The 44,992-nt window shown below is 51.8% G+C and carries 41 protein-coding genes and 1 pseudogene (1 of these 42 cut by a window edge); 34 read left to right on the top strand and 8 right to left on the bottom strand.

Features of this window, described 5'->3' with window-relative positions; translation table 11 throughout:
• The 4 genes and pseudogenes from MUB23_RS17780 to MUB23_RS17765 all read left to right on the top strand — a co-directional run.
• A partial coding sequence (locus MUB23_RS17780) for a peptidoglycan-binding protein (protein ID WP_244802091.1) occupies window positions 1-870 on the top strand: 870 nt, incomplete at its 5' end.
• A 167-nt stretch (window positions 871-1,037) separates the two neighbouring features.
• Complete coding sequence (locus tag MUB23_RS17775) at window positions 1,038-1,226, top strand: hypothetical protein (protein ID WP_244802090.1); 189 nt, start codon at window positions 1,038-1,040, stop codon at window positions 1,224-1,226.
• Between the two features lie 159 nt (window positions 1,227-1,385).
• Window positions 1,386-1,574: pseudogene (locus MUB23_RS17770) on the top strand (hypothetical protein); the annotation flags it as partial.
• A gap of 1,398 nt (window positions 1,575-2,972) precedes the next feature.
• Entirely contained in the window at window positions 2,973-3,896 is a 924-nt protein-coding gene (locus MUB23_RS17765) for a DMT family transporter (protein WP_244802088.1), read from the top strand.
• Between the two features lie 249 nt (window positions 3,897-4,145).
• Here the strand turns inward: MUB23_RS17765 and MUB23_RS17760 are convergent, their stop codons facing one another.
• The 4 genes from MUB23_RS17760 to MUB23_RS17745 are packed head-to-tail and all read right to left on the bottom strand — an operon-like array spanning window position 4,146 to window position 7,230.
• Window positions 4,146-5,363: an ABC transporter permease gene (locus tag MUB23_RS17760; protein ID WP_244802087.1), complete on the bottom strand. Its 1,218-nt coding sequence runs from the start codon at window positions 5,361-5,363 to the stop codon at window positions 4,146-4,148.
• On the bottom strand, window positions 5,360-6,295 hold the full coding sequence (locus tag MUB23_RS17755) for an ABC transporter ATP-binding protein (RefSeq protein WP_244802086.1): 936 nt from the start codon (window positions 6,293-6,295) through the stop codon (window positions 5,360-5,362). Before MUB23_RS17755 ends, MUB23_RS17760 begins: the two co-directional genes overlap by 4 nt.
• 36 nt (window positions 6,296-6,331) lie before the next feature.
• Window positions 6,332-6,892, bottom strand: coding sequence for a DUF2812 domain-containing protein (locus MUB23_RS17750; protein ID WP_244802085.1), 561 nt, complete (start codon window positions 6,890-6,892; stop codon window positions 6,332-6,334).
• Window positions 6,889-7,230: a PadR family transcriptional regulator gene (locus MUB23_RS17745; RefSeq protein ID WP_244802084.1), complete on the bottom strand. Its 342-nt coding sequence runs from the start codon at window positions 7,228-7,230 to the stop codon at window positions 6,889-6,891. Before MUB23_RS17745 ends, MUB23_RS17750 begins: the two co-directional genes overlap by 4 nt.
• 287 nt (window positions 7,231-7,517) lie before the next feature.
• On the opposite strand from MUB23_RS17745, the gene MUB23_RS17740 reads away from it, so the two are divergent.
• From MUB23_RS17740 to MUB23_RS17690, 11 genes are all read left to right on the top strand, one after another.
• Window positions 7,518-7,658 carry a hypothetical protein gene (locus MUB23_RS17740; RefSeq protein ID WP_244802083.1) on the top strand — a complete coding sequence of 47 codons (141 nt, stop codon included), beginning with the start codon at window positions 7,518-7,520 and terminating at the stop codon, window positions 7,656-7,658.
• Window positions 7,659-9,020 carry a tetratricopeptide repeat protein gene (locus MUB23_RS17735; RefSeq protein ID WP_244802082.1) on the top strand — a complete coding sequence of 454 codons (1,362 nt, stop codon included), beginning with the start codon at window positions 7,659-7,661 and terminating at the stop codon, window positions 9,018-9,020.
• Window positions 9,021-9,203: 183 nt separating this feature from the next.
• Complete coding sequence (locus MUB23_RS17730) at window positions 9,204-9,530, top strand: STAS domain-containing protein (RefSeq protein ID WP_244802081.1); 327 nt, start codon at window positions 9,204-9,206, stop codon at window positions 9,528-9,530.
• 17 nt (window positions 9,531-9,547) lie between these two features.
• A complete protein-coding gene (gene spoIIAB / locus MUB23_RS17725) occupies window positions 9,548-10,000 on the top strand; it encodes an anti-sigma F factor (protein ID WP_244802080.1) in 453 nt (150 codons plus the stop codon).
• Complete coding sequence (gene sigF, locus MUB23_RS17720; RefSeq protein WP_244802100.1) at window positions 9,993-10,706, top strand: RNA polymerase sporulation sigma factor SigF; 714 nt, start codon at window positions 9,993-9,995, stop codon at window positions 10,704-10,706. The genes spoIIAB and sigF overlap by 8 nt, the downstream gene beginning before the upstream one ends.
• Before the next feature lie 90 nt (window positions 10,707-10,796).
• Window positions 10,797-10,958: a hypothetical protein gene (locus MUB23_RS17715; protein ID WP_244802079.1), complete on the top strand. Its 162-nt coding sequence runs from the start codon at window positions 10,797-10,799 to the stop codon at window positions 10,956-10,958.
• Window positions 10,931-11,563, top strand: coding sequence for a stage V sporulation protein AA (locus MUB23_RS17710; RefSeq protein WP_244802078.1), 633 nt, complete (start codon window positions 10,931-10,933; stop codon window positions 11,561-11,563). Before MUB23_RS17715 ends, MUB23_RS17710 begins: the two co-directional genes overlap by 28 nt.
• Window positions 11,553-11,978 (top strand): stage V sporulation protein AB, encoded by a 426-nt coding sequence (locus MUB23_RS17705; RefSeq protein WP_244802077.1) that lies wholly within the window; start codon window positions 11,553-11,555, stop codon window positions 11,976-11,978. Before MUB23_RS17710 ends, MUB23_RS17705 begins: the two co-directional genes overlap by 11 nt.
• 203 nt (window positions 11,979-12,181) lie before the next feature.
• A complete protein-coding gene (locus tag MUB23_RS17700) occupies window positions 12,182-12,631 on the top strand; it encodes a SpoVA/SpoVAEb family sporulation membrane protein (protein ID WP_244802076.1) in 450 nt (149 codons plus the stop codon).
• Entirely contained in the window at window positions 12,628-12,816 is a 189-nt protein-coding gene (locus MUB23_RS17695) for a hypothetical protein (protein WP_244802075.1), read from the top strand. Before MUB23_RS17700 ends, MUB23_RS17695 begins: the two co-directional genes overlap by 4 nt.
• A 385-nt stretch (window positions 12,817-13,201) precedes the next feature.
• Window positions 13,202-15,127, top strand: a complete 1,926-nt coding sequence (locus tag MUB23_RS17690) for a PAS domain-containing hybrid sensor histidine kinase/response regulator (RefSeq protein ID WP_244802074.1) — start codon at window positions 13,202-13,204, stop codon at window positions 15,125-15,127.
• Window positions 15,128-15,302: 175 nt separating this feature from the next.
• On the opposite strand, the gene MUB23_RS17685 is transcribed toward MUB23_RS17690, so the two are convergent.
• Together MUB23_RS17685 and MUB23_RS17680 are read right to left on the bottom strand one after the other, a co-directional pair.
• Window positions 15,303-17,969: a hypothetical protein gene (locus tag MUB23_RS17685; RefSeq protein ID WP_244802073.1), complete on the bottom strand. Its 2,667-nt coding sequence runs from the start codon at window positions 17,967-17,969 to the stop codon at window positions 15,303-15,305.
• A gap of 17 nt (window positions 17,970-17,986) precedes the next feature.
• A complete protein-coding gene (locus MUB23_RS17680; RefSeq protein WP_244802072.1) occupies window positions 17,987-22,678 on the bottom strand; it encodes an RICIN domain-containing protein in 4,692 nt (1,563 codons plus the stop codon).
• Window positions 22,679-23,659: 981 nt separating this feature from the next.
• Between MUB23_RS17680 and MUB23_RS17675 the strand changes: the two genes are divergently transcribed.
• The 7 genes from MUB23_RS17675 to MUB23_RS17645 all read left to right on the top strand — a co-directional run bounded on the left by MUB23_RS17675 (window position 23,660) and on the right by MUB23_RS17645 (window position 31,794).
• On the top strand, window positions 23,660-24,907 hold the full coding sequence (locus tag MUB23_RS17675; RefSeq protein WP_244802071.1) for a M24 family metallopeptidase: 1,248 nt from the start codon (window positions 23,660-23,662) through the stop codon (window positions 24,905-24,907).
• A complete protein-coding gene (locus MUB23_RS17670) occupies window positions 24,904-25,962 on the top strand; it encodes a M24 family metallopeptidase (RefSeq protein WP_244802070.1) in 1,059 nt (352 codons plus the stop codon). Before MUB23_RS17675 ends, MUB23_RS17670 begins: the two co-directional genes overlap by 4 nt.
• Window positions 25,963-26,083: 121 nt before the next feature.
• Complete coding sequence (locus MUB23_RS17665; protein WP_244802099.1) at window positions 26,084-27,808, top strand: peptide ABC transporter substrate-binding protein; 1,725 nt, start codon at window positions 26,084-26,086, stop codon at window positions 27,806-27,808.
• 117 nt (window positions 27,809-27,925) lie between these two features.
• Complete coding sequence (locus MUB23_RS17660; protein ID WP_244802069.1) at window positions 27,926-28,846, top strand: ABC transporter permease; 921 nt, start codon at window positions 27,926-27,928, stop codon at window positions 28,844-28,846.
• 11 nt (window positions 28,847-28,857) lie between these two features.
• On the top strand, window positions 28,858-29,781 hold the full coding sequence (locus MUB23_RS17655) for an ABC transporter permease (RefSeq protein WP_244802068.1): 924 nt from the start codon (window positions 28,858-28,860) through the stop codon (window positions 29,779-29,781).
• Window positions 29,782-29,791: 10 nt separating this feature from the next.
• Window positions 29,792-30,817: an ABC transporter ATP-binding protein gene (locus MUB23_RS17650; protein ID WP_244802067.1), complete on the top strand. Its 1,026-nt coding sequence runs from the start codon at window positions 29,792-29,794 to the stop codon at window positions 30,815-30,817.
• Window positions 30,814-31,794: an ABC transporter ATP-binding protein gene (locus tag MUB23_RS17645; RefSeq protein WP_244802066.1), complete on the top strand. Its 981-nt coding sequence runs from the start codon at window positions 30,814-30,816 to the stop codon at window positions 31,792-31,794. Before MUB23_RS17650 ends, MUB23_RS17645 begins: the two co-directional genes overlap by 4 nt.
• Before the next feature lie 52 nt (window positions 31,795-31,846).
• On the opposite strand, the gene MUB23_RS17640 is transcribed toward MUB23_RS17645, so the two are convergent.
• Window positions 31,847-32,290, bottom strand: a complete 444-nt coding sequence (locus MUB23_RS17640) for a MarR family winged helix-turn-helix transcriptional regulator (protein WP_244802065.1) — start codon at window positions 32,288-32,290, stop codon at window positions 31,847-31,849.
• A gap of 156 nt (window positions 32,291-32,446) precedes the next feature.
• Entirely contained in the window at window positions 32,447-33,571 is a 1,125-nt protein-coding gene (locus MUB23_RS17635) for a KamA family radical SAM protein (RefSeq protein ID WP_244802064.1), read from the bottom strand.
• Between the two features lie 669 nt (window positions 33,572-34,240).
• On the opposite strand from MUB23_RS17635, the gene MUB23_RS17630 reads away from it, so the two are divergent.
• The 12 genes from MUB23_RS17630 to MUB23_RS17575 all read left to right on the top strand — a co-directional run.
• Window positions 34,241-34,609 (top strand): hypothetical protein, encoded by a 369-nt coding sequence (locus MUB23_RS17630; protein ID WP_244802063.1) that lies wholly within the window; start codon window positions 34,241-34,243, stop codon window positions 34,607-34,609.
• A 4-nt stretch (window positions 34,610-34,613) separates the two neighbouring features.
• A complete protein-coding gene (locus MUB23_RS17625) occupies window positions 34,614-35,657 on the top strand; it encodes a V0D/AC39 family V-type ATPase subunit (protein WP_244802062.1) in 1,044 nt (347 codons plus the stop codon).
• A 12-nt stretch (window positions 35,658-35,669) separates the two neighbouring features.
• Window positions 35,670-37,676: a V-type ATP synthase subunit I gene (locus MUB23_RS17620; protein ID WP_244802061.1), complete on the top strand. Its 2,007-nt coding sequence runs from the start codon at window positions 35,670-35,672 to the stop codon at window positions 37,674-37,676.
• 11 nt (window positions 37,677-37,687) lie between these two features.
• Window positions 37,688-38,128, top strand: a complete 441-nt coding sequence (locus MUB23_RS17615) for an ATP synthase subunit C (RefSeq protein WP_244802060.1) — start codon at window positions 37,688-37,690, stop codon at window positions 38,126-38,128.
• 16 nt (window positions 38,129-38,144) lie between these two features.
• Window positions 38,145-38,453 carry a V-type ATP synthase subunit F gene (locus tag MUB23_RS17610; protein ID WP_244802059.1) on the top strand — a complete coding sequence of 103 codons (309 nt, stop codon included), beginning with the start codon at window positions 38,145-38,147 and terminating at the stop codon, window positions 38,451-38,453.
• A 32-nt stretch (window positions 38,454-38,485) separates the two neighbouring features.
• Window positions 38,486-39,082, top strand: a complete 597-nt coding sequence (locus MUB23_RS17605; RefSeq protein WP_244802058.1) for a V-type ATP synthase subunit E — start codon at window positions 38,486-38,488, stop codon at window positions 39,080-39,082.
• On the top strand, window positions 39,075-40,841 hold the full coding sequence (locus tag MUB23_RS17600) for a V-type ATP synthase subunit A (RefSeq protein WP_244802057.1): 1,767 nt from the start codon (window positions 39,075-39,077) through the stop codon (window positions 40,839-40,841). Before MUB23_RS17605 ends, MUB23_RS17600 begins: the two co-directional genes overlap by 8 nt.
• Window positions 40,842-40,852: 11 nt before the next feature.
• Complete coding sequence (locus tag MUB23_RS17595; RefSeq protein WP_244802056.1) at window positions 40,853-42,238, top strand: V-type ATP synthase subunit B; 1,386 nt, start codon at window positions 40,853-40,855, stop codon at window positions 42,236-42,238.
• Between the two features lie 12 nt (window positions 42,239-42,250).
• Window positions 42,251-42,868, top strand: a complete 618-nt coding sequence (locus tag MUB23_RS17590; protein ID WP_244802055.1) for a V-type ATP synthase subunit D — start codon at window positions 42,251-42,253, stop codon at window positions 42,866-42,868.
• A gap of 161 nt (window positions 42,869-43,029) precedes the next feature.
• Window positions 43,030-43,923 (top strand): glutamate formimidoyltransferase, encoded by an 894-nt coding sequence (ftcD, locus tag MUB23_RS17585; protein ID WP_244802054.1) that lies wholly within the window; start codon window positions 43,030-43,032, stop codon window positions 43,921-43,923.
• Between the two features lie 131 nt (window positions 43,924-44,054).
• A complete protein-coding gene (locus tag MUB23_RS17580; protein ID WP_244802053.1) occupies window positions 44,055-44,705 on the top strand; it encodes a cyclodeaminase/cyclohydrolase family protein in 651 nt (216 codons plus the stop codon).
• Between the two features lie 38 nt (window positions 44,706-44,743).
• A protein-coding gene (locus tag MUB23_RS17575) for a HutD/Ves family protein (RefSeq protein ID WP_244802052.1) crosses the window boundary here: on the top strand, window positions 44,744-44,992 show its start. The gene runs 366 nt beyond the window's last position; 249 of the gene's 615 nt are visible here — the first part of the coding sequence; it begins with the start codon at window positions 44,744-44,746; its stop codon lies off the right edge, out of view.

Here is a 44,992-nt window from a genome sequence, read left to right as displayed (position 1 = left end):
GCTGCTTACACGCCAACATCCGCGCAGTATTTTAAGGATCGGGGGCAGTGGCACACCAGCGATCCGTTGCCGGGGGATGTGGTGTTTTTCAAAAACTCCAGCCGAATCAACCATACCGGCATTGTGGTAGAAGTGACAAAAGATCGGGTACATACAGTAGAAGGCAATACCTCCGGCGGTGCCGGCGTGGTAGCCAATGGAGGAGGCGTATGGCTTAAGAGTTACGCCCTATATCATAGTAAGATCGCTGGATATGGGCGTCCCGCGTACGTTACACAATCTAATCAGGAATATGTAACTGGGCTGTATCGGGAGATCCTGAGCCGGGAGCCGGATGCCGCCGGCGCCGCGGGATGGGTGACTGCTCTGCGGGATGGGATGAGCCGCAAGGAGGTCCGCCAGGGCTTTTTAAGATCCGAAGAATACCAGCGCAAGCACTCGGTGCCAGATACCCCGGTGATGGCCTATCAACGCTGGCTCAATAGCTACCTGGAGGGCTGCCTCGGTGAGCCATTGGTGATTGACGGAACCTGCGGGCCAGCAACCCGGCGGGCAGCAATCATGGCTATGCAGGTATATCTTAATTATGCTTGCGGCGCCGGTCTGGCTGTGGATGGCAGTTTCGGGACCAAGACTAAGGCGGCCTATGCGACCGTTAGGCGCGGAGTCAAGGGCGATAACGTTCGGATCGTGCAGGGCCTGCTGTACGGCCGGGGATATGATCCGGATGGCTTTGACGGCAGCTGTGGCTCCGGGTGCGAAGCTGCGATCAGGCAGTTCCAGTCCGACACCGATGACCTGGAAGTGGACGGTCACTGCGGGAAGCAGACATTCGCGGCATTGGCGGGAAATTATGACAAGACATTTTAAACGTATGCAATTCCATACGCTTAGGGGAAGCCCTTGGGAATGATCCCAGGGGCTTATTTTGCTTCTGTCTTCGTACCTTTGGAGCAGGCATATTTATAAATAAGCTTAAAAATACGTATTTACAAGAATGCTTTTACGTAGTAAGGTATAAATGAGGTGGAGAAGGAATGGCGTTTGCAGATAAAAAAGAAGCATTTAAGTATGTAAATGAATACCAAAAGGAAAAATATGACCGAATTACGGTCATGGCGGATAAAGGGAAAAAAGCGAAATATCAGAACGCAGCAAAGAATGCTGGGATGTCACTGTCAGCCTTTATCATGTACTGCGTAGATGAAAAAATCCAAACAGAATAGGTTAAAAATGCTCAATGGAATGGTTTTAATATGCTGCAATGAAAATGCTGAAGTGAGGCAAGGTCTTATCTAAAATTGGTTGGAGGGATAGGGATGACAGATAGCGAAAAGCTCGATATGATTTTGGAGAAAGTAATAGAGATTGATAAGCGTTTAAAAAAGGTTGAAATCACGTTGGAAAATGAAACAAATAAAAATATCCAACTAATAGCCGAAGGTCATTTAAGTCTGGACCGAAAACTGGATGAGGCATTGAAGACACTGCAGCCAAATACAATGTATCATTTGAAGGTTAACCACCTGGACGGGGAAGTTAAGAAATTAAAAGAAGCCATCGGAATGGCTTAGGAATCGACAGAGGAGGGCGGGCTTGCCACCGCTCCTCCATCTGGTATCAGGATAGTATAGAATAAGTGAATTTAAAGGTAGCCTTGGAGTTTGCCGAGGCTATAGTTTCTTGGAAGGTTTCGTGTCATATTTCGTGTCATACTTTGCTACAAAATACCATATTTTTATGGCTTTTTAATAGTGGTTTTCAATAATAAAAATCAAAGAATCACGCTTTTAAGCCAAATGTCGGAAATGCGTTGTTTCCTATTAATATGAATGTTGGGTTCGAATCCCCCATCGCTCATCATTTTGGGACAACCGTGGAAACGTCGTGTTTCCGCGGTTATTTTATTTTTCAGGGGAAAGCTTGGAGCCGAAAACCAAGTCGAGATGAGAAATGGGTGGAAACTCACTCTTTTCTCTAAAATTCCTCCTTAATCCAAATCATTCATAAAAAGCTAATTCTGATAAGCTAATTCTAATAAGTTAATTCTGATAAGCTAATTCCTGCAAAATCTGATCGAAACCCTGCACATTATATTTCTAAGGGAACTCCAGCTTATGGGAGGCATATTTTACGCTATGGGCTTTTAGATATGGCGTTTTGATTAGATTATCTTTGTAGAAACAATCATTTAACATAGTTGAACGGAAAAGCAATGTGATATGATACACGGCATCATAAAAATAGCTTTTTCATGATACTCCTAATGAGCTTTTGCTTATTCTAGAATGAAAAGTCAGACATGGAATCCGCACTTCAACTTTATTCTCTCTATCATACTATTTGTTAAAAGGCCTCTTCTTAGCCTCCTCTGATCATACGATCTCCTTTTACGACGGATTAAGAAGCATTTCTTTAAAAACAAAAGATATTTGCAGTACCAGGGCTCTCCGTACGGTCAGTTCCATGGCTCCCATTGCCACCCACAGAAAAAATCACAATAAGATTTTGGGATCAAACAATCAAACACCCTGAGTTTTTGAGAAGCAGTTCCAGGAACCAGAGTTTGTCAATACGCATCGCAACAAAATACTATTTTTCCTATTTATTTTATGTTATAATCCAGCATGTAAGAGTGACCTTGGGTAAAAGTGCTGATATTTTACAAGACCCGTATTTGTGCATCTGATAAAATAAAATGCAGGCCAAGCCTTGCACGGAAAATGACTCTGATAGTGCAAAAAGGGTTCAAGAAACAGAGCAAGACTCAAGAAACAGAGCAAGACTCAAGGAGCAGAGCAAGGAGCAAGAATTGAACAAGCTCTATTTTTAAGGCCTGCCCCGCGGATCCGCCAGAAATGCCAAAACTCTCTTTTTTTATCCTTAAAATTTCCGAACCCAAAGCGTTCCAGCATAAAATCTAAAACACGCGTATATCCAACCCTATACCGTTAGGAAAGGAAAGAAAAACCATGAATCGCACCAAAGAATCCACAGGCCACCTTGCCGCTGGCCTGACCATATTAATCTGGGGAACTACTTTTATTGCCACCAAGCTGCTGCTGGTGGATTTTCAGCCGGTTGAGATCCTGTTTTTTCGCTTCCTAATCGGGATCGTGGCCCTGTTTTTGGTCTGTCCGCGCAGGTTTCGCCCCACGGACCGCAGACAGGAATGGCTGTTCGCCGGGGCCGGAATTTGCGGCGTGACATTATACTACCTCCTGGAAAATATCGCGCTGACCTATACCATGGCGTCCAACGTCGGCGTGGTGCTCTCGGTCTCGCCTTTTTTTGCCACTCTGCTGACACATCTGATCCTGAAGGAGGAAAAGCTGCGGTGGAACTTCTTTCTCGGTTTTCTGGCTGCCATCGGCGGGATTGTGCTGATCAGCTGGAATGGCAGCACGAAGTTTTCCCTGAATCCCTTCGGCGACTTTTTAGCGTTTGCCGCCGCTTTTGTCTGGGGCGTTTATTCTCTCCTTACAAGGAAGATCAGTAACCTGGGCTATTCTACGGTTTTGACCACCAGGCGGACGTTTTTTTACGGCCTGATCTTTATGATACCGGCGTTGGTCCTGATGGATTTCCGGCTGGAATTGGCCCGATTCGCAGCGCCGGGAAATTTGTTCAACATCCTTTTCCTGGGCTTCGGCGCATCCGCCCTTTGTTTTGTCACCTGGAACTTTGCGGTCCGCCGTTTGGGTGTCATGAAGACGAGCGTCTACATCTATGCTGTCCCGGTCATCACCGTTATTACCTCGGCATTGATCCTCCATGAGACCATTACGCCAATGGCAGTTCTGGGTACGGTACTGACCTTGGCCGGCCTGCTGATTTCAGAGGGACGGTGGGGGAAAAAGAAGCCTCAGCAGGCAGAGAAGGCATCCGGGCAATAAAGCCCCTTGTCCAAGACCGGAGAAATTGGGAGATCCCTATCGCCGTCTGGACTATAAAAACGCATTCAACCTTCAAGATCAAGCTTAAATACCTCTGTTTTATTCCAACAAAAAATGCCCAGCGTTTCAAATCTAATCTGGAACGCTGGGCATTTTCCTATTCAAATCTTATACTAGAACAAAGTGATGCTTGGTTCTCCTTTTTGCTGGCAGACATTTCCCCAGGGATATGCGGGACTGCCTCAAAGGTTACCCCTTCCGGAATACCCCTTTCACCGCATGGCGCAGCTTCAGCGGATTTCCGTACCGCAGAGTGCTGTTTCGGTAAACCTTGGCGCCGATATATCCCACGCCTAAAATGGAGAGAACCAGGATTCCAAAGGCGATTACCACCTCCACCATCGTCACGCTCCCCATGGCGATCCGCACGAACATGGCGCTGTAGGAAGAGAACGGAAGGAACGAAGCCACCTTCATGATGATGCCATCCGGATTCTGGATCTGGAACAGCACCAGGAAGTAGACGACCATGATCAGCATCTGGACATTTCCTGCCGTCTTGTTGATGTCCTCGGTCTTGGAGACCAGAGCGCCCATCATACCGTACAGGAAGGCGTAGAAGAGAAAGCCGCCCAGGCCGAACAAAGCGAAGGTGATCAGGACTTCACCGGGAATGTGCAGGATAAAATCCAGCCGTCCGCCCCAGAAACTGCGGTTGATCTCATAGGAGAGAAGCACGCCGCCCAGCACAAAACCGACCTGGAACAAGCTGGCCAGAGCGCCGGCGATCACTTTTCCGAAGAGCAGGCTCGTCGTATTGGTGCTGGTCACCAGAACCTCAATGGAGCGGTTGCTCTTTTCCTGTGTGATGGACGTAGCGATCATCACACCGTAGAGAATGATCAGCATAAAGACCAGGATTACCAGCCCGTAGCAGTACCAGAAATTTTCGCCGGAATCTTTTCCAAGGATATTCTCGGTGTAAGTGATGGCGGGAGTCATTTGCTGCTGAACCTCGGTAAAGTTCAAACCATTGTCGGAGCAGTACTTCATAAAGGAAGCGGTCTGCATCAGAGAGGTAAACGCCATTCCGGCGGAGTCGCCCATGGTTTTGTTGAACACATAGTATTGGTACTCGGTCGGAGAGGTTACGACAAAGCCGGCTGCCGCCTCGGAAGTCTCCACAAGACTTCGAACCTCATCGGCGCTGGCGGCGGTCCGAATTTCTGTATCCGGGAAAAAGGAAGCGATCAGATCCTGTGGAATCACGCCGGACTCATCGTAAACTGCATAGGTATCCTGGCTTTCCGAATCCTCGCCGCTGTCGTCTCCGAACAGGTTGAAAAATCTTGGAAGGAACATGGCGGCAATGGCTAAAACGCCGATCAAGATCGTTAAAATCATGTAGGATTTGTTCTTAAAATAGTTCCGGAGCTCAAAGCCCAGAATCGTAGGAAAGTTTTTCATGCGGCACCTCCGTTCTCCTGCTCCTCGCCAACGCAGGATACAAAAATATCATTCAGGGAAGGCTCATAAGTCCCAAAGTGCTCGATGGGCAGGCCGTCGGCCAAAAGCTGCTCCAAAAGTCCGCGGCGGGAGGCGCCTTCCTTCAGGCCAAGAATCAGGTAGTCGCGGGTCTGGCCATCGACCGTGACCAGTTCCGAAAGATGATCCTTGCAGAATCCAGTCAATTGGTCCAGGGAGTAACCGTCGGCCGACAAAATAAGGCGGTTCTGGCCGTAGCGCTTTTTGATGTCGCGCAGATCGCCTTTCAGGACGATTTCTCCGAAATTTACGATGGCAATATCTTCACAGAATTCTTCCACGTAACTCATCTGGTGGCTGGAGAAGATGACCAGCTTATTTTCCGCGATCAGTTCCCGGATCACATCTTTTAAAATCTGGGAGTTCACCGGATCCAAACCGCTGAACGGTTCATCCAATACCACAATTTCCGGATCGCTGACCAGCGTGGAGGCAAGCTGCACTTTTTGCTGATTTCCTTTAGAAAGCGTTTCCAGCTTCCGCTTGGCGTACTCTTCCACACCGAGGCGTGCCAGCCAGCGGGCGCTGTTTTCCTCCGCCTGCTTTTTGGAAAGCCCGCGGAGACGGCCCAGATAAATCATCTGCTCCAGTACTGTTTTTTTGGGGTACAGCCCCCGCTCCTCCGGAAGGTATCCAATGGCCTGGGCAGCTGGTGCAAACGGTTTGCCGTCCAGCAGGACTTCCCCGGAGTTGGGACGAAAAATATCCATCAGAATCCGGATTGTCGTGGTTTTTCCGGCGCCGTTTCGTCCGAGAAGGCCGAGGGCGCGGCCGCTTTCTACAGAAAAGGAAATTCCGTGGAGAACTTCTTTTTCCTCAAAGCTCTTGGTTATGTCTTTTACTTCTAATCTCATTGAGTGCTCCTTTCTGCATGTATGAGAATCGGGATATCAGGTTTCATGAATCTGCTGCTCTTTTCGGTATCGCAGCTCCCGCTTGCGCACCTTTTGGCGGAGACGAAACAGGAGGAATAAAAATAGGAAAACCAAGATCAGGAAGAAGCTGTGGTAGTCAAAGAACGGATGATGCTCCATCAGGTGCAGAAAAATAAATTCCGGCAGCATCATCAATACGGCGATCATTTCAATTACGGCAATGACGGTAAACCAACGCACGACCCGCTGGCAATGCCGGATCTGAGATTCCAAGTCGCTGTAGAGATCCAAGGGACCGTCGGCTGTCCGCTTCTTCAAGGCGATCCAGAAAAGCCATTTCCCCACTACCTGAATTCCCATTTCTTCCAAGAAACTAAAATATTCCCGGCTGGCCGGGTGCCAGGTGGGATGATTCAAAAAGTCAATCCGAAAGGCATATTCTCCCGGCTCACAGGGCTCGAACCGATAGATCATCCAGCAGTACCAGGTCAGAGCCCAGCCTTCCTTTGCTTTTTGGTTCAGCCATTTCTCCTCTTTCTCATAGTCATAAAACGGTCGTAACAGGACTTTTTTCATCGTGTGTCCTCCGTTCTTTCGGAGGGATCAGAGACCCGGCGTCCATTTTCCAACAGCTCTTCCAGGCGCTCCAGCTCCCGTTTTACGGCAGCCTTCCCCTCTTCTGTGATGCAGTACATTTTTTTTCGGGGGCTATAGCCCCCGAAGGGATGGATCCATCCCTTCTCCATCAACGTGTTGATCGCACCGTAGAGAGTTCCGGGCCCGAGGCTGACGCGGCCATTGCTCATCTCCTCCGTCTTCTGCATGATGCCATACCCGTGGCAGGGTTCGTACAAGGAGAGCAGAATGTAGAATACGGCTTCGGTTAAGGCGCCTGAATCATGGTTATCTGCCATCCTTGCCTCCTTTCCGAAAGAACAATTCCTAAAATTTCCATTTATATCGTCTCCCGATATATCGGAAGACGATATAAATATACCAGGCCCCCCGGAATCTGTCAAGAAAAATATTGGTCGATTCCTGCGAAAGAAACCGCTTGCATAATTTACTCCTTCCCGTATAATAGATTTATGCAAACTTTGCCGCACAAAGCGCCTGCCCAAAAGGCATGGACAGCAGGGCCTGAGAGGGACAAGCCTGCGCCGCTTAAGAGCGGGAAGGATGGTTTTACCGGAGGAAATACATGATCAACTTTGAAGAGGAACTGAGCAAATTTAAGCCTAGCAAGGAGATTGAACAGGCCGAAGATGTGATTGTCAATATGAATCTGCGGGACATGACCGACATCATGCTGGAGATTCTGAAGGAAAAGGAGCAGCAGTAAATGAATTGTTACAAATGCGGAAGCGTGCTGGGCTCCGGAAGGCTCTGCCTGCGCTGCGGCGCGGATGTGACGATTTACAAGAAAATCGTGCGGATTTCCAACAGCTGCTATAATGCCGGTTTGGAGAAGGCCAAGGTGCGGGATCTGACCGGCGCGGCGGAAATGCTGAGCAAGAGCTTGCAGTTCGATAAGAAAAATATACCGGCCAGGAATCTGCTGGGGCTGGTCTATTATGAAATGGGGGAAATTGTCGAAGCGCTGAGCCAATGGGTGATCAGCAAGAATTTCCAGCCGGATCATAATCCCGCCGACGGCTATCTGAACCGGGTCCAAGGGGAAAAAGCCGACTTGGAGCGAATGAATCAGGCGATCAAGAAGTTTAACCAGGCCCTGGACTATGCCAAGCACGACAGTGAGGACCTTGCCGTGATTCAGCTGAAAGGTGTGATCGGCCAGCATCCCCGTTTCCTGAAAGCATACCAGCTCCTGGCTCTTCTTTACATCAACGAGGGCGAATATTCCAAAGCCAGCAAGCTGCTGAAACGGGCTCTCCAGTTGGATAAAGGGAATACCTACTGCCAGAAATACCTGCGGGAAATCCGGGGGAAAATCAGCAAGCCTAAAAAGCAGGTTTCCTACCTGGAACAGCAGATGTCCCAGCAGGCGGCCGAGGAAGTGATTGTCCCAACTTATCGGGAAAAACCGCGGGTCCTGCAGCTTTTGCTGGGGCTGGTTACCGGAGTCGCCGTCTGCGCCTGTACGTATTTTTTCCTGATTGCACCGGCCAGGGAGCGGGAGGCCAGCAACCGCTGGAACCAGACCGCGATTTCCTATAATGAAAAAATCGAGCAGAAAGATTCCGAGATCAATACCCTGAATAATAGTGTCACCGACTTGCAGGATCAGGTCGACACCATGAAAAAGCAGATGGAGCAGTATACCGGCGAGAACGGTACGATCACCAACTATGACCGGCTGCTGACCGCGGCCAACTGCTACCTGAACCAGGATTGGGGAAATCTGGCCACGGCCTTCACCGCCATCGAGCGGGATCAGGTGGATTCTGCGGCGTTCGGAACGGTTTACGATTTCCTGAAAGATTTTATGGACAGCGGCGGTGTTGTGCAGAAGATCTACGACAGCGGCATGGAGCTCTACAATAATTATAAATACAACGATGCCATGCAGATTTTCGAGACTTGCCTGGAGCTGGATCCTCAGTTTGACGCTGCGATTTTCTATATCGGCATGTGCTATGAGAACACGAAACGGGATACCGAGGCGGCTCCGTATTTTAAGCGGATCGTCGATGAATTCCCGCAGAGCCAGTTTTACCAACAAGCCAGCAGCCGCGTGCGCTGATTGGCTTTAAGCAGAAATATACAAAAGACATACACCAGAGAGAAGACGTCTGGTGTATGTCTTTTTGTTTCATTGGGACCTGCACGTAAGGAATCCGCTGCACTTTGCCCCGGCCCGGATCAAGCTGAGGCGGAGCGGCCGGTTCTTTGGCAGGAGGAGAAAGCGATCAAAGGAGGAGGACTTATGGAATATGAATTGATCGGGAAAAATCTAGTGATCCATTTGCCGGAAGAGCTGGATCACCATAGCTGCGGGACATTAAAGCAGGATACGGAGGAGTGTCTGCGCTCCTATGATATCCGGCGGATCGTACTGGATTTTTCAGCGGTAAACTTTATGGACAGTACCGGCATCGGAGTGATCTTGGGGCGGTATAAGCGGATGCAGGAGACAGGAGGAGACGTGGCGCTCTATGGGGCGGGCCGCCGGATCCGGCGGCTGCTTCGGATGTCCGGCATTGAAAAACTGGCGGCGGTCTGCGAAGAAGAAGCGGACGCTCTGAAACGATAGAAGGGAGAGGAAAGATCATGAGAGAAGAACAAAGAGAGAAAATGACGCTGACGATGGAGAGTCGTTCCCGAAACGAGGCATTCGCCAGGGCTGTGGTGGCGGCGTTTGTGGCCCGCCTGGACCCGACGCTGGAAGAGTTAGAGGATATCCGCACCGCCGTGTCCGAGGCAGTGACCAACGCGGTGGTACATGGATACCGGGACCGGGAAGGTGAGATCCGTCTTTTGGCAGAGATCGAGGGCGATCTGTTGACGCTGGAAATCCAGGACTGGGGCGTCGGGATTCCCGATATTGAAAAGGCGATGGAACCGCTATTTACGACATGCCCCGAAGGGGAGCGTTCCGGCATGGGTTTTTCGTTTATGGAAGCATTTATGGACAGCCTTCAAGTGATTTCGGCGCCGGATCAAGGAACGACAATCCGGATGGAAAAGAAAATCGGTGCGGGGGAAGACAATGGTAATGGATGAAAACCTGCGCCTGCTCCAAAAAGCAGCGGAGGGTGACCGGGCGGCGCGGGATCAGTTGGTGACAGACAACCTGGGACTCGTCTGGAGCATTGTCCGGCGTTTTGAACGGCGCGGCTATGAGCTGGAGGATCTGGCTCAGATCGGCTGTATCGGTCTGATGAAGGCTATCGATAAATTTGACCTTAGCTATGAGGTCAAGTTTTCGACCTATGCGGTCCCGATCATTACCGGGGAGATTAAGCGGTTCCTCCGGGATGATGGGATGATTAAAGTCAGCCGGTCCCTGAAAGAGATGGCGATGAAGGCGCGCCTAGCCACCGAACAGCTGGGAAATCAGCTGGGACGGGAACCGACTTTGGGGGAACTCTCGGACAAGCTGGGAGTCGGCGCGGAAGAATTGGCGGCTGCCTTGGAATCCGGAGCCGAGGTGGAATCACTGTATCAGACCATTTACCAGAGTGAGGGCAATGACATTCAACTGGTGGACCGTTTGGCGGAAAAGACGGATTTTCAGGAAAAGGTGCTGAATGAAATGGTTTTGGAGGAACTCCTGGAGGACTTGACGGAAAAGGAGAAAACTTTGATTTCCATGCGTTATTTCCAGGAAAAGACGCAGAGCCAGGTGGCCGCTGTGTTGGGAATCTCGCAGGTCCAGGTTTCCCGCCTGGAAAAGAAAATCCTGCAAAGGCTTCGATTAAAACTATGAAAAACTGTCCATACTATCCATGAAATGCCGCGGGGATATCCCGAACTGTCCGGAAAAGACGGACAAGATTAAGGAAAGGAGGCAGAGCCGATGAAAGAGACTTTTCTCTGGAAGGGACTGGTGCTTTTGCTCATCCTGTGCCTGCTGGCGGCGGGGCTTTGGTTTTTCGGACGGAAAGATCAAGGAATATCTGCCGATGCGACGATGATACGGAGGTGTGGACAGTGTCTGGAAAAAGAGAGCTTTATGTAAAGCTGAAAGATAAGGCCTCGGTGCGCGAACGCCAGATCCGTCTGGGACAGATTGCGGAAATCTGGTGTGATCAGCCGGCTGAGAAACAAAAATGGGAGCGGCTCTTGATTGCCCAGGTGCCGCCGAAAGGAAAACACCGTTACGTTTTTTCTGCCCTGGAAGTGCTGGGTAAAATTCAAAGTGAGGATTCTCAGATCCAGGTGACTTTCGTGGGAGCCAGCGACACCGTGGTGGACTGCCGCAAGAAACCGAATAAGCATGCCTGGCTGGAGCATGTGAAGACGGCGGTTGTCTGTGTAATCACATTTGTGGGCGCGGCCTTTGCCATCATGACATTTAACAATGATGTGGATGTGGGCTCTATTTTTAAAACCCTGTATGAGTTGGTGATCGGGCAGCCGTCGGACGGCAGAACCGTGCTGGAGTGGACCTATTCCCTGGGACTTTTTCTGGGCATCGTTGTTTTCTTTAATCATTTTTCCAAACTGAAGGTTTCCGACGATCCGACGCCGCTTGAGGTTCAGATGAGAGTGTATGAGCAGGATGTAAATACGGCGATCATTCAGGATGCGGACAGAAAAGAGGACGGCGTCGATGTCAGTTGAAAAAATATTGCTGGGAATTGCCGGCTTCGCGGCCGGAGGGATCACTTCCGCCGGTATTTTTGCTTTTATCAGCGCAATCGGGCTGGTGCAGCGGCTGGCGGCTAAGACGGGAACGGCTCATCGGATCCATTGGTATGAAGACTGCTTTGTTCTGGGGGGAACCCTGGGAAATCTGGCATTCCTCTACGAGTTTGCCATCCCCGGCGGGCAGATCTTATTGGGGATCGTTGGGGTTGCTTACGGTGTTTTTGTCGGCTGCCTGATCATGTCGCTGGCGGAAACCCTGAATGCGTTTCCCGTGCTCTGCCGCAGGTTGAAACTGTCGGAGGGAATGCAGTTTTTGGTTTTGAGTCTGGCACTTGGGAAATGCCTGGGATCCTTTTTCTACTTTATTCAAGGATTCTCAGCATCGTGACGGACCAGGAAAATATTCGGACCTGTCGGATGGCGATAGCGGTTCCGGCAAGGGAACTAGGGAATTTTACAGAATTAGATAGAAGACATGGCGGCATTGGAACTGGTATCCGGTGCCGCCTTTTTTGATCCCCCGAATTTGATGCAAAAAATCCGGTTAATTTGGAAAAAGCCAGGGGATACTATGGAAAAGGAGGAAATCGTATGAACGAACAGGAGTACAGCGAGTATATCAAGCAGGTTACGCCGACCCATAACACACCGATGAATGTCATGAAAGCTTTCTTGGTGGGCGGAGTGATCTGCACGATCGGGCAGGCTCTCACCAACTGGTTTGTCTCCATGGGAACGGCCAAGGAAGACGCCAGTGTCTGGACCTTGATCTGCCTGATCCTGGGCAGCATCATACTGACCGGATTCAACATTTTTCCTTCCATCGTAAAATTCGGCGGCGCTGGAGCGTTGGTGCCGATCACCGGCTTTGCAAATTCCGTGGTGGCGCCTGCGATCGAGTACAAAAAGGAAGGAATGGTCTTCGGAATCGGCTGTAAAATTTTTACGATTGCCGGTCCGGTTATTCTTTACGGAACCCTGGCAAGCTGGGCATGCGGGGTAATCTACTGGATTTTAAAAGCATGGGGGGTGTTGGGTTGAACGAGCAGGACATGCCAATCGGATTTGGCTTTAGTTTGGCGATGAACGAAGAGGCGATGAATCATTTTGCCGGCATGAACGACCAGGAAAAAAGACAGGTCGTGGAAGCGGCCAGACAGGCTCAGACGAAAGAGCAAATGGATCAAATTATCAAGGATATCGCACATCTAGACCCTTTGAACTGACAAAAAGGCGGCCATCTGGCTGCCCTTTTGTCTTTTTTGTCGAAAGTGTTTACAACTCCGATCACTTTATGGTAACCTATATTTATAGATGAAAAAAGGAAGCTGATAAAAAATGGAATTCGGAACGGATTGATCTTGAAGCGGAGTCCGATGGATTCGCTCCGGGCGCTCGGCGAGAGGTATCTGCGGACTCGATTCACTTATAGTTATAATTTGATCTTGTCGATTCTCTGAAAGGTGTGGAAGGCACATCTGTTAATGCGGTTTTATTGCCTTTAAGGTGCAGTTTACCGAAGGGGCGTTGGCTACGATACGGAAACAAAGGTAGCGGTTAGTTGAAAGCCGGCAGCAGGCTTTCTTACAGAAGAGAAACGGAGCAAATCGTATGGATTCCATGGAAAAGGTACTAAATCATTTGGGAAATACCGCTGTGTATATTATTCGTGCAGACAATCATCAGATCTTGTACTGCAATGATCGGGTGAAGGCGGTAACGCCTTCGGCACGGACCGGCATGGTCTGCCATGAAGTGTGGAAAGGAGAGTGCCGGAACTGTCCGCTTTTATCCATTGGAGAGAAAGAAACGAACACTACGGTCAATTATGGAGATTCCTTTGGCGAGATTGTGGATATTTCCGCCACCAGAATGTTCTGGGGAGAGGGACAATTGCCGGCATTCTTGATTTCGGTCACGCCTCATACGCGGACAGAGGAAGAGGCGCAGATGGCGAAAGTCCTGGTTTCTTTGGAGCGGGAGCGACGAATTTTGTCCGCAGGATTGTCCGTAATGTTTGGTGAATTCTTGGTGGTTGATCTGGATACTGACTCTTTTATTACTTATAAAGCTGACGCGGCGGCATCTGGCATTCAGGAAAATGAAGATTTTGCAAAATTTAACCGTGAATACGGGGAACGGTTGATCCACCCGGAAGATCAGGAGCGCTTTTTTGAAATGTTTCGCGTGGATTGTATGCGACGCCATGTGGAGGAAGGCCAAAATGAATTCAGCGTGGAAATGCGGCGCCGGAATTCAGAGGGGAATTACCGCTGGTGCGAGTTGATCGGCACAGTGATGGAGAAAGAGGAAAGCGACGGAAAACAGGTACTTTTAACTTTTCGGGATATCCACACGCTGCGGGAGGCGCTGAATCAGGCTCTGGAAATGGCCAACCAGGCCAGCACGGCCAAAACGGATTTCCTCTCCCGGATGTCCCATGACATCCGCACGCCGCTCAATGTGATCCTGGGCATGACGGCCATCGCGGAGCATGAGCTGGGCCACCCGGATAAGGTGGGAAATTGTCTGGGAAAAATCGAGGTTTCTGCTAAGTTTTTGCTCTCCCTGGTCAATGACGTATTGGATATGTCGAAAATCGAAAGCGGAAAAATGGTGCCGGTGGAGGAACCGGTTCAACTGCGGGAGCTGTTGGGCGAGGTTGCAATCATCTGCCGGAGCCAGGCAAGGCAGAGACGCCAGGAGTTTGTCTTTGAGATAAACGATTCAGTGGCGGACTATTATCTGGGGGATGCACTGCACTTAAAGCGAGTGCTGATGAATCTGCTGGGAAATGCGATGAAATACACGCAGGAAAGCGGGCGGGTTTCCCTGGAAGTCCGGAAGGTGGGATGGAAAAAGGGAAAGGATATTCTCCGGATTACCATTTCGGACAACGGGATTGGGATGTCGGAAGAGTTTCAGAAAAAGCTGTTTCAACCTTTTGAGCAGGAACAAAAGGGCGGAGGGCGAGTCTTTGAGGGAAGCGGCCTTGGCCTTGCCATCTCCCAGAATCTGGTCCGCCTGATGGGAGGGACGATCGAGGTGGAGAGCCGGGTCGGGGAGGGAACCACCTTCCGGTTGGACATTCCGTTTGCCAAGGCGCGGAAATGGGACCTCCCGCCTAAGGAAGAGAAAGAGGAAGATTGGCAGTTTTCCGATCAGCCGATTCTATTGGTGGAAGACAATCTGCTGAATCTGGAGATTGCGAAGGCAATGCTGGAAATGCAGGGCCTGACAGTAGAAATTGCGGAAAATGGAAAGGAAGCTGTGGAGAAATTTGCACAGTCCAAGCAGGGGTATTACCAGGCCATCCTGATGGATCTCCGCATGCCTGTGATGAACGGCTATGAGGCCGCGGCCGCGATTCGAAAGCTAGATCACCCGGACGCCGCTTCGGTGCCGATCATTGCCGTGACGGCGGATGCGTTTAAGGAAGATATTGAAAAGGTGAAAAGAGCTGGCATGAATGCCCATGTCTCAAAGCCGATTGAAAAAGAACAGCTCTACCGGGTGCTGAGCAAAGTAAGGCGTTGAGGGACTGCAAAGGATGGCTGCATAGGGATACAGAGTTCGAACTTCCCGCTGTTTTTTATGGGGCGGAGGAGAGCGGCAAACAATATCCGGCGTAATTTTGTTGCGGGACAGGATAAAGGGCCGAGGCCCTTGCGCATAGGAGTGCGCAGGGGCCTCGGTTTTTTGCTTATGCTTCTTATGCTTCCGGCTCGCCGTAATAAGGGTTATAATTGATCTTTTCCTCAGACAGCGGGATGCCGGGACCTTCCGGGTCTGCCGGGTTAAAATCATACCGGTTGGCTGCGGCCCAGTGAATCCATTTGGCTTCCGGGTAATCCTCCGTCAGGGAGGCAGGGAAGGTGGAACCCCACTTCAAAATTTCGTCGTCTGTGGAGGCTGCCTCCACCACATTGCCGTCGGCATCGGTCAAGTTGGTATCTCCGTTGAAATAGAATTTTTTCATCAGTTCATAGCCCTTGGGGTCATAGCGGTAGAGCTCTTCGCGGGTGTTGATGGGAGAGAGGGTGCCGTCCCAGGCTCCGCTGGCGGATTCCCGCATGGTGCCGTGCCAGATGTTGCTGAGGGTGGCAAAATACTCTTGGCTGTTGCTGCCGGCGTAGGAATCTTCCGGCCAGCGGGTCGAGCCGTCCGTGCGGTCGTAGCCGCGGCCTTCGTAAACCGCTGCGATTTCGTCGTAGATTTCAGGCGCATACGTCTTGGAAGCGCTGTGGATGGTGTGGGCAAACTCGTGGCCCAGGATGAATTCTCCTTTATAGCGGGTGAACGCGTAATCCCGCCGCAGGTTGGCTTCCGTGGTCTGGCAGATACCGCCGCCGAATCCTTCTACGTACAGATACCGCATGTAAAGGTCGTTGCCGTAGGCGTCCCGCATATCCGGCTGCTGGTAGGCGTGGTGCCCGTAGGCAATGATCTGGGCGCCCTGGTTGTTTTTCACCATGCCGTCGGCAATTCTCTGGCCGAGATCATCGGTCTGATTGGAGAGGATGATGTCGATATAAGCGCCTGCCAGCTCCAGAGAGGATTTCTGCACATCGTTGTCGCCGTACACGTATACACCGGCTATCTTGCTGCGGTAGGCCTGACCAAGATAAGGTTTAAAGGCCACTTCCCAACGATCGCCGGAGAGGGCGTTTCCGGCCCAGTCGCACATCTGACCGCCGCCTGCCACCACTTTCACGGTGAGCTTGCCGTCGATCCCGGCGCCCCGTTCCTTCATCTGCATCTCCACATTGATATAGCCGCCCTTCTCCAATGCGGTCTCGCTGACCGCAACCTCCGGATCAGAGGCAAGCCATTCCGGCGCATTCTTCAGGTCCTTTTTGGTAAAGCCCATGATGCTGGAACCGATGGAACCAGTGCTTACGTTCACGGTGTTTTCCCTGGAATCCGGGTTGCCCAGAAGGAACGTGAGAGTCTTCCATTGGTATCGCTGACAGGTCAGGGCAGTGTCCCCCGTATCCCCCTTGAATACAATGGTTTCTCCGTCCTTCTCCCAGACAATCTCCCAGTTGGAGGCGGTGCGAAGTTCATCCAGATCCCGCACTTCCCGGTTGAAAATTACTTCCACTTGGTTGGCGGAGATCAAATTTGCCTCCACGATTTCCAGCGGCGCATAGGCTTTTCCGTCAATGCCGTAATTGTCCGCCTGGTTGTGTTTATACCAGGGCTGGTTCTGGCGGATTTCCGAGTCCACGGCAGTGTTGCACTGATCGGCGATGCCGCAGAAATACTTAAATTCGGTGTAGACTTCCACCAGCACGCCATACAGCTGGTTGTCGTACTCGCGCAGTTCCGACCGGGTGTTGACGGGGAACGCTTCCGGCTGCCAGCTTCCGTCTTCCGACTCCGGCAGGGTTTCAAACCATACCATGGTGCCATAGGTAAAGTAGCTTTCCGGGCTCTCCATCATCTTGGTGCCCGGCCACAGGTTGTTGGCCTTGGCATTGTCGTAGGCGTTTTGGAGATGCTGTACATAGTTGTAGGCGTCCGGGTCATCCTCAATGCTCAGAGGGAAGTTTTTCCATCCCGGCGTGACGCCCAACTGCCAGAACAAATGCGCAAAGTCGTGCATCAGCTCAAAACGGCCGCTCTTTTTTCTCTCCATGGCGCCGGTGCTATCAAGGCGCATCACGTCGTCGGCCGTTGTGACGATGATCGGTTTTTCTGCGGTGCCGGGGATGGTCCGCCGGGTTTTGGCGTCGCCCTCATTGTAAAGCTCGCGGTATTCCGGCGCCATGTACACGCTTTGGTCCGAGCCGACCACCACGATGGTCACCCCGTTTTGGGCTGCGGCCAGACCGGTATAATCCGACTGGCCCAGGAGCTGGCCCATGCCGCCGTTGCAGTAATCCAGAACGTAGTTGTAGTCATAAGTTTCATTCATTCCGGAGTTTTCGTTTCCCAACACCGGCAAGGCCACGTTTTCCGCATACCTGCTTTGGGTGTAAAATGGGACGTATTTCGCAGTCTCTTCGGTCTTGCTGTTGACGGTGACGGAAACCTTTGCCGTCTCCGGGTTTGAAACCGGATCCGCCAGCCGCAGATTGACCATGCCGTCAAAGTAGGACAGGTACTCGAAATCTGCTGCTTTTCCGTCTACCTGGACGGTAAACATCTGACCGGCCATCTCTTTTGTGACTTCCTGGGAACTTCCAATTTCAATTTCCCTATTTGTGATTAAGTGAACATAGTCCACCGGTGAGGAGGCAGTACTTTCCACGCTGGGAGGCTCTGTGGGGGCTGCAGTCGTACTCTCTGCCGGTTCGTCGCCGGAGCATCCGATCAGGAGCAAGCCGGAAGCAAAGAGTGCCAGGCAGGCTGTTGTGAAACGATTCGTTTTCATATAACCCCTCCTTTTGTTTACTCTTCCCGTCCATATTTTGCCTTTTTGAAAGCCAGCCATACGGCTGCGGACGTGGCGGCCGCCATGGTAAAGATTACTAGAGTAAGAGTGGATTCATCGCCGGTCTTGACCGTATTGTTGGCATTTTTATCTTTGCCGGGATCTTCGGTGGTCGGAGGAATCACGGTGCTTTTGAATTGATTCGTGAATTCCGCCGCCGATTCCTTGGTCGCGCCGCTGTTCGACTCATAGAGCACCTTGGCCAGGCTGAGAGCCAGATCATTCTCGGCAACTGTCACCTTCAAGGTCCAAACGCTCGTATCATAGGTGTATCCGCCGGCTTTTCCTGCTTCCTGGCGGATAATAAAGCGGTATTCGCCTGCTTTGCGGAACGAGATTCCTCCAAATTCCGCACTTCCGGCTCCGGTGATACTTGCGGTTGCTTTTCCAAGCACTGCGCCGCCCTCTGGATTCTTCGCATCTGCTTCCAGCGTAAAGCGGAAGGTCTCCGATTTCGATGCCTTGCCGCCGGTCAGGCGGACCGTCACCTTCGGCGTATAGGTCACCGGCTTCCCACCAGGATCATCCGGTACTTCCACGAGTTTCAGCGCATCCAGCGCATTCTCGATGCCGGCCGCCATCGCGTCGATCCGTTCCTGAGGGGCAAGCCCGTTTTCCAAAGCGGAATCATACTGCGCCATCGCCTCATCTAGGGTGCGCAGGCTGTCTTTGGTGTAAAGGCTGCGGTCGATGCCGAGAGCGGTCTTTCCGGCTTCCTCCAGCTTGCTGTAGTCCATGCGCAGCGGGCGGACCGCATAGAGATTGTCATGGAGATTGGCGTCGCCCGGCTGATCTTTCAGACGAAGGACGCGCCACTGCTGGCTGTAGGAGGGAGACTTTGCGTATTTCACCAGTTCCAGGATTGTTCCGTCTGCGGGCAGCGCGTTATACTGAGTGCCCAGGGCTAAGCCAGACGCCTTATTGACCAGCTGGCAGAAATAACCTTCCACGCGGACCAGCTGCCAAAGCTGGCTGTCATCCGTCTGATCCACCGGCCCTGCGGTAATCCTTGTGCCAAGTGCGGTTCCGCTTCCTTCCGGCATCAAAGCCATATTTCCCAGCTTGCTGGTGAAACGGTAGTAGTCGCCCACCTGCTCCAACTTCCAGCTAAGGGTATCGAAGTTATAGTTATAGCCGGAATTGGAGAAGTCCCACCAGGTATTGACCTGGCCGTCTTCGTAGTTGACGACATTGGTGCCGAGGTAGCTGTAAATCTTAAAATAATGCTGATCCAGATCATAATCTTCCGTCGGGAGATTGGCGTCGTCCGGATCCACCGGCGGTTCCGGTTCCGTGATATCCGGGGCTTCCGTCACCGGGTAATCGTTCCGGCCGGTATAATTCCAGCAGCCTTCCGGGAGCCGCTCATCCGGGTAAATCTTGGAGAAGAACTCGTAGGACAGTGGATCATAGATCAAAAGTTCGGATTTCAGGTTCACCGGGCCGGCTGTACCGCCGGATTCCGATTCTCTTCCGCACTCAAACCAGACGGTGGACACGCAGGCAAAAAATTCCTCCGCATTGGAGATGGCGTAGGTATCGGGCCAGAGTCCCGCCAGTTTGGCATGGATGAAGGCTTCCTCGTATTCGCGGATCAGGGACTGGTCTTCCAGCTGGGAGATGCCGAGAGCCTTGATCGCGTGGCCGAATTCGTGGACCAGAACATTTTCCCCATGGCTGATCACGGCGGATTCTGCGAACGTGGAGGTGGGCAGCGACATATTTCCGCCGAGCCCGGCCGCCGGATTCACGTTCGGATCCGTCTGAACACGGTACTCCGGAATGTAGTAAGCGTTTTCCCCGGTTCCGTGGATCGCGATATCCGCGTGGTTTTCCAGCATCTTTTTGGCGATGTCCGGCCGCTTTGACAGCATGAAGTCAATGGTCTTTGCCGTCAGTTCCAGGGTGCTCATCTGCACATTGCTGCTGGACCTTATGACGATGCCGGTCTGAGATGTCACGGACTGGGTGTAGAACGGATCAAAGGCAAAGTCATATGCTTTCTTCTCCGCCTTGCCGCCGCCTGCGGTAATGTCGCCGGTGATTTCCAGACGGCCGGTGGCTGTCTTCGGGTCGGCCAAACGCTCTTTCAGGCCCAGGCTGGTCATCTTGCGGTAATAGAAGCAGCGGTCCGGATCGATATCCACTTCTTTCCCGTTGATGGTAATCTTATAGTTCTCCGGGAGCGTGGAATTGGAGACATCCTCGCTCCAAACGATCTCCACATAGTCCTCCTCGATCATGCGGATGGAGTCGATCCCGATGTTCTTTGGTGCGGCATAGTTTGGAATGTCGGGCTGCGCCAATTTAGCGGAAGTTGTTTTATTTACAACATCCCACAGCTGGTAAACGCTGTCGGAGACTTCCGTCAGAACCAGAACGTTTCCGCTGGTCATATCATTGTCTTTGACGCCGATGGCGAGGCCAGAGGCTTTGTTCACAAAGCGCAGCGAGCCGTCCTTTGCGGCGACCGACCAGAGCTGAGTCTCATCGGACTCCTCCCCGGCAACCGTCAGAACTCTGGTTCCGATTGCAGTGCCGCTGTTTTCCGGTGCAAGCGCCATATCCGGGCTCTCCTTGGGGGAGATCCGCACGTAACCGCCGCCGGCCGGGACGATCTTCCAACTGTTGCGGTCGCTGTCGCCGGTGATCCAGATTTTGCCGTTTTCCCAGTTTTCCCAGATGCTGGAGCCGTCTGCCGCGCTGGTCACGCGGAAGTAGGTTCCGTCAAAGTCATGGCTTGCCTTGGGGATCAGGGCGGCGCCTTTGGTCAGGTTTTTGATCCGCCATCTGGGGGCGTCCGCTTCATCGGCCAGTTTCAGGGCCGTTTCATTTGCCGTTGTGCCGGCGAGGCCAAGAGCTTTTCCGGTTCCCAGATGGATCAGTTTTCCTTCCTCTCCCTCGACGGGGACAAAGTTCCAGAGCTGGTTTTGATCGGTGATATCCGCATCCGTTAGGGCGACGGTGGAATCATCCGTGGGGGCCAGGGCTTTGTCGCCCGAAAGCGTTGTGATGCGGAAGCCGTCCGCGGTCCGAGTCAGCGTCCAGCTGTTGATATCCTCATCCCCGTAGTTCCACCAAAGTACGACGCCCTGATACTGCTCCAGATGGTATTCCTTGCCGTCTGCGCCGTCGATCAGGATCTTAAAGGCGTCCCCGCCATAGTCGTGGGTTCCTTCCTCGATGGCGGACGGCACGAACACGTCGTCGTAGTCATTGGGGATTGTGGAGGGATCCCAGGGAGACTCCAGGAAAGTATCCGGGAAGATCTTGGCAAAAAAGGCATAGGTCTCCGGATCGTATTTTAGCAGGTCCTCTCTGGTGTTAATCGGGCTGCGGACTCCGTCGGTCCAGTCCGGTTTTTCTGCCATCACACTGAACCAGATGGTGCACATGGTGGCAAAAAATTCATCGGAGTTGGAGATGGCGTAGGTGTTCGGCCACATACCGGCGCGCTTTCTGCTCCGGTACAGATCCTGAAATTCTTGCGACAGCGATTTATCGGCCAGGAGATCCATCCCTAGGGATTTGACAGAATGGCCGAATTCGTGGACCAGGATATTTTCATTCCGGTATTTCGTCTGGCTGGCTTTTTCCCCGTCCAGCACGCGGATCACATTTTTCTCCGCGATGGAAGAGACTCCGTCGTTCCACTGGTTGCCGCCGTAGCCTTCCACCTCGTACATATCCGGGTCCCAGGCGTACCGGTGCTCCGGCACAAAGTAAGCGTTTTCATGAGGGCCGTAGAGGGCCATGGAGGCGCCGTACTCAGCCAAACGGGCCGCGATGCCGGTCTCCGTCTTTCCCAGCATAGTGTCGATCTGCTTTTTCGCTTCCAAAAGGCTGGAGTATTGGACATCGGCGCTGGCTTTCACCACGATTCCAGTGTCTGTGGTCAGGCTTTGTTTATAGTAATTTTCATAAACTGCTTCATAAGTTTTTTTCTCCGCCAGATTGCCGCCGGCATCCTTGATCTCGCCGGTGATCTCCAGGGTGATGGGCTGGCTTTCGTCGATGCTTCCCCGGAAGCCGATGCTGCTCATGGCATATCCGTTGAAATACATCGTGTTGGAATTCCCGGTCAGAAGAGTCAGTTCCGTTTCTCCGTTTTTCAGTTTGTAGCTGGCGATCGAGGTGGAATCTTCCACTTCCCGGTCCCAATAGATTTCCAGGTAGTTGCGCTCTTTCAGCACCCGCACCTTGGTGACCTGGGGGCCGCTGCCATCGGAGTTGTAGAGGGCCGCCTCCAGAGACTGGGGGCTGTCCGGCACGGATTCTCCGGAGAGAATCGTTTCATCCGAGACTGAACTGGATTCCGTGGATCCGGTGTTTTCCGGTCCGGCCGTGCCCAAGGAGCTTTCCGGGGCCGTCGTCTCCGCGGCAGTATTTTCCGCTTCGGAGCTCTCTGCCTGCGCAGTGGCTCCGGGCTCGGACGAGGGCATGGTCTGACTGCTGCCTAAGGTCCCTGCCGTTTCGGAACCGGTGGTTGGATCCGTTTCGGGCGGCATACTTTCTCCCGGCGCGGCACTCTCAACCGGAAGAGTAAGTTCCGGCTGATTTTGGATGGAGTAGGAAAAGCCTGGCAGGATTGTGGTGATGATCAGACAGACCGACACAATCAATGCGACGCGTTTTCGTTTTCCCCTCATACACTTGTACCTCCTCACTTTTTCGTTCTCTGAATCGCGGAAGCCCCCTTCCGAAATCGGCCTGGCAGCGGAGGCAGGCAATGCAGAATGGTCCTGATTGTTGTGTATAAGAAACAAGTACAAGTGTGAATTTTGTCTAATACAAACAATCGGGACCATATTATATACCGTATTCTATTTTTCTTGGCTTGTCAATGGAAAACTGTGATTTAATCTTGCAAAAGTTAAAATTAATTCTTCGGAAAGTATATTTTGAAATTATCTGTTATATTATGTCGAACGGATTATAATAAATATGTGTATTTACAATGGGCGGAAATTTATCTGTAATAGACGGACATTTAAAGAAAAAAAGAGATCAGATTTTTGTTTCCTGAAAAAAGATGAGATAAGGCATGGACAGGAACAGAAAATTGGAATCAATCCCACTGTGAATGGAAGGGGTGCACGTACGGCTGCCAGCGGTTTCGAAGGCTGGACCCTGGCCTTATCCTCCATAAGCAGCGGGTATGATCCGCGGGATTGGATTCCGAGGATTTTTTGTCGCGAGTGCCCGGAAGCAGAGACCCATCTCACATAAAACTAGATAAATCTGGCCCGCTTTCTATTTATAATTAAAATGTTTTTTGGATTAAACAAATAAGATATTCGAATAGAAAAGTTGCTTTTATTATGTAAAAGCGTGGTTTCTGCAAAATAATAGAGAATAATTCTCTTTATTATATTGTGATTCTATATATAAAACAAGGAGAAGTAATCTGGCAATACAGCAGGAACAATAACAAATTCGATTTTGGCTATAAAGTACAAAAAATATTTAGTAAATTGTTGACAACAGACAAGAAATGAACTATAGTCTATACTATAGGTTTCCAATGAGATTTGTAGCTTGCTATATTCCAATATTCAGAATACCGTGGGAAGCAGAAGATCTGAATTCAGGTTTCGGCGCCCGCCGTTTTCACCAGGGGAGGAGATACGATGAACCGCGATTTTCACCAGAGTAACAGAGAACAACTCTATCAGGCACTGGAAGACGGAACGATTCTTTTACTGTTTTCCGGACATGCGCCGAGGAAAACCCAGGATGAAAATTACCCCTTTTACGGAGATCGGAATTTTCTGTACCTGACCGGGATCGACCGGGAAGGCTTTCTGTTCCTGGCGGAAAAGGAAGGCGGTTCGGTGAAGGAACAGATCTTCCTGCCGCCGCCGGACCCTATGGAGGAGCGCTGGACGGGTGTCCGGATGAAGCCGGAGGAAGCGTCGGCGTGTTCCGGAGTGGAAGAGATCCGGTATCTGAAGGAATTTTCTTCCTACTTTCATCAAAAGATCCGAAGCGGCCATTTTCACACACTGGCCATGGATTTCTATAAATTTGATGCCGCCGACCGGGATACCGAGGCGTTTTTGATGGCAAAGACCGTCCGAAAGAACTACCCTCATCTGAGGCTCTTCGATCTCTCCCGCCGGATCCGGCAGCTCCGGGCCATCAAAGCGCCCTGCGAGATTGCGGCGATCCGGGAAGCGGCGAAGATCACAAGGGCGGGAATCACGGCGATGATGCGGGCCTCAAGGCCAGGGCTTTATGAGTATCAGCTGAAGGCCGAGTTCGATTATGCGTTGGCCCAGCACGGCGTGTTGACCCCAGCATTCCCCAGCATCGTTTCTACCGGTAAGAATAATTTTTGTATCCATTACTACGAATATATGGGACAGGTACAAGACGGCGATATGATTTTAGCCGATGTGGGAGCCAAATACGACAACCTGTTCAACGATGTGTCCCGCGGTTGGCCGGCAAACGGCCGGTTCAGTGAAAAGCAGCGCCAGCTGTACACTTGCGCGTACCGCACTTCCCAGCATATGTTTTCGATCATCCGGCCCGGCATGCCGATGGCGAATGTGGACCGCCTGGCGCGGGAATATAATTTCGGCCAGTTGAAGGAGTTGGGACTCTGCCGCTCCTACGATGAGGCGGGCCGCTATATCTGGCACGGCGGGGCTCATCATGTGGGGTACGACGTCCACGACCTGGTGGAGGCCGAGACTGTTCTTCCTGGAATGGTGTTCTGCGTGGATATCGGGATTTACTGCGAAGAGTGGGGAATCGGATTCCGCCTGGAAGACAATTGCCTGGTGACGGAGGACGGCTGTGAGAATTTGACGGTGAAGATTCCCCGGACCATCGAGGAGATTGAAGCCGCGGTGAGAGGAGAAATCGAATGAAACGCTTACGGGAAGTGATGGAGAAAAACGGGTGGGAAGGATTTTTAGTAACCCAGCCCATCAATGTCAACTATGTCAGCCACTATACCGGGGCGGACTCTTATCTGCTGTTCACGCGGTCAAAGAAGTATTTTCTGACGGATCCGCGGTACACCGAGCAGGCATCTAAGGAATGCCCGGACTATGAAATTTTCGAGTGGCGTCCCTTTGGTTCTTTGGGGAAGGCGGTGGCGCACCTTACGGATCAGGAAGGTCTTTCTAACCTGGCTTATGAGGCGTCCCATCTGACGGTGAGCCAATACCGGGTGATGGAGGCGGACATCCGCGCGGAGCTGGTTCCCACAGAGGGCGTGATCGAAGAGTTTCGTTCGGTCAAATCTCCGGAGGAAATCCACTGCCTGAAAGCGGCCTGCGAAATTGCCTCCAGGGCTTTTGAACAAATTCTCAAGGAGATCCGGGTAGGAGTGACGGAAAAGGAGCTGGCGGCGAAGCTCTCCCTGTTTATGGTGATGGAGGGCGCGGACACGCAGCCCTACGGCAATATTTTGATCTCCGGGGCGAGAACTTCGCTGCTCCATGGGATTCCTTCTGAAAAAGCGGTGGAGTACGGAGATTTGGTGCTGATGGATTATGGCTGTCAGTATCACGGTTATCTGTCAGATATGACCCGGACCGTGGTGGTAGGCAGGGCGACAAGCCGTCAGAGAGAGGTCTACGCTCTGGAGCAGAAGATGGTGCAATCCGTGGAGGATTTCCTGAAAGACGGGGTATCGGCCGCCGATGCTTATTCTGAATCCACGAAGGTCATTGAGGGGACGGAATATTTCCCTTATCATTATACGGGAATTGGCCATGGGGTGGGCATGTTTGTCCATGAAGTGCCCTTTATGGGGCCGAAGTCGGGGGACATGGTCCGCGAGAACAATGTGATGACCGTAGAGCCCGGCATCTATATTCCAGGCTGGGGCGGAATTCGTATTGAGGATCAGGGCCTGATCAGAAAAGATGGATTTGAAAACTTGATTTCAGCTCCCAAGGAGCTGATCGAGCTTTAATCAACTGGCGATGGTTCAGAAAAGGGGGTAAGAACGCCACCTGGCAGGCGTTTCTTATAGTAACCAGAGGTAGAATGAAAATTCATTCACAAGTTAAAAAAGGGAGGACACAAGTGTGAAAATGAGAAAAGTATTAGCCCTTGGCTTGGCTGCCGCCATGGCATTTAGTATGGCTGGCTGCTCCACTCCGGGTCAAGAGACCACTGCGGCCGCAACTTCTGCAGCAGGCGGAGAGACCACTGCAGCAAGCGGAGAGACTACTGCGTCAGGCGGAGAGACCACTGCGGCGGGGGGAGAAACCACAGGTAAGAAAGTATTCCGTTATTCTACCATGACGGACCCCACCACGCTGGATTCCTGCAAGGCGAACTCCATCGGCGACAATGAGCTTCAGCAGCTGATCGGAGAAGGCCTGATCCGCAACAACGCCGGCACCTTACAGCCCGGACTGGCGGAGACATGGGAAGTTTCTGATGATGGGCTTACCTACACCTTCCATCTGCGTGATGCCGTATGGCCGGATGGAGTAGCTGTCAGCGCCAACGATTTTGTTTTTGCCTTCCATAGATTGGCAGATCCCGCCACAGCTTCTCCGTATGCCTGGATTTTGTCGGGCCTGATCAAAAATGGCACCGAAGTTACCGGCGGAGAGATGGCACTGACTGAACTGGGGATTAGCGCTCCCGACGAGAAGACGGTTGTGATTGAACTGGACCATCCGCAGAGCTATTTTCTGAGCCTGATTGGATCCTGCTGTCAGTTTTTCCCGCAGCGCCAGGATGTTGTAGAGAAATATGGACAGGAGTACGCTGGATCGGCAGAGAAGATGATCAACTATGGTCCTTTTATCATGACTTCCAGTGCTGACCGTGCATTCGTAGTTGAAAAGAATGAGAACTACTGGGATGCGGACAACATTAAACTGGATCGGGTAGAGCTGTCTGTGATCGAAAACGGCGACACCGCGCTTTCCATGTATGAGACCGGTGAGCTGGACTATGTGCTAATTCCCAGCGCTTCTGTTCCGAATTACGAGGGCGCTCCCAATCACAGTTCGTTTGTAAACGGTAACTTGGATTGGATCTACATTAACAACGAGGCAGAATATGTCAGCAACAAAAACTTCCGTCTTGCGCTGTCTTATGCCATTGACCGTGAGGATTACAATATTCTCGTAAACAACGGTGTGTATAGTGCTTGGGGAAATATTGTACTGCCGATGTGCGACGGCGCTGAGGCCGGCACCACCTATGGCGACACCGTACAGCCTGAGGGTTACCCGCTGAAGGCCGATGAGACCAAGGCGAAGGAGTATCTACAGGCCGCTATGAGCGAGCTTGGTATTTCCGATGCCGGCGAGATCACCATCCGTTTCAACTCTTGGGATAATGAGACTGTAAAGCGGGTCGCTGAAGTTTGCAAGGAAATGTGGGAAACTCGCCTGGGCATCCATGTGGAAATCGATATGGTGACCTATGGTGAAGTTTATACCCAGATCTATCCGAATCATGACTTCCAGGTTGGCTACGGCGGATGGGGTCCGGATTATGCAGATCCCTATACCTACCTGTACCTGTTTGATTCCCGCAATACCGGAAACTATTCCAATTATAAGAGCAAGGAATTCGATGCTCTGATCGATCAGTCCATTGCTGAGACGGATCCGGCTGCCAGACTGGAAATTCTGGCCAAGGCTGAAGCCTTGCTAATTGAAGACGGAGCAAATATTCCGCTGCAGATGAGAACGGCTCATTATCTGTTGGATGAGGATGTGACCGGTGTCAACTTCTACTTTGTCGGCTACAACATTTGCCCGATTTATGCAGACTGCGCTCCTACCGAATAATTTCAGGTTTTTAGGAGGGAGAGCGATCTCCCTCCCCTCATGGGAGAGGCCAAACGATTTTATTTCTTTGGCCTCTTTTCCGTTTTACCTGTTTGCACAGTGAAAAGGGGGACTTATATGGCAAAATATATACTCAAGCGTGTGCTTGCCGCCATAGTGACGTTGTTTGTGTTGGTTACGGTTGTTTTCTTCCTGGTACGTCTGATCCCTGGCGATCCTTTCAATGATCCGAAGATGACGCCTACCGTTAAGGAAAATCTGAATGCCTATTATGGCTTTGATAAACCCCTAGTGGCGCAGTACGGCACTTATATGAAAAATTTACTTCAAGGCGACTTTGGCCGTTCTATGAAGTATACCAACAAAACGGTGAATGATATTATTTTTGACTCTTTTCCGTTTTCGGCGGACCTGGGAATCCGTGCCTTGGTGATGGCATTATCCTTTGGAATTGTCCTTGGGATATTGGCGGCGCTAAATCGAGGGAAAAAACTGGATTTTGTCTGTGTCATAATAGCCATAATCGGCACCAGCATACCAGATTTTATTATGGGTGCCGCCCTGCAATATTTCTTTGGAATAAAATGGGGGCTTTTACCTGTTGCACAATATAAGGGGTTGGAGTACACGATACTGCCGGCTACGGCACTGGCTTTTTATACGTTGGCTTCTGTCTCCAAACTTATGCGCTCCAGCATGTTGGAAATCGTATCTCAAGATTACATAAAAACGGCCAAGGCAAAGGGGCTTTCCGGCGTAAGGATTACTGTTCGTCACCAAATCCGCAATGCCATTATGCCGGTGCTTACCATACTGGGGCCGACTGTCGCATCGGTGTTGACCGGTACCTTCGTAGTTGAATCCATTTTTGCGATTCCCGGTATGGGGAAATATTACGTGGAGTCTGTCAGCAACAGCGATTATTCGGTCATTCTGGGCATGACAGTATTCTATGGTATGTTTCTGATTTTGTGTAACCTGATTGTCGATGTTGCCTACGGCTTGGTGGACCCCAGAGTCCGTATCGGTAAAAAATAGGAGAAGCCTGCATGGAAAATTTAACAAAAGACCTCTTTACCGTTGTTGGTAAAAATGTCGATAAAATGGATAGTATCTCCCGGCCGAACCTGTCTTTCTGGAAGGATGCCTGGCGGCGGCTGAAAAAGAATCGTGCGGCCTTTTGCGGTCTCTGCATTTTGATTCTATTTGGCCTTTTGGCAATATTTGCACCGATGTTCAGCAGGTACACTTACACGGCCATGGATACCGCTGCTGTTCACGCGGTGCCCTCCGCCGAACATTGGCTGGGTGCAGACTCGGCAGGCCGGGATTTGTGGGTGCGCATCTGGATGGGCGCCCGAGTCTCGCTTTCCATCGGCCTGATCGCCGCTGTGGTTAATGCCCTTGTGGGCGCGTTGATCGGTGGATTCTGCGGCTACTATGGCGGTAAGATAGACATGATTATGATGCGGGTGGTAGAGATCCTTTACGGAATCCCTCATCTAATTATTGTGATTCTGGTTATGCTGGTATTGGGACGCGGCATGCCTACCATGATCGTGGCGCTCTGTATCACCGGATGGATCGGAAGCTGCCGATTTGTACGCGGAGAAGTGTACCGTCTAAAGGAACAAGATTACGTTCTGGCGGCCAAGGTGTTGGGAGTCAGCGATTTTACTATCATTGTCCGCCATATCATTCCAAACATTCTGGGTATGATTATCACCAACCTCTGTATGGCGATTCCGGGCGCGATTTTTAATGAGGCATTCTTAAGCTATATCGGCCTGGGGATTCGTCCGCCGCAGTGCTCCTGGGGAGTACTGGCCAAAGAAGGGGTTGCCAATCTGCGCGCGGCGCCTCACGAGGTCATGATTCCGGCGTTCTTTATCTGTGTCACCATGCTGGCTTTGAATCTGTTGGGCGACGGCCTGCGCGATGCGGTAGATCCGAAACTGCGCGGTACTGAGTAAGGAGGGTTTTATGGCAGAATACGAAAATTTATTGGAAATTAAAAATTTATCCTTCTCCTTTAAAACCTACGGAGGCACCGTGAAGGCGGTTCGCAATGTGAGCTTAACCCTGCGAAAAGGGGAAATTTTAGGCATTGTGGGGGAGTCCGGCTGCGGTAAAAGTGTGACGGCCCAATGTATTATGCGTTTAAACCCGGAACCTCCCGGCTTTTTCGAAGGGGGAGAGATCCTTTATAAGGGCAAGGACGTATTGAAGATGAGTAAGGCAGAGCTCAAGGCGCTGCGTAGCAGGGAAATTGGTTTTATTTTCCAGGATCCCATGACATCGCTGAATCCTACCATGCGTGTGGGAAAACAGATTGAAGAAGTATTCCATGGTCATAAAGATATTTCGAAAGCCGAAATTCATAAAAAGGTGTTAAACATTATGAGACTGGTGGGGATTTCCGACGCGGAAAAACGTTATCGCCAGTATCCCCATGAACTATCCGGTGGAATGAAGCAGAGGATCATGATTGCCATCGCTTTGGTCAGCGATCCCACCATGATCATTTGTGACGAGCCGACCACCTCCCTGGACGTTACCATCGAGGCGCAGATTCTGGATCTGCTTTTGGAACTAAGGGAAAAGTTTGGAACCTCTATTATTATGATTACACACGACCTTGGAGTCATTGCCAAGCTCTGTGACCGCGTGGTAGTCATGTACGGCGGCAAGGTTTTAGAAAACGGAACGGTAGATGAAATTTTCTATGAAACCGCCCATCCTTATACCTATGGCCTGATGAATTCCATCGCCAGTTTGGATACCGATAAGAATAGCGTTTTAACGCCGATTCCCGGCACTCCCCCCGATTTGTTTGCACCACCGAAGGGTTGCCCCTTTGCGGCGCGCTGTGATTATGCGATGAAAGTATGCTTGGAGCATCCGCCGGAATATACGAATCTTACCGAGGAGCACCGATCCGCCTGCTGGCTGCAGCATGAGATGGCTCCCAAGGTAGATCTGCGAGGGAAGAGAAAGGAGACCGTATGAGCGAAGAAAAGAAAGTGGTAACGCCCGAACCGCTGATACAGGCGGACGATCTGTGTAAATTCTTTCAGCTCTCCCGGAAGGCAACTCTGAAAGCTGTGAACCATGTGACCTTTAACGTAAATAAAGGGGAGACGGTTGGTTTGGTAGGCGAATCCGGCTGCGGGAAATCGACCACCGGACGTTGCCTGGTCAATCTCTACACACCTACCTCTGGCCACGTCTACTATAAGGGGCGGGACATTCAGACCTTCTCAAAAGAGGAACGGATGAAGTTTCACTCGGATGTACAGATGATTTTTCAGAATCCTTACGCCTCGCTGAATCCCCGTATGACAGTGGGAGAGATTGTGACCGAGGGGATGAAGCTGCATCACAGTAAATTGTCCAGTGCAGAATGCCAGCAGAAGGCGGAAGCATTGTTGGCCCGCGTAGGTCTGAATAAAGAGCATATGAACCGTTTCAGCCATGAGTTTTCCGGCGGTCAGAGACAGCGGATCGGTATTGCCCGCGCATTATCGGTGGATCCGGAGTTCATTGTCTGCGATGAACCGATCTCGGCCCTGGACGTGTCGATTCAGGCGCAGGTAATTAACATGCTGAAGAAATTGCAGCAAGAGCTGGGGCTGACTTATCTCTTTATCGCCCATGATTTAAGCGTTGTCAAATATATTTCCGACCGCGTAATTGTCATGTATCTGGGGACCATTGTAGAGGAAGCACCGGCGGATGAGCTTTATGCCCATCCGGTACATCCTTACACCCAGGCGTTGCTTTCCGCCATCCCGGTGGCCGATCCTCGGGTGACCAAGGCTAAAAAACGGATCGTCATTAAAGGGGAAATTCCCAGTCCTATCAATCCCAAGGAATGCTGTCAGTTTACCGACCGGTGCCCTTACGCAACCGATCGTTGCCGTGAAGAAGTTCCGGTACGCAAAGAAATCGAGGCGGGACATTTTGTATCTTGCCATTTGCATTAAAGACTTAAAAATAAAAGAATACCGTCCGGAAATTTTTCCGGACGGTATTCTTTTATTCCAGTTTTTTTAAAATCCTCAGCGTAGTGCTGACGGATTTTTGAAATTCTTCCCGGTCGTCTTCGGACAGGGAAGAAATCCGGTTGGTCAAGGACCGCCTGATCTGTTCTTTTTCTGTCTGAAGGAAATGCCTGCCTGCATCGGTCAGCTGAATATAGACCAGGGTGCGGTTTTCCGGATCGTGGACCCGCTCGACATATCCGTGCTCCACCAGCGGCGCTACGGCGCGGGTGGCCTGCTCCTTGGAGGAGGCGATGTAGGCGGCTAACTGGGACATGGTGAGCCGGGGCTTTCCGATCAGGGAAAGCAGGATGTACAGCTGCGTTTTCGTCAGGCGCGGTTCTTTCAGGTTGACGGAGTTCATAACAAGTTTCTGGCAGATCGGAAACACTTCCAGGATAGAATTTGTCACGGAATCGTCATATGTCGGCGCGTTCATAGTTTCTCCCTCCATGCGGCTTGCGCACATTATGGTCACGGGAAAAGAAGAAGCAATTCAACTGCCGCCCTGATTGGACCGGCAGAATCTCCCATACCGATGTCAATTATACAAACAGGAATGGATCCCGTCAATCGGTTTCGGCGGAAATGATGTCTATGCAACGACCGCTTCTTTGTGGGGATCGTCAAAGTCCAGCCAGCATTGGTCATTCTCCACATCCACAGTGAAAATACGAGAAGCATCCTCGGAATATTTGGCCTGATGGTATTTGAACAGCATCTCGCCGGAGGGCATGCCGCCTAGAATCTCGATTTTGCCGGTGACGTGGGAGAGGCAGTAGCGTACGGATTTCCCTTGGCCATTTTGCATCTGTTTTGCGGCTTCCACGATTTCGTATCCCCTTCGAAGAGGAACCTGGAACTGGTTTTTTACTCCCAGAGCCGGGCGGCACTGGAAAATGTAGTAAGGCGTCACGCCAAAGCGCGTCAATTTGCTGAAAAGTTCACCGAGGACCTGAGGATCGTCGTTTACCCCTTTTAAAAGCACGGTTTGATTCCGGACCACAATCCGCCGCTTTAGCAGCGCGTCGATGGCTTTTTTGGCTTCCAAAGTCAGCTCCTTTGGATGATTAAACTGCGTGATGACGAAGAGCTGCTTTTTGGCGGAGTATTGTTCCAGGCAGTCCAGAAGCTCCTGGTCTTCCGTGATGCGCTGCGGCAGCACCACCGGCACGCGGGTTCCAAAGCGGATGAAATCCAGGTGATCAATCTGGGTAAAAATTTCCAGGTATTTCCGGATAACTGCTGTGCTGTTTAAGAAGGAATCACCGCCGGAAATCAGGATATTGGTGATCTCCTGGTGGCGGGACACATAGTCGGCCATCTCGCCCAGCTGGGACGCGATTTCATCGCTGGAGGAGCCGACCATCCGCTTGCGGAAACAGTGGCGGCAGTACATCGCGCATTGATTGGTGGAAAGAATCAGCGCGGTCTGCCCGTATTTATGCTGCATTCCTTGGATTACCGTGTTGGAACACTCCCCGCTGGTATCCTCGGTACCCTCGCATTGAAACTCGGAAACCTCCGGGATGGCCATTTTCCGGATGGGATCCTGCGGATCGGAAAAATCAATCAGGGACCGGTAATACTCCGGAATCTTCATCGGATATTTATCCAAAATTTCATTCATCGCCTGTACGTCCTGTTCGCTGAGATTCATCGCTGCAGCCAACTCTTCTGCCTGGGTACTGCTCTCTCTTAACATATTTTGCCAACCCATAAGTTACCTCCTTTTACTGTTTGTACAACTGGTTTCCGGTGTTGGCCATCGTAAAAGATGGCTGTGACGTTTTGGGCCGGATCTGCGGCCGGGGAAAATGAAATAAGAACCATCCCGGAAGGAACTTCCGAGATGAGACATTTTGATTATCCGACATGGGGGAAGGATAAAATGGTTAAAATATAATAATAGGAAGAAATTCATTCTGGTAAGACGATCGGAATACGTGAGGATGAATTCATAGAAATTGATATTTATCAATTGTTTACAATGCAATTATAGAGGATTAATTGATAAAAGTCAATAGTTAACGGATGATAAAGTGTAAAAATGACGTTAAGAAAAGTAAGTGGTAGAATAATATAGAAGAAAATTTATGAATGAGTAAAAAGAACGCCACAGGAAGAATGGTGTCGAAAAAGACCTGTTTGCGGATCGACAAAGGAAAGGGAGGCCAATGGATGGTGAGAAAAAGAGGGATTTCAGGGAGATCGAGGCGTACTGTTGGAAGCTCAACCGGTTGACAAAATTTGAACGAGATCTTAGCGCATGGCTGGAAAGGTGAAAAAGACTCCGTTTTCCTATGTTTTTTATGAAAATTTCATTTTTTCTTCAGTTACCAAAAAAGAGAGGGGGAAAAATATTCTTCCTTTTTTGTGAAAAAGGTGTATGATAAAGTTAAATCAGACCGGGGTTCCCGGAGAGAAAGGCAGGCGGAACAGTCAAATGGAGAATGTGATCAATAAATTGTCGGAGATTGAGACGATCGCTTCAAAAATCATGGAGGCAGTGATTGCCAGAAAGAAGGAGATCGCCCGCCAGAAAGAAGCTGAAAAAAAGGCTTTTGACGCAAGGCTGGAAGAAGAGACCGGACGGAAGCTGGCTGAGATCCGTCAGAAGCTGGAGGACGGAAAGTCGGCTGAAATCATGAAACTCCAGGAAAATGTGGAAAAAGTGATGGAGCGGATGGAGACGGATTTTGACGCAAGGCAGGATGAGATGGCCGATGAGATCTGCGCGAAAATATTAGGGATGTGAAGAGATGGGAACATTATTATCCTACAGTGGCCTGACCACGAAGATTCGGGCGATGGAGAGCCGTCTGATGAAGGAGTCCCAGTTCCGGGAAATTTCGGAGATGCTCACCGTCCCGCAGGTGGTGGCCTATCTGAAGCAGCAGCCCGGTTTTCGCAGGCTCTGGGCCGAGGTAGATGAAGGAAAACTGCGCCGGAACGAGGTGGAGCATCTGCTCCGCAGGACGATCTACCAGGATTTTGCACGGATTTATCACTTTGCAAATCCGGAACAGAGGAAGTTTCTCGACCTGTATTTCAAGCGCTATGAGATTGTGGCGATGAAGCAGTGCATGAATAATATTTTTGACCACCGGGATGTGGTGCTGGATCTATCCTTGTTTTCGGAATTCTTTGGGCGCCACTCCAAATTAAATTTGGAAAAGCTGATGCACTCCTCCACGATGGATGAATTCATCGAAAACTTAAGGGGAAGCGAGTATTACAGCCTCCTGAGCCAGATGAAAAGCAGTACGGTCCATCCGTTGATTTTTGACTATGGAATGGCGCTGGATCAGCACTATTTTACCCAGATCTGGAAATTAAAAAATAAGCTCTTCAAGGGGCTTGATTTAGAAGAGGTTACAATGGCTTACGGGCGGAAATTCGATATGCTGAATTTGAACTGGATCTACCGCTCAAAAAAGTATTACCAGATGACTCCCAACCAGATTTATCCGCTGTTGATTCCGGTCCGGTATAAGCTCCGGAAGGATGAGGTAAAGCGGATGGTGGAGGCGGAGAGCATCGACGAGCTGAAAAACCTCCTGTACCAGTCTTACTATGCGAAGTTCCGGGATGAGATGGATCCGGAAAGCCTGGAGGAAGCGTATGTGTACATCCTCCGGAATATTCTGGAGAAAGAGGCAAGGAAACACCCGCATTCTGTTGCGGTGATGTATTCCTACCTCTACCATAAAGAGCATGAGATCAACCGCCTGACCACAGCGGTGGAGTGTGTCCGCTACGGGATCCGCCCGGAAGAGACCATCCAGTATGTGATGAAGAACTAAGGGAGGGCAGCAATGATTGTTAAAATGAAATTCTTGAGCATCACTGGTCCCAAGGAGGACATCGACCGGGTGGTGAATCAGTATTTATCCAAATATGAAATCCATCTGGAAAATGCGCTGGCTCAGTTAACCGAAGTTCAGCATCTGTCCCCTTACATCCAGGCCAACCCTTACCGGGACGCCTTGGGCAAGGCCAATGACTTTGTCCGTTCCCTGGGGCCGGAGGCGGAGAAAGAAGAGCCGGAGCAGATGTCGGTGGAGGAGGCCCTCTCCCTGATCCAGAATCTGGAGGAGAGGCTGCTGGAAACGGATAGCAGGCGGGCCGAGCTGGAAGCACAGAAGGCGGATTTAGAAAAAGAACTGCGGACGCTGACCCCGTTCCGGGGGCTGCCGGAGACCATGAGGGTGATCCTGAACTTCCGGTTTATCCGGTGCCGGTTTGGCCGGATCGGCCGGGAGTTTTACAGCAATTTCGAGCAATATGTCTACGACAGCGTGGATACGGTTTTCTATAAAAGCTACATGGATGAGAATTTTGTCTGGGGTGTGTATTTTGCCCCACGGACACAGATTGATAAGGTGGATGCGGTCCTGTCCTCCATGCACTTTGAGCGGCTTTTTATCTCCGAGCAGTACGACGAGTACAAGGGGACGCCGGAGGACGCCTATGTGGAATTGGAGTCAAAGCTGAAAGAGGTCGTCCGACAGGTTCAGGAATGCAAGAACGAGGCGGTGGGAATCCTCCACACGGAAGCGCGGAAAGTGATCTCGGCCAGAGAATGTCTGAATGCCCTGTCCGTCAACTTCGATGTCCGGAAGGTGGCTGCCTGCGTAAAAGAGAAGCGCGATACTTTTTACGTACTCTGCGGCTGGATGGCGGAAAAGGATGCGCTCCAGTTCCAGAAGGAAGTGGAAAACGACGACCGGCTGTTCTGCATCATCGAGGACGATAAGAACAACATCCATTGCAAACCGCCGACCAAGCTGCGAAATCCGAAGATTTTCAAGCCTTTCGAAATGTTTGTGCGGATGTATGGGCTGCCGGATTACCGGGAGATGGATCCCACGATCTTCGTGGCAATCACCTACACCTTTATCTTCGGCGCCATGTTCGGCGACGTAGGTCAGGGGCTCTGCCTGGCGGTAGGAGGCTTTTTGCTCTATCACTTTAAAAAGATGGATCTGGCCGCCATCATCGGCACGGCGGGGATCTTTTCCACGATATTCGGGTTCCTGTTCGGCAGCGTGTTCGGCTTTGAGACGCTGGATCCGGTCTGGCTGCGGCCGATGAACGCCATGATGGATGTGCCCTTTGTCGGACAGCTGAACACGGTGTTTATCGTAGCCATCGGCTTCGGCATGGGCCTGATTTTGCTGGCCATGGTGTTCCACATTGTAAACGGGATCAAAGCCAGGGATCCGGAAAATATCTGGTTTGACACCAATGCGCTGGCCGGGCTGGTGTTTTACGGTTCGGCGGCGGTCGCCATTGTTTTGATGATGACCGGACACACGATGCCGGGTGCGATCGTCCTCTTATTGATGTTCGGCGTTCCGCTCCTTTTGATCTTTTTGAAAGAGCCGCTGACGGCTCTGGTGGAGAAGAAAAAGGATAAGATGGAGGGCGGCAAGGTCATGTTTGTGGTGCAGGGCTTCTTCGAACTTTTTGAAGTTCTGCTCAGCTATTTTTCCAACACGCTGTCATTCGTCCGTATCGGCGCCTTTGCGGTCAGCCATGCGGCTATGATGAGCGTGGTGCTGACGCTGGCCGGCGCGGAAAACGGGGGATCCCCCAACTGGCTGGTTGTGGTGTTGGGCAATATCTTTGTCTGTGGCCTGGAAGGGCTGATTGTTGGAATTCAGGTGCTGCGTCTGGAATACTATGAGATGTTCAGCCGCTTCTACAAAGGCACCGGAAAAGAATTTGTCCCGTTCCTGTACCGGAGCAAGATCCGGGGCAGCGGCGGAACATTGAATATACAGGGTAAAGGAAAAAATAGAGAGAGAGAGAATATTTAGGAGGTATTGTCATGACAACATTAGCTATGGTTACGCTCGCGGTGGCGCTGGTATTCAGCATTTTGATTCCTTTTGGAGTTTTTTTGGGCGGACGGCGCACAAAGGGACGCTATAAAGCGGCACTTGGGACCAATGTATTTCTATTTTTCGGCACGCTCTTGATTGCGGCAGTCGTTTTGTTTGGCGGCGGCGCTCCGGTGATGGCGGAAGCGGGCGCAGCGGAAAGCGCGGGCCTTGCCACCGGACTGGGCTATATTGCGGCGGCATTGGTTACCGGCCTTTCTTGTATCGGCGGCGGTATCGCCGTGGCCAGCGCAGCCAGCGCGGCTTTGGGCGCGATCAGCGAAGATCAGTCGGTACTTGGTAAATCGTTGATCTTCGTCGGCCTGGCAGAAGGCGTGGCGCTGTACGGATTGATTATTTCCTTCATGATTCTCGGTAAACTGGGTTAAGAAGGCGGGGCAGGCGATGAGGATGTTTTTGATTAGCGACAATGGAGATACCTTGACCGGGATGCGCCTGGCAGGCGTGGAGGGCGTGGTCGTCCGGACCAGGGATGAACTGCGCGCAGCGCTGGAAAAGGCGCTGGCGGACAAGGAACTGGGCATCCTTCTTCTGATGGAGCGGTTCGGGCGGGAGTTCCCGGAGCTGATCGACGATGTGAAGCTTCACCACCGCTTGCCTTTGATCGTGGAGATCCCGGACCGTCACGGAACCGGGCGGGCTCCGGATTTCATTACCTCCTATGTCAATGAGGCAATCGGTTTGAAGCTCTAAAAAGTAATGGTAAGTAAGAATCAGGAAGGTAGGTGGTTCCTTTGACGACCGAGGAAAAATTGCAGCATTTTTATGAGGTCTCCGTGGAAAATGCCAAGGAGGAGGCCGAAGGTGCTGTTACAGAATATGAGCAGGTGTTGGAAGCTTCCCTGGAGGAGCATCGTCAGGCGAAACGCCGCCAGGCGGAGATGGAGCTGAAAGCTGAGGCGGACAATGCGAAACGCCAGGTCAACAAAGCTCTCTCGGCGGAGCAGCTGCGGATTAAGCGGCGGCTCTCCAAAAAGCAAGATCAGTTGAAAGATAAGCTGTTCGGCAAGGTGGCCGATAAGCTGAACGCGTTCCGAGAGACGCCGGATTATGAAGCGTACCTGCTGAAAAAAATTGAGGAGGCGAAAGCCTTTGCCGGCGAAGACGAGCTGGTTTTGACCCTGGGCCGCGGCGATGAATCGCTGGCCGGCCGTCTCAAAGAAAAAGGCGGCCATGAGCTGGAGATCGCGGAAGAAGACTTTGGCGGCGGTTTGAAGGCAGTCGTTCCCACGAAGAATATTTTGATTGACAATTCCTTCTCTTCCTTGCTGGAAGGGGAAAAGGAAGCGTTTACCTTTGACGGGAGGATCCTCCATGGCTAAGACAGCGACAATCTACGGGGTCAACGGCCCCGTCATCTATCTGAAAGGCGACACCGGCTTTCAGATGGCGGAAATGGTCTATGCCGGCAAGGAGCGTCTGGTCGGCGAGGTTATTTCCCTGAAAAAAGATATGACCACGGTGCAGGTGTTCGAGGAGACCACAGGGCTGATGCCCGGAGAAACGGTGAAGGCCACCGGGGATGCGATTTCTGTAACCTTAGGCCCCGGCATTCTGCACAATATTTTTGACGGCATTGAGCGCCCCCTTGGAGAGATTGCCAAGATGTCGGGAAAGTACATTTCCCGCGGCATGAGCGTGGATGCCCTGGACCGGCATAAAAAGTGGAGCACCCATGTGGTGGTGAAAGCAGGCGAGGAAGTCCACGGCGGCACCATCATCGCGGAAGTCCCGGAGACCAGCTCCATTGTGCACAAATCCATGATTCCGCCGGATCTTTCCGGAGTGATCGTTCAAACGGTTCCGGACGGTGATTACACGATTGAAGAACCGATCGTTGTGGTGCGCACCGGAGACGGAAGAGAGGTTCCGGTCTGTCTGGCCCAGAAATGGCCGATCCGGATCCCGCGGCCGGTGGAAAAACGGTATCCGGCCAGCAAGCCGCTTTTGACCGGCCAGCGGATTCTGGACACCTTGTTCCCGATCGCCAAAGGGGGCACCGCAGCGGTGCCGGGCGGTTTCGGAACCGGGAAGACCATGACCCAGCATCAGATTGCAAAATGGTCCAATGCGGACATTATCGTCTATATCGGCTGCGGAGAGCGCGGAAATGAGATGACCCAGGTGTTGGAAGAATTCGGCGAGCTGACCGACCCCCGGACCGGAAATCTTTTGATGGACCGGACCGCGCTGATCGCCAATACCTCGAATATGCCGGTAGCGGCCCGTGAAGCTTCGATCTATACCGGCGTGACCCTTGCCGAGTATTACCGGGATATGGGCTACGACGTTGCCATTATGGCGGATTCCACTTCCCGCTGGGCCGAGGCGCTCCGCGAGCTTTCCGGACGTCTGGAGGAGATGCCGGCGGAGGAAGGCTTCCCGGCCTATCTGGCTTCCCGGCTGTCCGCGTTCTACGAGCGGGCCGGGGATATGCAGAACCTGAACGGAACCGAGGGTTCCGTCTCCATCATCGGCGCCGTTTCCCCTCAGGGCGGCGACTTTTCCGAGCCGGTCACTCAGAATACCAAGCGTTTTGTCCGCTGTTTCTGGGGCTTGGACAAATCCCTGGCTTACGCGAGACACTTTCCGGCCATCCATTGGCTGACCAGTTACAGCGAGTATTTGAGTGATCTGGCCTTCTGGTATAAGGAAGAGGTTTCCCCGAAGTTTGTGGACGACCGAAATCAGATCCTTGCAATCCTGAACAAGGAGAGTAGCCTGATGGAGATCGTCAAACTGATCGGCAGCGACGTACTGCCGGATGATCAAAAGCTGGTGCTGGAGATCGCCCGCGTCGTACGTCTGGGATTTTTGCAGCAGAACGCCTTCCACCCGGAGGACACCTGTGTGCCGATGCGGAAGCAGTTCTTGATGATGGAGATCATTCTCTATTTCTATCAGAAATGCCGGGAACTGGTAGCCATGGGAATGCCGATGTCGGTGTTAAAGAGCGAAGATATCTTCGAGAAAATCATCTCGATCAAATATGACGTGCCGAACAATCAGCCGGAGCTTTTTGACGCATACAAAAAGCGGGTGGATGATTTCTATCAGAACGTCCTGAAGAAGAACGCATAAGGAGGAGCAGTATGCCGATTGAATATCTGGGATTAAGTGAGATCAACGGTCCTCTTGTGGTTCTGGAGGACGTGAAAAATGCGTCTTATGACGAGATCGTCGAGTTCCGCATGGACCACGGCGAGCGCAAGCTGGGGCGTATCGTGGAAATTTATGAAGACCGGGCGGTGATCCAGGTGTTTGAAGGGACGGAAAACATGTCCTTGCAGAATACCCATACCAAGCTGACCGGCCGCCCGATGGAGGTGGATCTGTCCCCGGATATCCTGGGACGGACGTTCAACGGGATCGGCGAGGTCATCGACGGCTTGGGGCCGATCATGCCGGAGGCAAGGCTTAACATCAACGGCCTGCCGTTAAACCCGGTGACACGGGAATATCCGAGAAACTATATCTGCACCGGTATCTCAGCCATCGACGGCCTGACGACGCTGATCCGCGGCCAAAAGCTTCCGATTTTCTCCGGAAACGGACTGCCCCATGACCAGCTGGCGGCGCAGATTGTACAGCAGGCGTCCTTGGGCGGCTCCGGCGATGAAAAATTTGCCATCGTCTTTGCCGCGATGGGCGTGAAATACGATGTGGCCGAATTCTTCCGCCGCACCTTTGAGGAGAGCGGCGTCTCGGACCACGTGGTGATGTATTTGAACCTTGCCAATGATCCGGTGGTGGAACGTCTGATCACGCCGAAGGTGGCGCTGACCGCCGCGGAGTATCTGGCCTTTGAGCAGGGCATGCACATCCTGGTTATCCTGACCGATATCACGTCCTTCGCCGAGGCCATGCGTGAGGTTTCTTCTTCCAAGGGAGAGATTCCTTCCCGGAAGGGCTATCCCGGCTATCTCTACAGTGAGCTGGCGACGCTTTATGAGCGGGCTGGTATCGTCCGGGGCGGAGAAGGATCCGTGACCCAGATTCCGATTCTGACCATGCCCAACGATGATATCACCCATCCGATCCCGGATCTGACCGGCTATATCACCGAAGGCCAGATCGTGCTGGACCGGACCATGCACGGCCAGGCGATCTATCCGCCGATCAACGTGCTGCCGTCCCTGTCGCGTCTGATGAAGGATGGTATCGGAAAAGGCTACACCAGAGAGGATCATCAGGACGTGGCCAATCAGCTTTTCTCCTGTTACGCCAAGGTGGGCGACGCCAGAGCGCTGGCCTCCGTCATCGGCGAGGATGAGCTGTCCCCTCTCGATAAAAAATATCTGGAATTCGGAAATGCGTTTGAGCACGACTTTGTCGGCCAAGGGCCAAACGAAAACCGGACGATCCTGGAAACCCTGGATAAAGGCTGGGAGCTTCTCCGGATGATTCCGAGGGAGGAACTGGACCGGATCGACACCAAGATTTTGGAGCGGTATTACCCGGCGGAAAGCAAAGAGTAAAGGGGGGAGCGTATGGATCCAAATACATTTCCCACAAAAGGGAATCTGATCCAGGCCAAGAATTCCCTGGCCCTGTCGCGGCAGGGATTTGAGCTGATGGATAAAAAGCGGAATATCCTGATTCGGGAGCTGATGGAACTGATCGACCAGGCCAAAGATATCCAGTCTCAAATCGATGTGACCTTCCGGACCGCCTATGAGGCTTTGCAGAAGGCCAACATGATTCTGGGCATCAACTTTATCCAGCAGATCTCCTTCACGGTCCCGGTGGAGAACTCCATCCGGGTCAAGACCAGGAGTGTTATGGGCACGGAGATTCCCCTGGTGGAGGCCGAGCCCTCGTCGAACGTGCCGACCTACGCGTATTACAGCACCAAAGCCGTGCTGGATGAAGCCAAGGAGGATTTCGAAAAGGTAAAGGAACTGACGATCCGGCTGTCCATGATTGAGAATGCGGCTTACCGCCTGGCCGTCAGCATCAAAAAGACTCAAAAGCGGGCCAATGCCCTGAAAAATATCACGATTCCCAAATATGAGCAGCTGACCAAGGACATCGGGGACGCGCTGGAAGAACGGGAGCGGGAAGAGTTTACGCGGCTGAAGGTGATTAAGAGAATGAAATCATCGTGAGACGTTAAGGGGAAAACGGGAAAGCAGAACGAGGAGCATTGCAGCTCTTTCGTGTTATTTTAAGCCGGCCCATGGATTTATTGACGGTTTATTGACGCATGGGATCGTATAATGAAACCATCATAGGGCAGAATCCGCCCAATCAGCAGGAGGATAAAAGTATGAATCAGATTATCGAGTGTGTGCCGAATTTCAGCGAGGGAAGAGACCTGGAAAAGGTAGAGAAGATTGTGGACAGCTTTCGGGGAAAAGAAGGCGTAAAGCTGTTAGATTACACTTCGGATAAGGATCATAACCGGAGCGTGGTGACCGTGATCGGCGAGCCGGAGCCCCTGCGCGACGCCATGGTGGAAGCCATCGGGAAAGCCGTGGAGCTGATCGACATGACGAAGCATGAGGGACAGCATCCCCGCATGGGCTGCGTGGACGTGATTCCCTTTATCCCGATCAAGGGCGTGACCGTGGAGGACGCGGATCGGATCGCCAAAGAGACCGCAAAGATCGCCTCGGAGAAATTCGGACAGCCTTTCTTCCTTTATGAGCAGTCCGCGACGGCTCCTCACCGGGAGAACCTGGCGGCGGTGAGAAAAGGACAGTTTGAGGGGATGGCCGAAAAGATGAAAGATCAGGCCATGTGGAAACCGGACTTCGGCCCGAATACGATTCATCCCACTGGCGGCGTTACGGCTATCGGCGCCAGAATGCCTCTGATTGCTTATAATATCAACCTGGATACCCCGAATTTGGAGATCGCGAAAAAGATCGCGGATAAGATCCGCCACGTCAAAGGCGGCTTCCGCTTCTGCAAGGCCATGGGCGTGATGCTGGAAGACCGGAACATTGCCCAGGTATCCATGAACCTGACTGATTTTACAAGGACGTCCGTTTACACCGTATTTGAGACGGTTCGGATGGAAGCCCGCCGCTATGGCGTGAACGTGCTGGGCAGCGAGATCGTGGGACTGGTTCCGCTGGCAGCCATGGTGGACTGCGCAGAATATTATCTGGGACTGGAAGGCTTTGACATGAAGCAGGTGCTGGAGACCAGACTGTAAAGATCCGATTTGGGCCCTGGGAGGACTGCTTGACTTTTCAAAAATCCGGTGAGGCTGGATACAGGGAAGCCAGGATTCCGGTTTGCCTGGGGCCCGTTTTATTTTGTTGATTGAAATATGGGAGGAATTTTATGGCGGACTTAAAAGATTTGACAGTGGAAGGATTTGTGCAGATCACTTCCTCGGATGAACCGGCCCCCGGCGGCGGAAGTGTTTCTGCCCTGGCCGGAGCCCTTGGCGCGGCGCTGGCGGAGATGGTAGCGCGGCTGACCACTGGCCGGGAGAAATACGCGGACGCGGAAGAAGCGATGCAGTTGGTTTTAAAGGAGGCTGCCCAGATCAAGGAAGAGCTTTTGCTGGCAATTCAGAAGGACAGCAGCTCTTTTGAACAGTACATGACGGCCCTGTCCATGCCGAAGAGCACGGAAGAGGAGAAGGCGGCCCGCCGCGCCGCCATGCAGGACGGCTTAAAGGCAGCCGCCCAGGTGCCCATGTCTGTGGCGCGTACCGCGGGCAGAATCCTGCCTCTGGCCCGCCTGGCGGTGACGCAGGGAAATTCCAATGCAGTGACGGATGGTCTGGTGGCTACCATGATGGCGCGGACCGCCGTGCTGGGAGCTCTGTTTAATGTGAGAATCAATCTGTCCTCCATCCGGGACGAGGCGTTTACCAGCGCCATGGCCGAGGAAGCCGACCGGCTGGAAGCGGAAGCTTTAAAGGGCGAGCAGGAAATTCTGGGGGAGGCGGCAAAGCTTGGCCTTTATCGGGCTGCGCTCGTCTGATTTCGGACGGGGAAGATCGGTAAGCGGAGGACACTGCCATGCAAATGCAAAAAATTGACGCCGGGCGGCAGGTGATCAGCCGTTGGAGCGGTGGAACCACCACGCAGCTTTCCATCGAACCTCCGGGCGCAAACTATGGGGAGAGAAGTTTTTTCTGGCGGCTCAGCTCCGCCACCGTGGAGCTTCCGGAAAGCGAGTTCACGCCGCTTCCGGATTATCAGCGAATTTTGATGATTTTGCGCGGAACGTTAACTCTGTCCCATGACGGGGGTGAGATGATCTCTCTC

It is taken from the genome of Cuneatibacter sp. NSJ-177, from assembly GCF_022867805.1.
GTDB lineage: Bacteria > Bacillota > Clostridia > Lachnospirales > Lachnospiraceae > Pseudolachnospira.
The sequence above is the reverse complement of the archived record's forward strand: the minus strand, read 5'-3'. Positions and strand labels throughout refer to the sequence as shown.

Coding starts and splice junctions, on each gene's coding strand:
- MUB23_RS17610 (WP_244802059.1), top strand. CDS start 38,145: ATGAGGATGTTTTTGATTAGCGACAATGGAGATACCTTGACCGGGATG.
- MUB23_RS17760 (WP_244802087.1), bottom strand. CDS start 5,363: ATGAAAAACTTTCCTACGATTCTGGGCTTTGAGCTCCGGAACTATTTT.
- MUB23_RS17625 (WP_244802062.1), top strand. CDS start 34,614: ATGGGAACATTATTATCCTACAGTGGCCTGACCACGAAGATTCGGGCG.
- MUB23_RS17580 (WP_244802053.1), top strand. CDS start 44,055: ATGGCGGACTTAAAAGATTTGACAGTGGAAGGATTTGTGCAGATCACT.
- MUB23_RS17715 (WP_244802079.1), top strand. CDS start 10,797: ATGAAAGAGACTTTTCTCTGGAAGGGACTGGTGCTTTTGCTCATCCTG.
- MUB23_RS17675 (WP_244802071.1), top strand. CDS start 23,660: ATGAACCGCGATTTTCACCAGAGTAACAGAGAACAACTCTATCAGGCA.
- MUB23_RS17655 (WP_244802068.1), top strand. CDS start 28,858: ATGGAAAATTTAACAAAAGACCTCTTTACCGTTGTTGGTAAAAATGTC.
- MUB23_RS17705 (WP_244802077.1), top strand. CDS start 11,553: ATGTCAGTTGAAAAAATATTGCTGGGAATTGCCGGCTTCGCGGCCGGA.
- MUB23_RS17730 (WP_244802081.1), top strand. CDS start 9,204: ATGGAATATGAATTGATCGGGAAAAATCTAGTGATCCATTTGCCGGAA.
- MUB23_RS17620 (WP_244802061.1), top strand. CDS start 35,670: ATGATTGTTAAAATGAAATTCTTGAGCATCACTGGTCCCAAGGAGGAC.
- MUB23_RS17755 (WP_244802086.1), bottom strand. CDS start 6,295: ATGAGATTAGAAGTAAAAGACATAACCAAGAGCTTTGAGGAAAAAGAA.
- MUB23_RS17595 (WP_244802056.1), top strand. CDS start 40,853: ATGCCGATTGAATATCTGGGATTAAGTGAGATCAACGGTCCTCTTGTG.
- MUB23_RS17665 (WP_244802099.1), top strand. CDS start 26,084: ATGAGAAAAGTATTAGCCCTTGGCTTGGCTGCCGCCATGGCATTTAGT.
- MUB23_RS17750 (WP_244802085.1), bottom strand. CDS start 6,892: ATGAAAAAAGTCCTGTTACGACCGTTTTATGACTATGAGAAAGAGGAG.
- MUB23_RS17600 (WP_244802057.1), top strand. CDS start 39,075: ATGGCTAAGACAGCGACAATCTACGGGGTCAACGGCCCCGTCATCTAT.
- MUB23_RS17775 (WP_244802090.1), top strand. CDS start 1,038: ATGGCGTTTGCAGATAAAAAAGAAGCATTTAAGTATGTAAATGAATAC.
- MUB23_RS17735 (WP_244802082.1), top strand. CDS start 7,659: ATGAATTGTTACAAATGCGGAAGCGTGCTGGGCTCCGGAAGGCTCTGC.
- MUB23_RS17660 (WP_244802069.1), top strand. CDS start 27,926: ATGGCAAAATATATACTCAAGCGTGTGCTTGCCGCCATAGTGACGTTG.
- MUB23_RS17680 (WP_244802072.1), bottom strand. CDS start 22,678: ATGAGGGGAAAACGAAAACGCGTCGCATTGATTGTGTCGGTCTGTCTG.
- sigF (WP_244802100.1), top strand. CDS start 9,993: ATGGATGAAAACCTGCGCCTGCTCCAAAAAGCAGCGGAGGGTGACCGG.
- MUB23_RS17690 (WP_244802074.1), top strand. CDS start 13,202: ATGGATTCCATGGAAAAGGTACTAAATCATTTGGGAAATACCGCTGTG.
- MUB23_RS17635 (WP_244802064.1), bottom strand. CDS start 33,571: ATGGGTTGGCAAAATATGTTAAGAGAGAGCAGTACCCAGGCAGAAGAG.
- MUB23_RS17670 (WP_244802070.1), top strand. CDS start 24,904: ATGAAACGCTTACGGGAAGTGATGGAGAAAAACGGGTGGGAAGGATTT.
- MUB23_RS17685 (WP_244802073.1), bottom strand. CDS start 17,969: ATGAAAACGAATCGTTTCACAACAGCCTGCCTGGCACTCTTTGCTTCC.
- MUB23_RS17630 (WP_244802063.1), top strand. CDS start 34,241: ATGATAAAGTTAAATCAGACCGGGGTTCCCGGAGAGAAAGGCAGGCGG.
- MUB23_RS17615 (WP_244802060.1), top strand. CDS start 37,688: ATGACAACATTAGCTATGGTTACGCTCGCGGTGGCGCTGGTATTCAGC.
- MUB23_RS17740 (WP_244802083.1), top strand. CDS start 7,518: ATGATCAACTTTGAAGAGGAACTGAGCAAATTTAAGCCTAGCAAGGAG.
- ftcD (WP_244802054.1), top strand. CDS start 43,030: ATGAATCAGATTATCGAGTGTGTGCCGAATTTCAGCGAGGGAAGAGAC.
- MUB23_RS17745 (WP_244802084.1), bottom strand. CDS start 7,230: ATGGCAGATAACCATGATTCAGGCGCCTTAACCGAAGCCGTATTCTAC.
- MUB23_RS17650 (WP_244802067.1), top strand. CDS start 29,792: ATGGCAGAATACGAAAATTTATTGGAAATTAAAAATTTATCCTTCTCC.
- spoIIAB (WP_244802080.1), top strand. CDS start 9,548: ATGAGAGAAGAACAAAGAGAGAAAATGACGCTGACGATGGAGAGTCGT.
- MUB23_RS17645 (WP_244802066.1), top strand. CDS start 30,814: ATGAGCGAAGAAAAGAAAGTGGTAACGCCCGAACCGCTGATACAGGCG.
- MUB23_RS17640 (WP_244802065.1), bottom strand. CDS start 32,290: ATGAACGCGCCGACATATGACGATTCCGTGACAAATTCTATCCTGGAA.
- MUB23_RS17765 (WP_244802088.1), top strand. CDS start 2,973: ATGAATCGCACCAAAGAATCCACAGGCCACCTTGCCGCTGGCCTGACC.
- MUB23_RS17590 (WP_244802055.1), top strand. CDS start 42,251: ATGGATCCAAATACATTTCCCACAAAAGGGAATCTGATCCAGGCCAAG.
- MUB23_RS17700 (WP_244802076.1), top strand. CDS start 12,182: ATGAACGAACAGGAGTACAGCGAGTATATCAAGCAGGTTACGCCGACC.